The organism is Paenibacillus oceani, from assembly GCF_014705615.1.
In the GTDB taxonomy this organism is placed as follows: Bacteria; Bacillota; Bacilli; order Paenibacillales; family NBRC-103111; genus Paenibacillus_AB; species Paenibacillus_AB oceani.
This window is the reverse complement of sequence record NZ_JACXJA010000054.1, coordinates 1-57671: the sequence shown is the minus strand read 5'-3', so window position 1 is coordinate 57671 and position 57671 is coordinate 1. Positions and strand designations below refer to the sequence as shown.

General features: G+C 51.9%; 50 protein-coding genes and 1 other annotated feature (1 of these 51 running past the window's edge). Of the genes, 15 read left to right on the top strand and 35 right to left on the bottom strand.

Translation table 11 applies throughout. The features are described 5' to 3' along the window. Positions 1–436, bottom strand: partial view of a DNA-binding response regulator gene (locus tag IDH45_RS30040; protein ID WP_223837128.1) — the 5' portion only. The gene continues 230 nt to the left of window position 1, outside the view; only the first 436 of its 666 coding nucleotides appear in the window; its start codon is at positions 434–436; the stop codon falls past the left edge of the window. 653 nt (positions 437–1089) lie between these two features. Between IDH45_RS30040 and IDH45_RS30035 the strand changes: the two genes are divergently transcribed. Next, a complete protein-coding gene (locus IDH45_RS30035) occupies positions 1090–1299 on the top strand; it encodes a sporulation protein Cse60 (protein WP_190931842.1) in 210 nt (69 codons plus the stop codon). Positions 1300–1335: 36 nt separating this feature from the next. Next, positions 1336–1887, top strand: a complete 552-nt coding sequence (locus tag IDH45_RS30030) for a 50S ribosomal protein L25 (protein ID WP_190931841.1) — start codon at positions 1336–1338, stop codon at positions 1885–1887. A 155-nt stretch (positions 1888–2042) separates the two neighbouring features. On the opposite strand, the gene IDH45_RS30025 is transcribed toward IDH45_RS30030, so the two are convergent. Next, positions 2043–2807, bottom strand: coding sequence for a sulfite exporter TauE/SafE family protein (locus IDH45_RS30025; RefSeq protein WP_190931852.1), 765 nt, complete (start codon positions 2805–2807; stop codon positions 2043–2045). Between the two features lie 539 nt (positions 2808–3346). Between IDH45_RS30025 and IDH45_RS30020 the strand changes: the two genes are divergently transcribed. Continuing rightward, positions 3347–4246: an AraC family transcriptional regulator gene (locus IDH45_RS30020; protein WP_190931840.1), complete on the top strand. Its 900-nt coding sequence runs from the start codon at positions 3347–3349 to the stop codon at positions 4244–4246. A 428-nt stretch (positions 4247–4674) separates the two neighbouring features. Here the strand turns inward: IDH45_RS30020 and IDH45_RS30015 are convergent, their stop codons facing one another. The 5 genes from IDH45_RS30015 to IDH45_RS29995 form a co-directional block, all read right to left on the bottom strand. Next, a complete protein-coding gene (locus IDH45_RS30015; protein ID WP_190931839.1) occupies positions 4675–5442 on the bottom strand; it encodes a sugar phosphate isomerase/epimerase family protein in 768 nt (255 codons plus the stop codon). A 104-nt stretch (positions 5443–5546) separates the two neighbouring features. Then, entirely contained in the window at positions 5547–7205 is a 1659-nt protein-coding gene (locus IDH45_RS30010; RefSeq protein WP_190931838.1) for a DUF4091 domain-containing protein, read from the bottom strand. A gap of 581 nt (positions 7206–7786) precedes the next feature. Continuing rightward, on the bottom strand, positions 7787–8767 hold the full coding sequence (locus IDH45_RS30005; RefSeq protein WP_190931837.1) for a hypothetical protein: 981 nt from the start codon (positions 8765–8767) through the stop codon (positions 7787–7789). A 39-nt stretch (positions 8768–8806) separates the two neighbouring features. Next, entirely contained in the window at positions 8807–9808 is a 1002-nt protein-coding gene (locus tag IDH45_RS30000) for a cysteine peptidase family C39 domain-containing protein (protein WP_190931836.1), read from the bottom strand. A gap of 24 nt (positions 9809–9832) precedes the next feature. After that, positions 9833–10756, bottom strand: a complete 924-nt coding sequence (locus tag IDH45_RS29995) for a helix-turn-helix transcriptional regulator (protein ID WP_190931835.1) — start codon at positions 10754–10756, stop codon at positions 9833–9835. A gap of 703 nt (positions 10757–11459) precedes the next feature. Here IDH45_RS29995 and IDH45_RS29990 point away from each other — a divergent pair. The 5 genes from IDH45_RS29990 (at position 11460) to IDH45_RS29970 (ending at position 17043) form a co-directional block, all read left to right on the top strand. Further along, complete coding sequence (locus IDH45_RS29990) at positions 11460–12521, top strand: Gfo/Idh/MocA family protein (RefSeq protein ID WP_190931834.1); 1062 nt, start codon at positions 11460–11462, stop codon at positions 12519–12521. A gap of 18 nt (positions 12522–12539) precedes the next feature. Further along, the gene (locus IDH45_RS29985; RefSeq protein ID WP_190931833.1) at positions 12540–13382 is read left to right on the top strand and encodes a Gfo/Idh/MocA family oxidoreductase; all 843 of its coding nucleotides are present in this window, start codon (positions 12540–12542) and stop codon (positions 13380–13382) included. 43 nt (positions 13383–13425) lie between these two features. After that, positions 13426–14331, top strand: a complete 906-nt coding sequence (locus tag IDH45_RS29980) for an AraC family transcriptional regulator (protein ID WP_190931832.1) — start codon at positions 13426–13428, stop codon at positions 14329–14331. A 55-nt stretch (positions 14332–14386) separates the two neighbouring features. After that, positions 14387–14619 (top strand) — a binding site (T-box leader). A 194-nt stretch (positions 14620–14813) separates the two neighbouring features. Beyond that, the gene (gene aspS, locus IDH45_RS29975; RefSeq protein ID WP_190931831.1) at positions 14814–16124 is read left to right on the top strand and encodes an aspartate--tRNA(Asn) ligase; all 1311 of its coding nucleotides are present in this window, start codon (positions 14814–14816) and stop codon (positions 16122–16124) included. 151 nt (positions 16125–16275) lie between these two features. After that, positions 16276–17043 (top strand): sugar phosphate isomerase/epimerase family protein, encoded by a 768-nt coding sequence (locus IDH45_RS29970; RefSeq protein WP_190931830.1) that lies wholly within the window; start codon positions 16276–16278, stop codon positions 17041–17043. Between the two features lie 110 nt (positions 17044–17153). Here IDH45_RS29970 and IDH45_RS29965 read toward each other — a convergent pair whose 3' ends face one another. After that, complete coding sequence (locus IDH45_RS29965; RefSeq protein ID WP_190931829.1) at positions 17154–17999, bottom strand: helix-turn-helix domain-containing protein; 846 nt, start codon at positions 17997–17999, stop codon at positions 17154–17156. An 84-nt stretch (positions 18000–18083) separates the two neighbouring features. On the opposite strand from IDH45_RS29965, the gene IDH45_RS29960 reads away from it, so the two are divergent. Further along, entirely contained in the window at positions 18084–18908 is an 825-nt protein-coding gene (locus IDH45_RS29960) for a phytanoyl-CoA dioxygenase family protein (protein ID WP_190931828.1), read from the top strand. 236 nt (positions 18909–19144) lie between these two features. Here IDH45_RS29960 and IDH45_RS29955 read toward each other — a convergent pair whose 3' ends face one another. The 6 genes from IDH45_RS29955 to IDH45_RS29930 form a co-directional block, all read right to left on the bottom strand. Continuing rightward, positions 19145–19714, bottom strand: a complete 570-nt coding sequence (locus IDH45_RS29955; protein WP_190931827.1) for a manganese catalase family protein — start codon at positions 19712–19714, stop codon at positions 19145–19147. Positions 19715–19873: 159 nt separating this feature from the next. After that, on the bottom strand, positions 19874–20137 hold the full coding sequence (locus IDH45_RS29950) for a spore coat protein CotJB (RefSeq protein ID WP_190931826.1): 264 nt from the start codon (positions 20135–20137) through the stop codon (positions 19874–19876). Positions 20138–20140: 3 nt separating this feature from the next. After that, positions 20141–20362 carry a spore coat associated protein CotJA gene (locus tag IDH45_RS29945; RefSeq protein ID WP_190931851.1) on the bottom strand — a complete coding sequence of 74 codons (222 nt, stop codon included), beginning with the start codon at positions 20360–20362 and terminating at the stop codon, positions 20141–20143. 840 nt (positions 20363–21202) lie between these two features. Continuing rightward, entirely contained in the window at positions 21203–22501 is a 1299-nt protein-coding gene (locus IDH45_RS29940) for an ABC transporter substrate-binding protein (RefSeq protein ID WP_190931825.1), read from the bottom strand. A 154-nt stretch (positions 22502–22655) separates the two neighbouring features. Continuing rightward, a complete protein-coding gene (locus tag IDH45_RS29935) occupies positions 22656–23489 on the bottom strand; it encodes a carbohydrate ABC transporter permease (RefSeq protein ID WP_190931824.1) in 834 nt (277 codons plus the stop codon). Further along, the gene (locus IDH45_RS29930) at positions 23489–24358 is read right to left on the bottom strand and encodes a carbohydrate ABC transporter permease (RefSeq protein WP_190931850.1); all 870 of its coding nucleotides are present in this window, start codon (positions 24356–24358) and stop codon (positions 23489–23491) included. Before IDH45_RS29930 ends, IDH45_RS29935 begins: the two co-directional genes overlap by 1 nt. A 164-nt stretch (positions 24359–24522) precedes the next feature. Here IDH45_RS29930 and IDH45_RS29925 point away from each other — a divergent pair, with 164 nt between their 5' ends. Both IDH45_RS29925 and IDH45_RS29920 read left to right on the top strand, forming a co-directional pair. Beyond that, the gene (locus tag IDH45_RS29925) at positions 24523–26352 is read left to right on the top strand and encodes a cache domain-containing sensor histidine kinase (RefSeq protein WP_190931823.1); all 1830 of its coding nucleotides are present in this window, start codon (positions 24523–24525) and stop codon (positions 26350–26352) included. Then, positions 26330–27955 (top strand): response regulator, encoded by a 1626-nt coding sequence (locus IDH45_RS29920; RefSeq protein WP_190931822.1) that lies wholly within the window; start codon positions 26330–26332, stop codon positions 27953–27955. Before IDH45_RS29925 ends, IDH45_RS29920 begins: the two co-directional genes overlap by 23 nt. A gap of 121 nt (positions 27956–28076) precedes the next feature. On the opposite strand, the gene IDH45_RS29915 is transcribed toward IDH45_RS29920, so the two are convergent. The 8 genes from IDH45_RS29915 to IDH45_RS29880 form a co-directional block, all read right to left on the bottom strand. After that, the gene (locus IDH45_RS29915) at positions 28077–28670 is read right to left on the bottom strand and encodes an acetamidase/formamidase family protein (RefSeq protein ID WP_317891313.1); all 594 of its coding nucleotides are present in this window, start codon (positions 28668–28670) and stop codon (positions 28077–28079) included. Between the two features lie 204 nt (positions 28671–28874). Next, the gene (locus IDH45_RS29910) at positions 28875–29705 is read right to left on the bottom strand and encodes an undecaprenyl-diphosphate phosphatase (RefSeq protein WP_190931849.1); all 831 of its coding nucleotides are present in this window, start codon (positions 29703–29705) and stop codon (positions 28875–28877) included. An 87-nt stretch (positions 29706–29792) separates the two neighbouring features. Continuing rightward, positions 29793–30839 carry a sporulation integral membrane protein YtvI gene (ytvI, locus tag IDH45_RS29905; protein ID WP_190931820.1) on the bottom strand — a complete coding sequence of 349 codons (1047 nt, stop codon included), beginning with the start codon at positions 30837–30839 and terminating at the stop codon, positions 29793–29795. Positions 30840–30854: 15 nt separating this feature from the next. Continuing rightward, a complete protein-coding gene (locus tag IDH45_RS29900; protein WP_190931819.1) occupies positions 30855–32198 on the bottom strand; it encodes a hemolysin family protein in 1344 nt (447 codons plus the stop codon). A 129-nt stretch (positions 32199–32327) separates the two neighbouring features. After that, positions 32328–33455, bottom strand: a complete 1128-nt coding sequence (gene yfkAB, locus IDH45_RS29895; RefSeq protein ID WP_190931818.1) for a radical SAM/CxCxxxxC motif protein YfkAB — start codon at positions 33453–33455, stop codon at positions 32328–32330. A gap of 112 nt (positions 33456–33567) precedes the next feature. Continuing rightward, complete coding sequence (locus tag IDH45_RS29890) at positions 33568–34683, bottom strand: HD-GYP domain-containing protein (protein ID WP_190931817.1); 1116 nt, start codon at positions 34681–34683, stop codon at positions 33568–33570. A gap of 156 nt (positions 34684–34839) precedes the next feature. Continuing rightward, the gene (locus IDH45_RS29885; protein ID WP_190931816.1) at positions 34840–35667 is read right to left on the bottom strand and encodes an undecaprenyl-diphosphate phosphatase; all 828 of its coding nucleotides are present in this window, start codon (positions 35665–35667) and stop codon (positions 34840–34842) included. A 17-nt stretch (positions 35668–35684) separates the two neighbouring features. Next, on the bottom strand, positions 35685–37121 hold the full coding sequence (locus IDH45_RS29880) for a bifunctional metallophosphatase/5'-nucleotidase (RefSeq protein ID WP_190931815.1): 1437 nt from the start codon (positions 37119–37121) through the stop codon (positions 35685–35687). A 178-nt stretch (positions 37122–37299) separates the two neighbouring features. On the opposite strand from IDH45_RS29880, the gene IDH45_RS29875 reads away from it, so the two are divergent. Next, a complete protein-coding gene (locus IDH45_RS29875; RefSeq protein WP_190931814.1) occupies positions 37300–38031 on the top strand; it encodes a molybdenum cofactor biosynthesis protein in 732 nt (243 codons plus the stop codon). A 212-nt stretch (positions 38032–38243) separates the two neighbouring features. Here IDH45_RS29875 and IDH45_RS29870 read toward each other — a convergent pair whose 3' ends face one another. The 7 genes from IDH45_RS29870 to IDH45_RS29840 all read right to left on the bottom strand — a co-directional run bounded on the left by IDH45_RS29870 (position 38244) and on the right by IDH45_RS29840 (position 47420). Further along, positions 38244–39359 (bottom strand): C40 family peptidase, encoded by a 1116-nt coding sequence (locus tag IDH45_RS29870; protein ID WP_190931813.1) that lies wholly within the window; start codon positions 39357–39359, stop codon positions 38244–38246. A gap of 193 nt (positions 39360–39552) precedes the next feature. Continuing rightward, on the bottom strand, positions 39553–41232 hold the full coding sequence (locus IDH45_RS29865) for a glycosyl hydrolase family 28-related protein (RefSeq protein WP_190931812.1): 1680 nt from the start codon (positions 41230–41232) through the stop codon (positions 39553–39555). A gap of 545 nt (positions 41233–41777) precedes the next feature. After that, positions 41778–43175 carry a Fe-S cluster assembly protein SufB gene (gene sufB, locus IDH45_RS29860; protein ID WP_190931811.1) on the bottom strand — a complete coding sequence of 466 codons (1398 nt, stop codon included), beginning with the start codon at positions 43173–43175 and terminating at the stop codon, positions 41778–41780. Between the two features lie 35 nt (positions 43176–43210). After that, a complete protein-coding gene (locus IDH45_RS29855; RefSeq protein ID WP_190931810.1) occupies positions 43211–44440 on the bottom strand; it encodes a cysteine desulfurase in 1230 nt (409 codons plus the stop codon). Continuing rightward, complete coding sequence (sufD, locus tag IDH45_RS29850; RefSeq protein ID WP_190931809.1) at positions 44437–45741, bottom strand: Fe-S cluster assembly protein SufD; 1305 nt, start codon at positions 45739–45741, stop codon at positions 44437–44439. Before sufD ends, IDH45_RS29855 begins: the two co-directional genes overlap by 4 nt. Before the next feature lie 20 nt (positions 45742–45761). Next, positions 45762–46547, bottom strand: coding sequence for a Fe-S cluster assembly ATPase SufC (gene sufC, locus IDH45_RS29845; RefSeq protein WP_190931808.1), 786 nt, complete (start codon positions 46545–46547; stop codon positions 45762–45764). Positions 46548–46844: 297 nt separating this feature from the next. Continuing rightward, entirely contained in the window at positions 46845–47420 is a 576-nt protein-coding gene (locus IDH45_RS29840; RefSeq protein WP_190931807.1) for a DUF1802 family protein, read from the bottom strand. Positions 47421–47572: 152 nt separating this feature from the next. Between IDH45_RS29840 and IDH45_RS29835 the strand changes: the two genes are divergently transcribed. After that, complete coding sequence (locus IDH45_RS29835; protein ID WP_190931806.1) at positions 47573–47731, top strand: asparagine synthase; 159 nt, start codon at positions 47573–47575, stop codon at positions 47729–47731. A 174-nt stretch (positions 47732–47905) separates the two neighbouring features. On the opposite strand, the gene IDH45_RS29830 is transcribed toward IDH45_RS29835, so the two are convergent. Next, positions 47906–48364 carry a Dps family protein gene (locus IDH45_RS29830; RefSeq protein WP_190931805.1) on the bottom strand — a complete coding sequence of 153 codons (459 nt, stop codon included), beginning with the start codon at positions 48362–48364 and terminating at the stop codon, positions 47906–47908. Positions 48365–48602: 238 nt separating this feature from the next. Between IDH45_RS29830 and mtnK the strand changes: the two genes are divergently transcribed. Together mtnK and mtnA are read left to right on the top strand one after the other, a co-directional pair. Then, complete coding sequence (gene mtnK, locus IDH45_RS29825; RefSeq protein ID WP_190931804.1) at positions 48603–49811, top strand: S-methyl-5-thioribose kinase; 1209 nt, start codon at positions 48603–48605, stop codon at positions 49809–49811. A 56-nt stretch (positions 49812–49867) separates the two neighbouring features. After that, positions 49868–50929 carry an S-methyl-5-thioribose-1-phosphate isomerase gene (gene mtnA / locus IDH45_RS29820; protein WP_190931803.1) on the top strand — a complete coding sequence of 354 codons (1062 nt, stop codon included), beginning with the start codon at positions 49868–49870 and terminating at the stop codon, positions 50927–50929. A gap of 113 nt (positions 50930–51042) precedes the next feature. Here mtnA and IDH45_RS29815 read toward each other — a convergent pair whose 3' ends face one another. The 5 genes from IDH45_RS29815 to IDH45_RS29795 all read right to left on the bottom strand — a co-directional run bounded on the left by IDH45_RS29815 (position 51043) and on the right by IDH45_RS29795 (position 57531). After that, entirely contained in the window at positions 51043–52104 is a 1062-nt protein-coding gene (locus tag IDH45_RS29815; protein ID WP_190931802.1) for an acyltransferase family protein, read from the bottom strand. A 23-nt stretch (positions 52105–52127) separates the two neighbouring features. Next, positions 52128–53156, bottom strand: coding sequence for a glycosyltransferase family 2 protein (locus IDH45_RS29810; protein ID WP_190931801.1), 1029 nt, complete (start codon positions 53154–53156; stop codon positions 52128–52130). Positions 53157–53399: 243 nt separating this feature from the next. Next, on the bottom strand, positions 53400–54713 hold the full coding sequence (locus IDH45_RS29805; RefSeq protein ID WP_190931800.1) for an O-antigen ligase family protein: 1314 nt from the start codon (positions 54711–54713) through the stop codon (positions 53400–53402). Positions 54714–54898: 185 nt separating this feature from the next. Continuing rightward, on the bottom strand, positions 54899–56245 hold the full coding sequence (locus IDH45_RS29800) for an oligosaccharide flippase family protein (protein WP_190931799.1): 1347 nt from the start codon (positions 56243–56245) through the stop codon (positions 54899–54901). Between the two features lie 149 nt (positions 56246–56394). Next, positions 56395–57531: a polysaccharide pyruvyl transferase family protein gene (locus IDH45_RS29795; RefSeq protein WP_190931798.1), complete on the bottom strand. Its 1137-nt coding sequence runs from the start codon at positions 57529–57531 to the stop codon at positions 56395–56397. Between the last annotated feature and the right edge of the window lie 140 nt (positions 57532–57671).

Sequence of the window (57671 nt, the reverse complement as noted above, 5' to 3'; positions counted from 1 at the left end):
TGCCGCTGCCGAACCAACTCCCGATCAGTTGCTGAATGAGCTGCTGGCAGCGCCTCGGCTTCTCCGCTATATCGTCGTAGGAGAACCGGATGACACGCCATCCGTCGAATATCAAATGATTTTGCCGCATCAACTGATCGGCAAACTGCCATCTGGATAGGTCCCGCGAGTGCGGACCGTATCCATCGATTTCGAAGCATATCCTCAGCGGGAAACGGATATACGCAAAGTCGAGAAATCGCGTGCCGTCCTTAAAATCGGACACTTCATACTCCGGATGCACGTATTCAAAGCTGCCGACCGCAGGCCACCATACCTCCTGTAAAAATAACCGTTCCGCGTGTCCAAGCCCGGCGATCCTCCGCTTTCTTTCTTCAGCGTTTTCACAGCGTACATGGTAGTCAACAAATGCAGCAAATTGTTTGTCAAAAACCATGCTCCTCCTCCTTTCACACTTCTCTCTAGTCCGAAAAATGCAAAAAACCGCTTCACCCCGTACATGTTACGGAATGAGGCGGCGTATGCTTTACGACCGGTCAGAAGTCAGATTAGTACTATCTTACAGGAATTGGTACGAGATAACAACCACTATCCAGACAGCAGAAGTAATTACCAGCCGACAATCACCCTCAGCACGCACTTCTCACTTTTACGTCCCTCCCCTTAATCTACAATTTTGGGAGATTACACTGAACCGCTTCAAAAGTCGTTATTCTTTACGGATCATCCGGCCACCAATTCGTACATGCCATTTCATACTAGTACCAAAGATCCCATCAAACCTGCCGTTTGCATACGCACATTTCAGAAATCCCTCCCGCCGCGAACCCTTTTATTGAACGGCTTAACATTTAATGTTAATATCAGGCAAAGTTGATATGCTGTACCTGTTATGGTACAATTCATCTAACAAAGGCATTTCGCTCATCAGGGCGAGGTGCCTTCGTGCATATACGAGGCAGTTGACATTTAATGGTTAGTTTTCGGCGTCGTGGAAGCACGGCCGGACGGCTTTCCGAATGGAATTGCCGATAGTTGGCGAATGTCCGTTAGCCCGGGCGGCCGGCGGAACATAAGGGAGGAATGCGTATGATTCAAGTGAAAGAATTTCTGGATAGCAACCACATCTCCGCGGAGAAGCGGGCCAATGAGTTTTTGGCGAAGCTGCGGGAGGAACAAGTGGTGGATATCAAATACTGCACCGGTTTGCAGCAGTACCATGATACAGCCGAACAAAGAAGTTATATTTTAGTCGTTTACAAGACCGATTCCGGCAATGTGGGCATACACGAGCCCTAGCCGCCTATAACCTATTAATCGAGGAGTTGTACAACCATGAGACTATGTTTTGAAGCACAATCGAGAGTATCCATGAACCGTTCCCGCTTGAAGCAACTGCGTCAAGCCGGCAATCTTCCGTGCGTCGTATTCGGCCTGGAGGCCGCTTCCGATATGATTCAAATCTCCTCCAAGCAGTTTGGAAAGTGGATCAGAACCGGACGTTCCGAGATCGTCGATCTGAATATCGACGGCAACCAGAAGGTACCGGTTATGCTAAAGCACGTGCAGCGGGACCCGGTTACACGGGACTGGGTGCATGCCGATTTCCTTCGCGTCCGAATGGACGAGATCATCCGGATGAAAGTGCCGTTGGAATTCGTCGGCACTCCGGCCGGAGTTACTAGGGGCGGCGTACTGTCCGTTCAAGAGACGCACATGGAAGTGGAAGGGTTGCCCGGCGACATTCCTGCCACGATTGCAGTAGACGTCAGCCAGATGGAAGTCGGCGAGTCTCTGCTGTTCGATCAGCTGCCGAAACCGGACAATGCCGTTCTAGTACCTCTTGCCGACGAGATCGTGGCTTCCATCGTTTTACCCCGCAAGTAAACCCGGACCATCCCGGAATGCTTGAGGGGACGGTTATGCAGCAACGTCCTCATTGTATATACGGATTATGCGGACTGAAACAACAAAAAAATCCCTTGTGTTCGCACACAGCGGCACAGGGGATTTTGAATTTTATTTTCTTTGCTCATTGCCCCTCATATGAGCTTAATCCCGCTGATCAGGATAAGCGATGCCACAAGCGTGCGCAGCGGCTTTGCCGGTACTTTGGAGCTCAAGGAGCTCCCGATCCACACCCCGGGAACGGACCCGATCAGCAATTGAAACGCCAGCCCGAAATCGACGTTGCCGTAACCGGCATGAAGCAGCCCGGCTGCCGTAACCAGCAGCAGCGCATGAGCGATGTCGGTGCCAACCAGCTTGGAGGCGGAGATCCGAAACAAATAAAGCAGCGCAATGGCAAATAACGATCCCGAGCCGATCGAGGTCAGCCCGACGATAAAACCCAACACGAAGCCGATCGTAATCGTCAGCACCCGTTTTTGCTCCAGCGGTTTTTCCTGCCACCGGTTTTCTTTGGTCTTCCGGTCAAACAGCTGTTTTGCGATCGTCAGCACCGCCACCACAATAAGCATAATGCCCAGCGCCATTTTCACGATATGCTCCTGGTTATCGAAAAACGCCCCGAACCAATGCAGCAGCACGATCGATACGACAGCTCCCGGAATGCTGCCGGCCGCAAACAAAAATACGATGCGATATTCCACTGTTTTTTGCCGCATATGCTGGATCGTGCCAAACAGCTTCGTGATCGAATTGTAAAACAAATCGGTCCCTACCGCCAGTGTCGGATTAACGCCGACCAGCACCAGAATCGGCGTAAGCAGCGACGCCCCGCCTACTCCGGTCAGCCCGACAAGAAAACCGACCATCAAACCCAAAAACGAAATACCCCAGTCCATCTCCACGCTGATTTCCACCGTCCGTCCAGTAATTCCGATTATTATACTAGGATTATATGGTTTTATCTTTCGGCTGTAAAGGATTTTATTTCCGAAAAATGGCTAAATTCGAACTCCCGTCCCTCTTTATGCGTTTGGCGGGGTTCTTTGATAAGGAAAGCTTATAATTCAATGAGACGAAACCGTATCGCTTTTAGTCCTTCAACGCTTGATCTTAATTATAAGTATTGCTTGCGCGAAGAAACGGAATCATCCCCGAATCAGACTTCGCCTAACTCAGTATCATTCATCCCTTCATCGCTACAATCCTACGGAAGTCCGGCTCAACCTCGATTACTGCGATAAAGCACTAAAGGAATACTACCGAAAGTCCCCTTCCCTTTCCCATTCCCTTCCCCACTCCCAAGCCGAGAGCAAACTGCCTTCCACCATCAATGACACTTCACCTGCACGCCCTCATTACCGGAACTTTTCCTATTTGCCCTTCTTCCCCTCACCGCTTACAATAAAATCATATTCGGAAAGCCTAGAGGAAGTGAATGCGTTTGTTCTGCGAAGTGCTCGCGGCAGGTTATTCTTATCATACGAAGCCGTTCCGTACAGAAGCATACCCGGGTGTCGGCTATTATTTGTTCCGGTTTCAGTCGGAAGGCAGCGCCAAGGCGTTGGTGGGCGGCAAGCTTGTCCCTGTAGGTCCGGGCGATTTGCTGCTGTACAAGCCGGGAGAGCCCTACGAGCTGCGGATCGAAGCGGAGCCGGAAGCATCCGGCGATACGCCCGTCGCCAGCGGCGATTATTACTTCATATGCCGCGGAGAATGGGTAGACGCCTGGTGGAATGAACGGAAACGCCCGCAGAAGCTGAGCCTCCCGCTGCAGGACAGCCTGCTCGCCTTATGCCGGCAAATTGTCATCGAGCATTACCGCGGCAAACGCCAATACAAGGAGATTACCGACTATTACTTGCGTATTTTCTGCTTGACGATTGACCGGGAGATGAAGGAGCACGGAGTAGGAACGGAAACCGGCCAGTCGTTTCTGGCGCAGAGAATGCGGAATTATGTAGAGGAGCATGCGCTCGAGTCGTTCAAGCTGGAGGACGTCGCCAGAAGCGCCGGACTCAGCTTGTCCCGGGCCGTCCATCTGTTCAAGGTTTGTTACGGAAGCAGTATTATGAAATACGCGCTGCAGATCAGGCTAGCGGTTGCCAGGGAACGCATGCTGTACAGCCCGATGTCGCTCGAGCAGATCGCCGAGTCGTCCGGGTTCAGCAGCTATTCGTATTTCCACCGGATGTTCCGGGCCCATTACGGCGTATCGCCCAAAAAGTATCAGCTCGAGCAGCTGACCAAAACCGAACAACCGGACGAACGAAGCTCTGCAGCGGCAGCGCTCTCCTCCGGCAGCCGTAAGGAGTCCGGACGCTCGACGATTATATGAAAAGTTGACAGGCCGACTTCCCAACAGCTCATCACAACTTCGGGCCCAGCAGAGTCAGTCCTACAACATGGATCTGCTTGCCCATCCTTGATCGCCTTGCGGAATCATAAGGGACGCTACGTAATTGTAAGCTTTCACCGGTTGATGTGTTCGATTTTTCATATCATGCTTATTCATCCATTCTACTTGCTGCAAGGTAAAATTTATATGAATATTCATATACAAGCGGAAGCCTTTCCCGCGTCGAATGTCCCCTTCTATGCGTAAGCGATAGCCCGCCCTCCGAGCAGGAAGTATCCAGCTTCACCATTGAACGCTCTCCCTTTCTTTACCTTCAAAGAAAAGACCGTTACAGTCCCTTTACAGGCTGTAACGGTCTTTCGTATTCGATACCCGATGACGGCCGTACAACCGCCATCAACCTCCGGTTAAGCCAACCCGTTTTCCTTGATCCAGCGCATGCTGTTCGCCAGCGCGACGAACGGCGGATTTTGCGTATTGTCCTGCTCGTAGATGAGCCACTCCACCCCGGCAGCGGCCGACGCTTCGGCAATCGCATTCAGGTCCACGTCGCCTGTACCCAGCTCGACCGTCAGCCACTTGTCTTCTTCCGTACGGCGGACGTCCTTGAAGTGAACAAGCGGAACCCGGCCGTTGTACTTGTCCAGATACGCCACCGGATCGTAGCCGGCGACATACGCCCAGCAAGCGTCCAGCTCGACCTTGACCGCATCCGCGCTAGCTGTGCCGAACAACCCGTCGAACGCTGTCGCGCCGTTTACCTTCTCGTCGAATTCGAAGGAATGGTTGTGGTAGCCGAAGCCGATCCCTTGCTCCACGCACTTGCGGCCGATCTCTTCCAGCAGCGCGAACGTATTTTTCCAGGCTTGCTCGCTGTCCCGGTATTCCTTGCCGAGTCCCGGACAGATGATATATTGGCTGCCGATCGCTTTGTTGAAGGCGATCTCTTCGTCGAGCGCGTCGCGCAAACGACCGATGCCGACGTGGCTGGCGATCGAGACGAGACCGAGCTCGTCCAGCAGCGCCTTCAGTTCGTCCGCCTGCATGCCGCCGTATCCGGCGAACTCGACTCCCGCAAACCCTTCAGCCGCTACCTTACGGAGCGCGCCGACAAAATCCTTCGCCGTTTCCTCGCGAAGCGTATACATTTGAACCCCGACTTTCAAGGCACTCATATCCGGACACCTCATTATCCATTAATGTCATTCGACTCCATCTAATCATAAGCGGCGGTCCGAAGTCCATGCAGGATAAGCCAAAAAGTTGGCGAATCTGGCTATTATGAATGTTTCCGGATCTCTTCGTTAATCCGTTCCCGGCAAGCGAGCAGCCATGCGGCATCTCTCGGATATTCCTCGAACGTAATCGGCGCACCGGCCCCTTCCTCCAACAGCTCCATCGTCCGCTCGCGTCCGACAAGCGACTCCAGCAGCTCAAGCGCGCGCAGATCCTGCAGCGCCTCGCGGAACACCTCGAACCGGAGCGACTCGACCGGCGTGCCGTCTTCGCCTGGATATACAACGAACGGGTCCCCGGCCGGGAAAGCATTGTTCGCATCCGTACAGCGGTACGGGTCGATCGGGAATCTCGAATACTGGGCGTACCAGAAGTTATAGCCCCAATGCAGAAAGCCGGCAATTTTAAATTTGTACAATTGCAAACCAAGTACGCGGTTGCGGGCGGACGGCATACTGATGAACCGGTTGGCGACATCGATATACTGCGAGCAGCAGTAATAGGTCCACAAGTTCCCTACCTCGTTGTCCAGGAAAGGCTGCATATGATTGCTCGCCGGAATCGGCGTAGGCACGATGCCTTTCTCGTAGAACTCGTAGTTCGACAGCGCGTCGATCGTCGGGAATTCGGCTGTAAATTTGCGCAGCCAGTTGCTTGCGCTTTCGTACCAAGGGATATGATCAAGCCGCGGCTCGTCGGAGACGTGGAAGTACACCCGTTTCTCCAGCCCGTGCTCCTTAATGAAACCGACCAGCTCCGGCAAAAACTGCGCCAGAAACGTCTTGTATTCCTCGCCCGTCGAATCGGTATCCCAGCCGAATATCCGTTTTGTCTCCCCGTTCACGTCCGCGACAATCTTCGGCGCATGCTTCGCCCCCCACTGCGTGAACAGATGGGACAGCTCGAAATAACGGACTCCGCAGCGGTCGCACATGTCCACCCAGCGCTTCAGCTTCCCGAAGCCGAACTTGTATCCGGCCTCCGTCTTCTCTACGTCGACAAGCTGCACGGTCGGCCGTTCTCCGCCCACCTCCGTATCGAGCGGCGGGGTGAACAGCGGGGTCAGCAGCATATTGATGCCATGAGCGACAGCCGACTTCGCAAACTGTTCGACGATCTCCCAGTGACGCTCGCTGAATACGTCCAGGCCGTAGTAAGTAGCCAGACAATCGGTGTGAAACCATTCTGTATGAATGAGCTTTTGCTCCGGAAGAGCCGCCGCCAGCACGTCCAGTTCGAACGTCTCCCGCGCCAGCTCCTGCCCGTCCTTCGCCTCGAAAATAACGGTAATCGGGTACGTACCGGGCCTAACTCCCGATTTCAAATCGACGGTAACCCAGATCGAGCGCCATTGGTTCGGCAAACCCGTCAGCCCTTCCGATTCCTTCACTGGAAAAAGCGGATCGGGGTACAAGCCCGGAGTAGAGCGAAGCAAATGTGCGTCATGGTCGGCGTATGCCGGCATCTCGGCCGGTACCAGTCCCACCGTACGAAACGTTACGGACCTTCCGAGCGGCGACTCGACGCGGGCTTCGATGTGCTTGATCAGCTTGGACGCGCGGTACGCGACTTGATACGAGAACGTCTCATCTTGAAGTGCCGTGGCCCGGCTGAGAGGAGCGGCTTGCAATTCCTCGTCGGCGAATACTTTCTCCAGCGAGCTGAGCAGCCGGGTAGCAAATGTAAAATCGGCGGTAGACATGCGGGAATCCTCCTTCAGATACAGGTATGTGGTTCCATGCTCCTGATAGCAGTTTGAAAACGATCCCAAACGATCACAGACGGCTAGAGCGCTAACGAGCCTCAGCTTTCGAAGCGGATTAACATGTTTCACACAAATCTTGAAAAGTAAAATGAAACAAAACGAGCAAAAAAGATCAAAATCTATCATTTATCATACCATATCTTCTCCCGCTTTTTCTAGCAGTCCTTGTAATAATAATTCAGCCGCAAACGATGTATCCGCCGCACTTGCACTTCAGTCTCTGCCCTTGGATCAGCTCCATGCTTGCGGCCTTTGCCGGGCGGCAACGGGAGTGTCCCAAAAAGCTATTGCGATTTTACGAACCTCACTTCAAACCGGTTTTCCTCGAGAAAAAAGACCTCAGCCACCACTTTCCAGTGGAATTTGAGGTCCTTTCCTTTTCCGTTGGGAGCCGGGACGTTGCCAGTCATGCGGACCCTTGGGAACAGCCTCGCGGCGATTAGCGTCCGTTTTCTTGTATACCGTCTCCGTTCAACCCGATCTGCAATCAACCAAGGTGAATCCCTTCAAGATTACCCTTACCTTAGCCCGATATCGTGGAACCGGTTGTCAATCGTTTCGTTCAAAAGCGCCCGGATCTCCCCGATCGCCCGTTCCTCCTCATGCTGCGCTTCGCGAAACAGCTCGGTGAGCTCCCGCACCGTCTCCGGGCCGTACGGCCCGCCGCCGGAATCCGGAGCGCAAGCCTGGTCGGCTATACGCCGGAACAGACCGGATACCCGCGAATAATGCGCCGCTGCCGTTCGTATCTCCGGCCAGACAGGCTCCAGCCTCCGCGCGTATTCCCCGATATCCCGCTTGGCGGCGGCATAACAGCGGAATACGTAGCGCGATTGCCCGCTGTCGTAATCGCCGCTCCGCAGCGCCTCGACGATCGCGTCATAGGCCCGCCTGCCGCATGCGTACTCCGCTTCGGGAAGCATCGGATCGTGAGACTCCCATTTGTAAACGGCTTGCACGAACGATTCCTGGAAAATCGCCGATTCCTCGATCTCGATCCGGTCTTCCAACAGCTGATAGTACCAGTACGGCGAATCGTTTCGGCCAAACTGTCCGTAAGGGACCGTGACATATCCGCTGCTCTTGCCATCCGCTATATATAGCACCTCGTCGTCATCGTCATATCCGGCGGCAACTACGAATTGATCTTTCCATATAATCGCGGCCGTCCCCCGGCCGATCGACGCCTTGATGTCGGATACGGCCTGCCGCTGATATAACGGAAACGTCGCGTCAAACGTAAAACCGGCGTTCTGCGACGAGCTCACGCCGATGAAGTCGGCCGCCAAAAAGTTTTCGGCGATCCAGTTGTAGGCCGTAACCGATTCCGCCGTTAACCGCCGGTTGACCGTGAAGCGGAACCCTGCCACCGTCATGCCGGACAACATCGGCTTCGGATGCGCCATCCACCCTTTATGGGAAAGAACAGCGTGCATCGCATCGATGTACGACTCCGATTCGTTCGCCAGTTGCACCCCCGGCACAATTACAGCTCCCATCCCATGCATTCGCCTCCTTCTCTTTATCCCGGATACCGGCTATCGCGGCGAATGCGTCCCCCACCTCGGGATCGTGGAACGCTTCGGGTCCGGATAGTTCCGCGATACGGCGCGAAACAGCTCCATCGCCTCGTCTTCCAGCCTTTCGGCCTTGCGAAGCCGATCCGCGAGCAGCGGAATGTCCGCCTGGTTCACCCTTTTCCCGCCTCCGCGTTCCTGCTCCTTCAAACCATCCGGTATGACCGATATCGCCTCAATCAGACCGGCATAACAGGCATACGCTTCATCCAGCTCCGGCCACAACCCTCGGACTTCGCGCAAATAGTCGACGATCTCACGGCGGGAAACGGAATACGAGTGCAAGATATACGCCGCCCCGCCTTCGTTGAACTCCCCCTGCTCAAGCCCCCGTATGAGGAACGAATAAGCAAGCTTGCCGGAGGCGATCTTCGTGTCCGGCATCGTTTTGTGCGGTGTATCCCAGTCCTGCAGGGCAAGCCGCATCGATTCGAGAACCATCGCTTCCAGCGGTACGTCCACCTTGTCGCCGAACAGCCGGCAGTACCAGAAATCGGTCACGTTCAGTCCGAGGTTATCGTACAGCACGACCTGATCTTCCGTCGTACGGCCGTCCTGAATATAAAAGATCCGGTCCTCGTCGTCGTATCCGTGTATCACCCCAAACTCGGGAATCCAATAGATGACGCCCACTCCCCGGTCCAGACTGCCCTTGATCCACTTTACCGCCTCCTGCCGGTAGTGCCGGAACGTCGGGTGTCTCGTTCTCCCTCCGTCCGATTCCGTGAGCACCCCCAAATTGTCGACGGCCGGTTTGTGCTCCACGCCCCACTGCCCGTAAGCGGTCACCGACATCGGCAGCAGCTTCTCGTGAACCGATAATTTGAAGGCCATGCCGGAAAGGCCGGACAGCATCGCTTTGGAGCCGTCAAACCGTCCCGACGCCGTCAATATCGCATGCAGACTGTCGGTAAACGACTTCGACTCCCGTTTCATCGGGATGTTCAAACAAACGGAGGACATCCTCCCCCCTCCTCTCGGATTAAACTATTGATTCGGCGGAGGCTCCAGGCGTCCGAGCACATCCCGGCACTTCTCCCGGAGCTTCGCCTTCAGCCATTTGGGTGACGCGAGCTCCCGCCACTGCGCAACTAGCAGATGCTGCATAAACGCATCCGGATCGTAAAACTCGATCGTATACAACAGCGGATCGGCGCCTGGACGTGCGGCATACCCGTTCCACGCCGTTCCCTCCAGCGGCCGCTCCAGCCATACCTCGGCGGTAAAAGGCTTCCGCACGGGAAGCCCGCTGTCCGGCTTCTCCATCTCCTCCGCTTCCGAAAGCCGGAACTTCTCCCCGGTAACGGAAAGCTGCGTGATCCGGTCCAGCCGGAAGCTTTTCCGGACACCCTCCCGCTCGCAATAGGCTGCCACGTAGTCCGCATTATAAAACGATTCGAGCTTCAGGGGAGCTATGCGATGCTCCGACCGGGTTTCTTTTTCTATGTCTCTATATTGAATAAGGACGATCGCCCGTTCCCGGATCGCTGCGCCGAGCCGTTCTACCGTCTGAATCAGCTTCGGGTTCGCTTCGAAAACCGGCAGTCCGCGCCCCGGCATAGCGGGCTCCCGCTCATCCGTAAATCGGTCCAGCAAATGAGCGACGCGCTTGACGGCTTCCGCATTTTCGTAATTGTATTGCCGGTATCGATGCGCGAGAAATTTCAACACCGACTTCTCTTCTTCCGTCATATAAAGAAGCGGCAGGGCGTACGTTTTATCCTCGTACCGGTATCCCCGCCGCTTCGCATCGTAATACAACGGCGCGCGCAAAGTCGATTCCATATATTCGATGTCCCGCTGGGCTTGCCGCCTCGAGATCTCGAATCGGCTCGCCAACTGCCCGCTGTTCGGGTACCGTTCTTCCCTGATCTGCTGATCGAACCATTGAATCCGGTGAATGCTGCTCATGATCTGCACCCCCTGCTCCTAATCTGTCGAGCTGGCCTATTGCTATTACACCACCCGGACGGACCGTCCGCAAGAGGCAAACCCCGGGTATCCGCCTGCGACCAGACGGGGACCCGGGTCCGGGACCGGTTGTTGTTGCCGGATCGCAGATACAATATCGGAGCGGCTCCTTGATGCCGGAATGTCCGGCTATTCGCCGATACTCCGGTCGTCCCCCCCCCCTATCCGGTTAACCGCTGAGCTAGCCGGTCGATAGATCTACCTTCATTTGAGGGGCCTTGGCGCACCGCTTGCATACTTTCACCGTAGAACCGTCGGATCTCGTCCGCGGATACAGCAGCTTGATTCTCGTACTGCCGCACAGGGTGCACGTGCCCCGTCCCCGGGAAGGAAGATTCCATAATACTCGTCCTCTTTTTGTTTTGGCCATTGCCGTTCATGCCTCTTTTCCCTATGGGTTATGCCGTCACCCGGGCCGTCAGGACGCGGGCATACGCCTAACGGAAACGATTCGTACGCCGAACCGTCCGGCTCCGCTGGCTATTTCATTGTAAACCAGCCGGTACGACATAAAATGTCGTATCAGGATCGACATTCAAAAAGACAAATTGGGATAAGCGCATAGTTGAAAAAAAAGATTGTTTATTTGGGACAAGAGGCTACAATTAATGTGGAAACGCACCAACCATTGGAGGGATAACCCATGAGCAAAACGAAAGTAGCCATTATCGGATGCGGTACGATTGCGAACAGCTCCCACATCAAAGCCTACCTGGCCAATCCGGATGCGGAAATCAAATATTTCTGCGACATTATTAAGGAAAAAGCCGAGAAGGCCGTTGCGGATTACGGCTGCGGCATCGCGATTGAAGACTATCGCGTCATTCTGGAAGATCCTGAAGTCGAAGCGGTTTCCGTCTGCACGCCGAACAACGGCCACTCCACGATCTCGATCGACTGCCTCCGCGCAGGTAAAAACGTATTGTGCGAGAAGCCGGCCGCAAGAACGTACGAAGAAGCGCTCGAGATGCAGAAAGTTCAGCATGAGACTGGCAAAGTGCTCAATATCGGCGTCGTGAACCGTTTCAACACCGGCGTCAATATCATTAAGGACATGATCCAAAGCGGCGAGCTGGGCGAGCTGTATCACGTGTATGTCAGCTTCCGCGCACACCGTTCGATTCCGGGGCTCGGCGGAGCGTTTACGACGAAGGCGATTGCCGGCGGCGGCGCGCTGATCGACTGGGGCGTCCATTTCCTCGATATCGTCATGTACTGCTCGGGCGATCCGAAGCCGCTGACCGTATCCGGCCAAGCGTTCTGCAAGCTGGGCAAAGATATGGAAAACTACGCGTACACCAGCATGTGGGCCGGACCTCCAAACTACGAAGGCACTTACGACGTTGACGATTCCGTTACCGCGATGATCCGTACGGAAGGACCTACGATTACGCTGAACGGCGCATGGGCGCAAAATATCGGCGTCGGTGAAATGTACATCGACTTCCTCGGCGACAAAGCGGGAATCCGTCTGCAATACGGCAAAGAGTTCGTCCTGTACAGCGCGAAAAACGGCGCATTGCTGGAAACGACGCCGAAGTACACGTCCCGCGACATGTTCCAGAACGAAATCGACGCCTTCATCAACTGCGTCCGGACCGGCGAGAAGTCGCCTGCCCATATCGATACCGTCATCCTGTCTTCCAAAATCATTCAGGGGATCTACGATTCGTCCGACAAACGCTCGGAAATTTCGTTTACTTAAGACGGAGGTGGACGCCGTATGAAAAAGATCGGGTTTATCGATTATTTTCTCGACGAATGGCATGCGAACAAATATCCGGAGTGGATTGAGACGGCAACCGGCGGGGCGATGAAAGTGGCGTACGCCTACGGCAAAAAAGATTCCGACACGGGACTCGACAACGCAACCTGGTGCCGCAACAAAGGAATCGAGCTGCTCGGATCGATTGAGGAGGTCGTGGAGAAAAGCGATTATTTGATCGTGCTCTCCCCGGACTATCCGGAATTCCACGAAGAGCTGGCGATGATTCCGCTTCAGTCGGGCAAGCCGACCTATGTCGACAAAACGTTCGCTCCGGACCGCAAAACCGCGCTGCTTCTGTTCGAGACGGCGCACAAGCACGGCACGCCGCTTTATTCCTCCTCCGCCCTGCGATTCGCTACCGAATACAGCGCAGTGGACAGAAGCGGCATCGATACGATCGTTAGCTTCGGACCGGGCAAATACGACAACTACTCGATTCATCAGATCGAGCCGATCGTCTCGCTGATGGGCAGCGAAGCGGAACGCGTAATGTTCACCGGCACGGAGAAGTCGCCTTCCCTGCTGATCGGCTTCTCGGGAGGACGCCAGGCGGAGATTCATCATTTCGGCAACGTTCCGTTTACGCTTGCGATCAATTACGAATCCGGCAAGTCGTCCATCCTGAAGGCGGAGTCGAATTTCTTCGGCGAGTTTGTTAAAGACTTGACCGCGTTTTTTGAAAGCGGCAAGCCGACCGTCGATTCCGCAGAGACGATTGCGATTATTACGATTATCGAGTACGGCTTTAAGGCGGCACAGACGCCTTACCAGTGGATCGAGCTTCCAAAAAGCGTATAATGTGAATATCAGGCGGGGCCGGTTCACAGGAGCGTGAGACGATATGAAGGAACGAGGGCAAGCGGGCTGTTTGTTTCACTTCGACAACGTATTTCCCAAAGGGAAGTCGGCGTACGGAGGCATCGATCTGTACCAGATCGGGGAAATATGCTGCGAGTGCGGCTACGAGATTTTGCCGCATATGCAGCACTGTCTGGAGCTGAGCTGCATCGTGTCCGGCAGCGGTTTTTTCCACGTCGGGGACGACTGCGTGAAGGTCAGCGCGGGAGACATTATTTTCAACTCCGTAGGCCACGTTCATTCCATCCAGACGGACGAGTCCAGCATGCTGCGTTTCGTCTACATGGGATTTATGTTTAATGAGCACGCGGACGGGGAATTTGCGGACATCCGCGCTTTCCTGCAATCCGCCCCTTACTACCATTCGAAGGATACGTACAACGTGATGATCCCGTTCCTTCGCAATATCGACGAGTTTTATTCGCAGAAGCCGTATTCGCGCACGATGATCAAAAACTATCTGGAAGAAGTCATCGTTCTGGCGTACCGCTCCTTTATCGAGAAAAGCGGCAAAGTGGCGAGATACGCGCCTGCGCGTTCGTCCCATTCGGTCGGGTACACGGTGTATTCGGTTATCCGCTACATCGAGCACCACATTTTCGAGCTCAAAAGCATCAAAACGCTGGCCGAGGATCTGGGATACAGCTATACGTACTTGTCGCACACGTTCAAGGACAAAACCGGCATGACCCTGCAGCGGTATATCAATCATAAAAAAGTCGAGAAGGCGCTGGAGATGCTCAAATACGGCAATTTGTCGATCAAGCAGGTGGCGGCGAGGCTGCATTACGAGACGATTCAGTCGTTCAGCAAGGCGTTCTCGCGCATTATGGGGTATCCCCCCTCTGTTTACGTGGCGATGCAGAAGGAAGAAGCGGGATCGGAATGATCCCGTTTTTTTCTGTTTGACAAAACCGTCCAAAGTGAATACTATAAGTGAAACGACCAAAACGATGATCCGGAGCAGTAGCCGGAACGCGCAGCGCACAGAGAGCCGTCCCTTGGCTGGGAGGACGGCGGCTGACGTCCGAGTGAACGACACCGGAGAGTTCCGCCTGAACGGCCGCCCTAAGCGGCGCAGTAGGAGCGGACGCCTCCCCGCGTTACGGGGATTCGAGCGATCGCGCGGCTGCGCGATAATTTGGGTGGTACCGCGAGTGATAACCTCGTCCCTGTTGGGACGGGGTTTTTGTGTTTTCTGCGGAGCTGGCGGCATACGCTGCGAAGGCCCGCTTCACTTTTGAGGCTGTTTTCGGGGGACCTATTGAGGGGGTGATCACATGGATGACGGCGACGATGATAACGACGATAACAACAACTTCAACTTCATGTCCAGGTTTAAAACTACACAATTGAATAGGAGTGTTTGCTATGACAACTCATTCGTCAACTATTGTCCGTGTGCTTTGCTCCCGGGTCTCCGAGCATACGGGGCAAGCGATTACGGTGCAAGGCTGGGTCCACGCCATTCGCGGAATGGGGGGCCTGGCGTTCGTAGATGTCCGCGACCGCAGCGGAATCGTACAATGTGTGCTGGAGGGCCAGCTGGCCGAATCGCCGCTTAGTCTGGAGTCGGTCGTAACGGTGACGGGAACAGCCGCCGCTTCGTCCAAAGCTCCACGCGGCATCGAGGTGCACGCCAGCGGCGTCACCTGCATCAGCAAAGTCGAGGCTCCCCTGCCTTTTGAAATCAACAAGAAAAACATTAGCGCGCGGCTCGACACCGTACTGGATCATCGCGTATTGTCGCTGCGTCATCCGAAGGTTCACGCTACGTTCCGGATTCAATCCGCTTTGGCGGGCGCGTTTCGCGACTACTTGTCGAGCAGGCAGTTCACGCAAATCTTTACGCCGAAAATCGTCGCGTCCGGCACCGAGGGCGGCTCCAACCTGTTCCCGGTCGATTATTTCGAGCAGAAAGCTTATTTGGCGCAGTCCCCTCAATTTTACAAACAGATGATGGTCGGCGCCGGGTATGAGCGCGTGTTCGAAATCGCTCCGGTGTATCGCGCCGAGGAGCACAATACGTCCCGCCACCTGAACGAATACGTCTCGCTGGACGCGGAGATGGGGTTTATCCGTTCCGAAGAGGAACTGATGGATTTGGAGCAGCATCTGCTCGCCTATATGTTCGAGCGGGCCGCTGCGGAGTGTGAAGCCGAATTTGCCCTATTGGGCGTAGAGGTTCCGGTTCCGGGCGAGATCCCGAGAATTCCGGTCGCCGAAGCGCAGCAGATTCTGCAGCGCAAGTACGGCAAAACGTCGCCCAAAGGCGACCTCGACCCGGAAGGAGAGCGGCTGATCTGCCAATACGCCTCGGAGCCAAACAAGCCGGCGTTCGTGTTCGTAACCCGGTATCCGAGAGAGATCCGGCCGATGTACGCGATGCCCGCTTCGGATAACGCAGCGTTAACCGCTTCGTTTGACCTTCTTTTTAACGGTCTGGAAATCACGACAGGCGGCCAGCGCATTCACGACTACGAGCAGTTGAGCGAATCGATCCGGAGCCGCGGACTGGACCCGACACATTTTGCCGGATACCTCGACGTGTTCCGTTACGGGATGCCGCCGCACGGCGGGTTTGCGATTGGACTCGAACGGCTCACCTCCCGTCTTCTCGGGTTGCCGAACGTGCGCGAAGCGGCGGCATTTCCGCGGGACCGGACCCGGCTGACCCCGTAATCGCCGGAAAACCTATCGTTTACGTATCGGACAGGAGCCGTTATAATAAGGCATTGACAGAGCACACCAGTCATCCAGAGAGCCACTGAACTATTTACCGGATGCAGATCTGCCGATCACACGCACCGGAATTACCGGGAGGTACGCGCTCATGAGAATCGCGGCACAACTTTACACGCTTCGCGACTTTTTGAAAACCGAAGAAGATATCGCCGTCACCTTGCAAAAAGTGAAGGATATCGGCTACAACGCCGTGCAAGTGTCGGGTCTCGGCCCGATCGGGGATCAGGCGCTGAAAGACATTTGCGACCGGGTCGGTCTGAATATTTGCGCAACTCATATTCCGTTCGCAAATATGGAGAACGATCTGGATGCCGTTATCGCGCAGCACAAGCTGTGGGACTGCCGCTATGTCGGAATCGGCGGTTTACCCGGGGAATACCGGACAAGTGCCGAAGGTTATGTCGAATTCGCTAAAAAAGCTTCGGATATCGCCCGCCGTCTGAAAGAAGCCGGACTCACCTTCGTTTATCATAACCATGCGTTTGAGTTTTGCAAATTCGATGGAAAATCCGGCATGGACATTTTGTTCGACGAGTCGGACAGCAACGCGTTCGGCTTCGAGCTGGACGTTCACTGGGTACAAGCCGGCGGAGCCGATCCGATCGAATGGATTCGCAAGGTGGACGGACGGATGCAGGTCATCCATCTGAAAGATTTTATCGTCAACGCCAGCAGCGAACGGCTTTTCGCCGAAGTCGGCGAAGGCAACATGAACTTCCGCGGCATCCTCGACGCTTGCACCGCTACCGGAGTCGAGTGGGGCGCCGTCGAGCAGGATAACTGCTACGGCCGCGATCCGTTCGACTGCCTCGCGGTAAGCGCAAGGAACTTGAAGGCGCTTGGCGCGGAGTTTTAATCCGGTTCTGCCGGGCTTCATCGGCAGCAGATGTATCAATAAGCCAGGAAGGGACGTTCCTCTATGAGGGTAACGTCCCTTTCCTATTTGGCGCGGCGATGCGGATACGACTAGCCGGGATCAGAGCTCTGCCGCCGATATTCGCTTGGACTGATCCCGTAGAAAGCTTTAAACTGCTTCGTGAAATAAAACGGGTCCTGAAACCCGACTTCCCTCGCAAGTTCATTCACTTGAAGCGTTGTAAACCGCAGCAGCCGGGACGCCTGGCGCAAACGAATCTTATTGAGCGTATCGATGATCGACTCGCCTACCTGCTCCTTGAACATATGCGCAAGCCGGGAGGGCGACAGGTTAACGCCGCGGGCAAGAGCTGCGATGGAATGCGGTTCGTTCATCCGGTGCATCAGGATATGCAGCACCTCCGATACCCGCGGATCGACGGCAGGAGCGGACGTACGGCGCTGCTCCCGGTTCAGCAGCAGCAATAGCTCCTCCACCCCCGTCATCGCAAGCTCGGCGGAATAGGGATGGAGATCCTTGCTGTCGCGAATCGTTCTATGGAAGGCGTCCATGAGCCGCCGCCTTACCGCCTCTTCCCCAATCGGAATATAGACCAGTCCTCCATAAGACCGGGGCAGCTGCAAAAGTCCGCTCCAATGAGGCGGAGGCACGACATGCACCCATACGAACTCCCAGACGGAGCCCTCCTGCGTCGCATACAAATGGGGCGTTCCCGGCGGAAGCAGCACCGCAGCACCGGCATCGCACGGGCGAATGTCGTCGCCGATTTTGAATACGCCGGAGCCGGATATCGTATAGGTGAGCAGCCAATCCTGCGAGCCTTTGGAACGCCTTGTGCTGTAACCGAACGGTACGCGGAAGTGATCGGCCAGGAGCCGGCCGGATTTGTGCTCGTGCTGATCGCGGATAGCAGGATCGTCCAGGTAATCGAACATTTCCACCATTCCTTCCAGGGGGTCCATGCCGCTACAATAAAAGCACAGGAACGTTAATCCGATCATAACCGCGGAGGGATGACGATGTCAAAACAACAGCAAGCAATGACGATTACCGAACAGCAAAAACAGCAGTTTGGTCAAGAGGGGTATTTAATCGTCCGGGGATTGTTCAGCGCAACTGAAGTCGAGGAAATGAAAGCAACCTTCAGCGAACTCCATGCCAAAGGTACGATCCCGAATTGCTTCCGTGCCGTTCTGCCCGAGGAAGCCGGAGGGGATATGCTGAAAGTGTATCCGCGGATGATGCACCCGCACCGGATCAACGAAGCGGCCAAAAGCTACATGCTCGATCCCCGCGTGATGGATGTTCTCGCCGAATTGTTCGGGGAGGAGGCTTACGCCGCCCAGAGCATGTTTTATTTCAAGCCGCCGGGCGCCCGCGGGCAGGCGCTTCATCAGGATAATTTTTATTTGAAGGTCGAACCGGGCACCTGCATCGCCGCCTGGACGGCCGTCGACCCTTCCGACGAGGAGAACGGGGGCATCCAGCTCGTCCCGAAAACGAACGCGCTCGGAATCGAATGCCCGCACGAAGCCGATTCCGCCGTATCGTTTTCCAAAGAAGAGGTTACCGTGCCTGAAGGGCTGCAAGCCATACCGGCCCGGCTACAAGCCGGGGACGTGTTGTTTTTTAACGGCAGCCTGATCCACGGCTCTTATCCGAACACGTCGAAGGACCGGTTCAGACGTTCGTTTATATGCCACTACACCGGCATCTCCACGACGAAAATCGGCAAATACTACAATCCGCTGTATACCCGGGACGGAGAAGCGCTGGATATGACCTGGAACGAAGAAAGCGGCCCTTGCGGATCGGAATTCCCGGAGGCTCAAGGGCCTCATTGATCTTTCTATAAAAAACGCTCTCCCGGATTATCGCTTTGCGGCAAAGGGGCTGTCTCCACAGTCAATTTGCGATGTATTGTGCCCCACTTAGCACTGATTTTCCTCACGAAAAGGACCTCAACCCCCACATTACAGTGGAACTTGAGGTCTTTTCCTTTGAGGAGGGGGACCTCCCCATGCATGTGAACATGTTGAGGCAGCCCCTGACCTTTTTCGGGAGCCGCGACCGCACCTCCTTAAAACACCTTCTGAGCGTCCCGCTCCTCCTTCAAAATCTCCACCGCCTCGCGGAAGCGGAGCGAATGAATGATTTCCCGTTCGCGCAAAAACTTCAAGCCGTCCTGCAAATCTACATCATCCGTTATATCGATCAGCCATTGGTACGTCGCCCGCGCCTTCTCTTCCGCCGCAATATCTTCGTAGAGATCAGCGATCGGATCACCCTTGGCCTGTATGTAGGCCGCCGTCCACGGAACGCCCGACGCATTCTGATAAAACAGCGCGTTGTCGTGGGCGACATAATGATCGCCGAGTCCGGCCGCCCTCATCATTTCCGGCGTAGCGTCCTTCGTCAGCTTGTAGACCATGGTGGCGATCATTTCGAGATGGGCAAACTCTTCCGTTCCAATATCAGTAAGTAATCCGATCACTTTATCAGGAATACTGTACCGCTGATTCAAATACCGGAGCGCCGCAGCCAGCTCGCCATCCGCCCCGCCATACTGCTCCAGCAGGAATTTCGCCATTTGCGGGTCACACTTGCTTACCCGGACGGGATACTGCAGCTTTTTCTCATAAATCCACATGCCTCGCCATCCTCCTCTACAAATGGCACCGAACCGTTCGGATACCGGCAAAGTGCCTGTTCGGCCCTATGTTTCACCGTCATACCTGCTCCCGTGGCGGCACGATTACGGCTCATGATACATGAACCGGGCATCAGCATCCGTCTTCCCCTCGCCCCACTAAACCTGCCAAGGCCAAGGCGTGTTTATCCAATCCCACGGATACCGGCTGAAGCTTAGGCCGTATTGAAGCAGCGGACCGTACTCGCTCTCGTATTCACAGGCAATTTGCCTGCGATGCACCGCCATCTGGTTGAATTGCTGAATCGCCTGCAAGTCGTTCGGATGCGTATCCAGGTACAGCGTCAATTCAATAAGCACGAAGTCGGCCTCCTGCAAGGTGCGAAGCAGCTCATAATAACGATCGTCCAGTTTCTTTTCCATCGCTTATCCTCTCCTGCCGTTATACGGACTGTAATAAGCGGGCCATAACGTACCGGCCCTGAGCGCTTCCTGCGGAGTAAACTGCGGAAGACCGGGCGGCTGTACCGGCATCGTGACGTTAGGCGGAATGACATACCATTTTTTCAAAATCGGCGGGCACGGATCGCACGGCCCCACGAACGGATAATAGACGCGCCACTGGGAATGCTGCGCCGGGGAATGCATGGGTTGCATGGGTTGCATGGGTTGCATGGGTTGCATGGGTTGCATGGGTTGCATGGGTTGCATCTGTTGCATCTGTTGCATCTGTTGCATCTGTTGCATGGGTTGCATGGGTTGCATGGGTTGCATCTGTTCCAAAGGAATCTGCCTCCTTCAAGGAGTAACGGGGTGTTAAACTTATATACCTTATGAGCAAAGCCCAGAAAACTTGTTAGTCCCATTAAAAAAACGGAGAAACACCCGGACTGTGCCCCCTAAGACGTTGCTTTAACGAACTCCGTAACTACTATTGGATCAAAAAACGGCGATCTGAAGTTGTTAGGAACCCCAGAGTCGTTATTCCCTGTATACTTCTCTATTTCGGCTATGATTCGCTCCATAAGACTACACAGGTTCGTTAGATCTATAATGCCAGCATTTCCCGCAAATAAGCGCAGCATGATTCGTTAGCCGAGGGGGCGGGGGTTACCAAGGTGGGCCGGGGAGGCCCAGGTAAGATCAGCGGACCAAGGCGGACTGAGGGGGCTAAAGTGAGCCAAAGGGAACGAGGGGGCCGGGGGCGCTGAGGGTGGCGAGGGTGCTGAGGATGGCGGGGTACCGAGGGTGCTGAGATTGCCGAAGGTGGCCCGAGGGTACTAAAGGGGACCGAAGGGCCAGGGTTTTCGTGGGACTGAGGCTTTCTGAGGCTTTCCGAGGCTTTCTGAGGCTTTCTGAGGCTTTCTGAGGCTTTCTGAGACTTCCCGAAACTTCCGATGCCCGCCGAAGCATTACATCTACAAACACAAAAACCCCCGAAAGACCCTATCAAGTCTCCCGGGGGCGCATCCCTATCTCTAGAACACCTTATTTCTTCAAGCTGTCCCACGTCTTCTGGAACTCGTCGAACATTTGTTCCTTCGTCATCCGCTTGGCGACATACGCCTGCATCGCATCCGCGAACTTTTTGCTCGAAGCTTCGCCGCTCGGGAATTTGAACCAGTTCCAGGTGAGCGTTTTTTCGTCTTTGACGTACTTCATAATATCGGCCGCCAAGGGTCCGAGGGTTGCTTCGTCGGCTGTAATCGTTTTGAATGCCGGGATAAACTTGAACTCCTGAGTAATATACTTTTTGCCGACATCCGACGTAACCATCCAGTTCAAAAACTTTTTCGCTTCGTCCTTCACAGCCGAGTTTTTGTTAATGACCCAGTTGTTCGGCACGCCGACCGGCAGCTTGTCGTTAGCCGTCGCGTCGTCGCTGATCGGCATCGGCAGGAAGCCGACCTTCAGGTTCGGGTTCGTCTTCGTCAGCTGCACTTGCGTCCAGTTGCCCTGCTGCGTCATAGCGGCTTTGCCTGTTGCGAAGGTGGTCACCTGCGTGTTGTAGTCCGTTTGCAGCGGATTAGCGTTGCCGTATTTCAATTGGAGATCGAACAGCTTCACCCAGTTGTTAAACGTTTCGTTGCCGGTCATCTTCCCGGTGCCTTTGTTCAAGCTGTCGATAAAGCTGTTCGGGTTCGACTGATAAGCGAACGGCAGGTTGACGAAATGATTGCCGAGCACCCACCATTCCCCGTAGCCGTTCACGAACGGCGTAATGTTTTTGGCCTGCAGCTTTTTGGCCGCCTCCTCCAGCTGGGTAAGCGTCTTCGGCAGCTCGGTAATGCCCGCCTGGGCGAACAGCTCTTTGTTGTACAGAAATCCGTAACCTTCCAGGTTAAGCGGTTGACCATACAGCTTGCCGTCTTTGGTCATCGGTTCTTTCGCCACTTCGACGACGTCCTTCACCCAAGGCTGGTCGGACAAGTCCTCCAGATGCTCCAGCCACAGATCGAGGTCGGTAAAGCCGCCGTTATTGAAAATATCCGGTTTGTCGCCGGAGCTGAACTTCGCTTTGAGCGCCGCCCCATAGTCCGCGCCGCCTCCGACGGTATCGATCTGGATTTTCACCCCAGGGTTTGCGCTTTCATACTCTTTAGCCAGCTTGGCGAGCTGTTCGGCAATTTCCACTTTAAACTGGAACATTTTAATCGTTACATTTTTTTTGCCGTCTTCCCCGGTTTGACCCCCGGCAGAAGGCTGATCTTTTTGGCCGCAGCCGGCAACGACCACAGAAAGGAGCAAGGTGCCAATCAGTCCGAATGTAGCGAAACGTTTGTTCATCGTTCATTTCCTCCCTTTTCTGTATATGTTTATTGGTTGTGGATTACCTTCATTGTAAAGCGGTTAGCCGAAGACCGACACCGACGCGAATGAACGAAAAGGGGGAAAAATGTGATTTGCCCTCCCCTGTCCGCCGCCGGTCGCCGCTTGCGTCTTACCCTTTTACGGAACCGGCCGTGATGCCCTCAATAATGTGACGCTGCATAGCAAGGAAAAAGATCACGATCGGCGTGACGCTGAGGACGAGACCGGCGAGCGCCAAGTCCCACTGCTTCGTATACTGACCGAAGAACGAATACGTGGCAAGCGGAATCGTGCGCAGATCCGGACTGGACAGAATAAGCAGCGGCAGCAGGAAGTCGTTCCAGATCCACAGGCTGTTGAGCAGCACGATCGTAACGGTCATCGGCTTCAGCAGCGGGAATACGATCCGCCAAAACACGCCGAACGGCGAGCAGCCGTCCACCACGGCCGATTCTTCAACCTCCAGCGGAATCGACTTGATAAAGCCGTGGTACAAAAACAGGTTAAGCGATACCCCAAACCCGAAATAACAAATGACGAGACCGAGACGATTATCCATCAGATTCAGCCAATCCGCTACGCGTACGAGCGGGATCATCACCGACTGGAACGGAATGACCATCGCCGATACGAAGCCGAGCAGCAGCAGCTTGTTCAGCCTGCTTGGTACGCGCACCATCCGGTAAGCAGCCATCGAGCTGATCAATACCAGACCGATATTGCTCGCCACCGTGATGATCAGCGAATTCGTAAACACCTTCGGAAACTGCGTAATCTCCCATACCCGGCTGTAATTCTCAAAGTGGAGCGACTTCGGCAGGTTGGCCGAATTGACGAGCAAGTCGCCAAAGCTTTTGAACGAGTTGACGATGACGAAGTAGAAGGGAGCCAGAAACAGCAGCGCCAGCACAAGCGCCATCAGCTCCAGCAGCAGCGTCCGGCCCGAATACGCTCTCGTTTGCATTACGCCTCCACCTCCCGTTTTTTCGTAAAGCTGACTTGCAGCAATGTGACAAGCGCTACCGCAGCGAAGAAAATAACCGATTTGGCCGACCCGAGCCCGAGCTGGTTGTTGCGGAACGCATCCTGGTAAATGTTCATCGCGATCGATTCCGTCGATCCGAACGGCCCGCCCTTGGTCAGCGACATGTTCAGATCGAACATTTTAAACGCCCACGAGATTGCGAGAAATAAACAGACCGTTACAGCAGGCATAATAAGCGGAACGGTAATATGACGCAGCATCTGCAGCCGGGTAGCGCCGTCGATCCGCGCCGCTTCGGTGACGTCCTTCGGCACGTTGCTCAGGGCGGCAATGTAGATGATCATCAGGTACCCGGCGCTTTGCCAGACGCTGACGATAATCAGCCCCCAGAAGCCGGTAGCCGCATCGCCGAGCCATGGCAGTTGAAAAAATCCGATGCCGGTCATCTCGCCGATCGTAGCGAACCCTTTGACAAAAATAAACTGCCAGATGAATCCGAGCAGCAGTCCGCCGATCACGTTCGGCATGAAAAAGATCGTACGCAGCACGTTCCGCGTCTTTAATGCCTGAGTGAGCAGCAGCGCCAGCAAAAATCCCAAAACGTTCGTCAATACGACGCTGGCCACCGTGAATCTGGCGGTAAAGCCGAAAGAGTGGAGAAACGAGTCGTCTTCGGTTAAGATGGTTGTATAATTCGCGATCCCGACCCATTTCATGTCTGAGCTGACGCCGTTCCATTCGGTAAAGGAATAATAGATGCTCATCAGAAACGGCAGCAGGACGATGACCGCAAACGCCAGCGTCGCCGGACCGACAAAGAAGGCTTGCAGCGACATATCGCGCAGCATTTTGTTCCGTCTCATCTTGGTCGACCTCCTTGTGGTTCTACTTCATTGTTCCCATACTTGTATCTTAAACCCGAACCGCCCCGTGCAAAATGGAAGTTCGTGACGCATTTGGTGGAACTTCATGACGTGTTGCTCATTCGGGAGACAAAAAGCGAGGTGTCGCCTTGTTTCGGACAAGTATTCGCAATAAATTAATCGCCATCCTGCTCGCGGCCGTCGTCGTCCCGCTCTCCACTTCGATTCTGATTACGTACGGCTATACGAAACAGACGGTAACCCAGGAGCGAATCGGCGTCACCTCGGCCCTGCTCGTGCAAGGCAAAGAAAATATCAAACACTATATGGACACCGTGCACCAGGCTACCCTGACGGTGTACAACGACGAGAAGCTGAACAGCATCATTTTGTCCGGAGCGACGGACTATTTGAGCGACAAGGAAACGTACCGGGCGCTTATGCACATGACCAATGCGGCCAGCGACATGTATCAGGTGTACTTGTATCTGAACAAGGCGAAGCAGCCTTATCTGTTGATCAATTCGCTGTTTCAACGCGTCCCCGTCGAGCCGAGCCCGGTCCGTCCCGACTTCTCCAAGTCCGAAGTCGTCATCGAACCGCCGCACCCCAGCCATCAGTACGGCTTTGCCGTCCCTACTTACGTCGGGCCCGCCGTCGTCATGACGATGCACCGGAGCGTCCGGAGCGTCCCGGGAACGGAGGAGGAACTGGCCACTTTATCGGTCGACATCAATATGAGAGGCCTGAGCACGATGCTCGAAAGCATGTACGACCGGACTCGCGAGCAGCTATACATCCTCGATTCGGCGGGCTCCATCCTGTACGGGCCCGACGAAGGGGCATGGGGGCAGCGTCCCGGCGACGGCTGGATCGCGCATCTGCTGGCACAGCCGGATGACTCGGGCAGTCTCGCTTGGAATGAGGGCGGCTTCAAGGGCATCCAGGTGTATGACAAAATGACTACAAGCTATATGGATTGGACGATCGTCAAACGAATACCCGAGGACTTGCTCTATAAGCAGGCGCGCGACCTGACCCGGATCAATACGTTCGTTCTCGCCGCTTTCTCGGTTTTGTCGGTACTCGTTACGGTAGGAGCCGCCTTTATGTTCACCGCTCCGATCAAACGTCTGCTCGGTTATATCAGCGTCATCCAGAAGGGAAATATGAACGTCGATATCGATATGAAACGGAAGGACGAGTTCGGGATATTGGCCGCCCGGTTCGGCTCGATGATGGAGCATATCAACAATCTGATCGTCAAGGAATACCGGCTCGAGCTGGCCAACCGGACCAATCAGCTCAAGGCGCTGCAAGCTCAAATCCATCCGCATTTTCTGTACAATTCGCTGCAATCGATCGGAACGCTCGCCCTGCAGATGAATGCGCCGAACATCTACAAGCTGATCTCCTCGCTCGGCAAAATGATGCGGTACAGTATGAATACGACCGAAACCTCCGTGCCGCTTGCCAAAGAAATCGACCATATCCGGTCGTATGTGGACCTGCAGAGCCATCGGTTCGACGGACAGGTTTCGCTCAAGCTGGAGCTTGACGACAAGACGCTGAATATCCAAGTGCCCAAGATGCTCATCCAGCCCGTCGTGGAAAATTATTTCAAGCACGGCTTCGAGCCTTCGTCCGTATCAGTAGGGATCATTACCGTGCGAAGCCGCACGGCGGATGATGGACGGCTGATCGTCTCAGTCGAAGACAACGGTAGAGGGGCCGAGACGGAACGGCTGAATGAAATAAAGCTACTGCTGCGCAGAGCCGGAATCGGCAGCGACGCCGATTCGGAGCAGGAGGACGGCGGCGGCATCGGGCTGCTGAACGTCTTGTCCCGGCTCAAGCTGCTGCACGGCGAAGAAGCGGCGATGGATATAGAAAATGTGAAGCCGCACGGCTTCAAAGTGACTCTGTCGATCCCGTGCGACGGAAAGGAGGCAAACGATGAAAGTGCTGATCGTGGATGACGAGAAACATGTGCGGGACGCCATCAAGCTGCTCGTCGACTGGAACGATTACGGGATCGACACCGTGCTGGAGGCGTCCGACGGCGTATCCGCCGCGGCGCTCATCGAAGCCGAGAAGCCGCAGATCGTCTATACGGACATGATGATGCCGAATATGGACGGGATCTCGCTGCTCCGCTGGATTCAGGACAACGCTCCGGATTGCCGGACGATCGTGATCAGCGGCCACGACGATTTCGAGTTTATGCGGGGAGCGGTCAAATACGGCGGCATGGACTACTTGCTGAAGCCGATTGACGCGGAGCAGCTGCTGGAAATTACCGAGAAGGCGGTTCGCAGCTGGAACGAAGCGGAAAGAGCGCGGCTCAATTTGCAGCTCAGTTCGATCCGGATGAACTCGCTCCTGCCGGTGTATGCCGACAAACTATTTTCCAGCCTGATCGGGGAGACTACCTCCTATTACGCGGAGAAAGCCTGGTTCGAGCAGGAATATCCCGAGCTTCGCGAAGGCACCCCTTGCCGAGTGGCTGCGATCGCGTTCGATACGCTGCACGGCAAGCTGCGGGACAAGTTCGCGGCGCAAACCGAGCTGCTGCAGTTCAGCCTGGCCAACATCGGCAACGAGCTGATGAACGAACAGCCGAGGCAAGGCTTCGCCTTCCGTTACTGGAGCAGCCGTCATCCGGTCGTTCTCGTTCACTGGGGATCTCCGGAACGCACGCCCCGCTTGCTGGAGTCGATTAACGACGGGATTTACCGGGCCTTCGGCGCACGCGTCGAATTCGGACTCGGCGGCAGCCTGCCTTTCCCTTCCGCTCTCAAGGAATCGTTCGCACAGGCGGAATCGGCGCTGCGGCATCGCAATTTGTTGAATCGTACAGGGTGGATTCATGCGGATGACCCGAAGGAGAAGCATCGTCCAGCCGAGATTCATTTCAGCGACTTCGAGGACCTGATGAGAGTCGCCATACGCAGCGCAAGTCAGGAGAAGATCAGGGAAGCGGTTCAAGCGTGGATTACGGAAGTCTCCAGCCGAAGCGTCGTCACCTTGGACCATCTGGAGCTGTGGCGTCACGAATTCCATGTCCTGAAGTCACGCTGGGTCAAGGAGCTGTTCCCCGCCGACGATACGGACACCCGCTTCCCGGTCGAATCGGCCGAACTACCTGTCCCTTTGAACGAACAAGGGCTGTTGTCGCTGGAGAAGTGGGGCGGTGAACTTGCCGCGAGCCTGATCCGCTTGTCGGAATTTCTCCGTCATGCGGCGCACCAGGAAAACAATCTGGTGTACGAGATCGCCCGTTATGTGCAGCAGCGGATCGATCGGGACATCAGTGTGCAGGACATCGCCTCGCACTTTTATTTAAGCCGCGAATACGTGTCGCGCCGGTTTAAGCAGGAGTTCGGAGAAACGATCAGCGACTACATTTTGCGCCATCGGATGGAACAAGCGAAGACGCTGCTGCTGCATCCGGATCTGAAGATCGTGCAAATCGCCCGGATGACCGGTTACGAGGACGAGAAATATTTCAGCAAAGTGTTCAAAAAGGCGTTTGGAGTGACGCCGATGGAATACCGGAAAAAGCAAAGCGGCGAAGCCTAGAAGACGGGGGAAAGAGGTTCCGAACGGGGCTTGACGCTTTCCCACGCCATAAAGCTGAAACGAACAAATAGCCGGGAAGACAGCCGCCCTGCCAACGCGACCAGTTCCTCCCGGCATTCCTTTATATGGCTGTAACGTCCGGCAGCAACCGCTTGCTTATCTTGCACACCATCGAATAGGCGGGATTATAAACGTTGGCCACGTCGTATTCCACCGCTTGGCCGAGCAGTTGACTCGCTTCCTGCATCGTCATCCCGTACCCGTCCGTCAGCCAGCGGAGCATCTCCGTCGTAGCATGCTGCAGCGCCTGATCAAGTGGCCTTGCGTTGCCGACCGTGAAGATGCAGTCGGGTGTCTCGCCCCGCGGCCAGCGGGTCCTTCCGCCTTTTAGAACCCGGACCTCGAACTTCACCGCCATCGAGATTTCCAGCCCCGTCCCCGCGATCTCCCCATCCCCCTGCAGCGCATGCCCGTCGCCGAGATGAAGCAGCGCCCCTTCAGCGAATACAGGAAAGTAGGCGGTTACGCCGGCAACGAACCCTCTGTAATCCATATTGCCCCCGTGCTCTCCGGACGTAGAGGTGGAGATCGCTTGCCCCCGCGCAGGCGCGACGCCGAAGCAGCGTACAGCGAGGGTGCGTGAGAACCGATCGTATTCCAGTATACTTCCGGCACAAATCGGTGAGTGGTCATGCGTGCATCCCGTCCTTTTCACGTTTCATGACTTTAGACTTTCGCTATTAATCAGCTTATTCGGTTAACTATCGGGCACATGCGCTTCCCTTACACTATATCATGATTGCCAGCCATCTCCCTATTTTCGCTGCATAGCAAAAACCACGATCCCGGAGCGCTTGGGGGCTCATCAGGATCGTGGCGGGTTGGTTCGGGCATCAGCGTCACCGGACCGGCTTATTTATTAAAAATAGACAAGTGCAATTAAAGCCGCCAGTACGAAACGGTAGATTGCAAAAGGAACCAGCTTGATCCGCTGGATCAATTTCAGGAAAAACCGGATGGAGATCAGGGCAAAAATAAACGCGCTCACAAAACCGACCGCAAAAAACGGCAAAGCTTCTGCGGTAAACGAATCCCAATGTTTGTACAGCGAGATGACGCTCGCCCCCATCATGATCGGTACCGCCATAATAAACGTGAAGTCGGAAGCGGCGCGGTGACTCAGACCAAGCAGAACGCCCCCGGATATGGTCGAGCCGGAACGGGAAAAACCGGGCCACATGCCGAGACACTGGAACAGGCCAATGCCGAACGCCTGCTTGTACGTTACTTTATCGACCGTGTCCGCTTTGGGCACGCGCGGGCGGAAGCGGTCGGCGACAATCATCAGCACCCCGCCGACGACGAGACCGATCAATACCGTTTTGATGGAGAACAAGTAGGTGTCGATATAATCTTCGAACAAAACGCCGATAACCCCGGCCGGGATCAGGCCGACGATGACTTGCGCCAGCTTCAGTCTCGGTCCGCCTTTCGCCGCGCCGCCGCTTTTCCTGCGCAAGCCGAACATGTCGAGAAAGCGGTCCTTGAACACGATCACCACGGCGAGAATCGAGCCCAGCTGGATGACGACCTTAAACGAGTTGGCTACCGAAGCCGGGAACAGCTCCTTCGAATGCAGCAGCAGATCGTCCACCAGAATCATATGTCCCGTTGACGATACGGGCGCAAACTCGGTCAACCCTTCCACAATCCCTAATACTAACGCTACAAAAAAGTCCCAGAAGCTCAAACCGACTCTCACCTCTCCTAAAGTTTCCAGCGCGCGCTATTTCGCGAAAAGAGCCGCCTATGGCGGCCCGTCATGCGTTCCCGTCGTTCATTCCAGCTTGATATTAAACTTGATTAAGCCGACCTTGCGCATTTCCTTATAGATCATAATGACGATCGGTCCTAGGAACAACCCAACTACGCCAACCAGCTTAAAGCCGATGTACAATCCAACGAGCGTAGGCAAAGCGCCGATGCCGATCGAATCGCCGAGTATTTTCGGTTCCACGATGCGCCGGAATATCGTGATGACGAGGAACAACGCAACCAACCCGATCGCCAACGGCACATTTCCCTTTATGAGCACGTAGACCGCCCAAGGCACGAGGAACGAGCCCGTTCCGAGAATCGGCAGCACGTCGACGATAACAATCAGAAGCGCAATCGCTAGCGGGTACTCCACCCGGAGAATGAGAAGTCCCAGCAGCGAGACGAGATAGGTCAGGGCGCTCAATATAATTTGCGCCTTCAGGAAGCCGAATATGGAGCTGCGCAAATTGCCCATCACTTCATCTACCTTGCCGCGAGACTTTTGCTCGAACAGCCCGAGAAACTGAGTCTTCAATACCGGCAAGCTGTAGTTGACCAAATACAAGGCGACCATAAAGACGATAAACGCGACGAACAGGTTCGGAACCGCTTTGGCCGCTTCGATAAAATAACCGGATATGCTTTTGATCATGCCCGCGATCGTCGAGGTAATTGTCGCTACGCTGTTCGCCAGCGTCGTTTGCACCTGTACGGCGACATCAGCCGGCAGCGAGTTGTAGAACAGCTCGGTCCTCTCGGTCGCATCCTTGAACATTTTGTTGAACTCGTCCAAAAATACCGGAGCTTTGGTCCACAGCTCGACAAGTTGGGAGACGACGCCCGCCCCGATCAGGTAAGCGAGACCGAACAGCAGGAGCGTAAACAACGTACAGACGATCGTAGCCGACGCTACCCGGTTCAACCGGAATATCCGCATCATTGCCCGGATCGGCCCGTCCAGAAACATCGCGATAACGATGGCCGCCAGAAACGGCATGCCGATCGTAAACAATCCGTATAACACTACGGCGCCGGCAAGTATGGCGACGACCGCTTTGATGGACACTAGGCACCGCTCCCCTTAATCGACGTATAGATTTGCAGCAGGTTCGGCGGTTGGATCTCGTGTAATATGTACCCGGACCACTCGCAATCGGTCTACTTCCGCCACTTCGAACGTATAGCCGTCATGCTGCACTCGGCTGCCTTTGACCGGCACGCCTTCGAGCTGCTTGAACAGCCAGCCTCCGACGGAGTCGACCTCCGCATCCTCGATCGCCGTATTCAGCATATCGTTAATATCCTCAAGCAGCATGCGCCCGTCGACCGAAGTGACCAGGCCGTTCACTTCCACGCTCGGACGTCCCTCATCGAACTCGTCCATTAACTCGCCGACGATCTCCTCGAGAATATCCTCGATCGTCACAAGCCCCGCCGTTCCCCCGTATTCGTCGATTACTATTGCAATCTGCGACCGCTGCTTCTGCATCAGGCGCAGCACGTGGCTCACTTCCATCGACTCCGGAACGGTCAGAATCGGGCGGAGGATCGTCCTCAGATCATGCTCCTCGTCGGGATCGGCTGTCAGAAGATCGGTAATATGCACGAAACCGACGATCCGGTCTTTGTCGCCGCTGGCGACCGGATAACGCGTATGCTTGGAGGCGTAAGCGGTCTTTAAGCTTTCGTTAAACGGCTGTTCGAGATACAAACAGTCCATATCGGTCCGGGGAACCATCACTTCGCGCGCCAGCCGCTCGGAAAATTCGAATATATTGTCAAACAGCGCCATCTCGTCTTGGTCGATATGTCCGCTTTTCGCGCTTTGATTCATCAGAATCCGGATTTCTTCCTCCGTATGCGCCGCCTCCCGCTCCGAAGCGGGCTGAACGCCGAACAGCTTCAGCAGCTTGTTGGCCGCACCGTTCAGCACCCAGATTGCAGGCATGAACAGTTTGTAAAACAGCATAAGCGGAGCGGATAGCCACATTGAGGTGCCTTCCGACTTTTGAATGGCCAACGATTTGGGAGCGAGCTCCCCCAGCACGATATGCAAAAACGTAATAACGGAAAAGGCGATGGCAAACGATACGGTGTGGCTCCATACCGCGTCGCCTGCGCCGAACTTGGCGAGCAGCGGCTCGACGAGCAGCCGGGATACGGCCGGTTCTCCGACCCAGCCAAGCCCGAGTGACGCCAGCGTAATGCCGAGCTGTGTGGCGGATAAATAGGCGTCCAGCTTTTTGGTTACCGCCAGCGCATATTTGGCCTTGCCGTTTCCTTCATTCACAAGCTGCGTCAGACGGGATTGCCGTACTTTAACCAGGGCAAACTCGGCCGCTACGAAAAAACCGTTTAAAAAGACGAGAACCAGGACGAGCACCATGTACAAAAGCAGTTCGTTCCAATGAAATTCCGTTTCCATTGTATACTCTCCGAGGTTGCTCCGGAGATTCCTCCCTTTTGCGGCTCAGCTGTCTGTCCGTATAGTTAGACGTTAAACGACGCTTTCAGGTTACAGCTTTTTTAACTACTTAACCGTACCGAACCTGCCTCAAACGATCGCCCGGCGCTTCATAAAGTCGACATCGCGGTAATAAGCGTCCGCCACGAGCAAATTCGGACCGCAGCAGGCAACTGCATCGCAGTGACAATTGACCATCCGGCTAAGCGGATGCTCCAGCCATTTATCGAAAATACCGTCGAGCGAATCGGTCGCCACGTTGCCGAGCGAAGACAAATCCGCGAAGTCGGTTACGAAAACGTCCCCGGTAAACATGTTCACGTTCAGCCGGTTGCGTCCGTCCGGGTCGTTGCGCACAGTTACTTTCGGCTCGCTGCGCATTCTGCGGACAAGCTCGAGATCGGCTTCTTCGCCGCCGCATGCGAAAAACGGCAGCGTCCCGAACAGCATCCACATGTCCGGATCGCGCCCGTCCAGCAGCCGGTGAATCGAAGCGCGAATCTCCTCCAGCGACAGCTTCGGCAAGTTCGCCGCGAACGCGCTCGGATACATCGGATGCACTTCATGACGCACGCAGCCCATCTCCCCGATCAGACGATGAATATCCACGATTTTCTCATGTGTCCGGAAATTGATCATCGACTCCGCCGATACGAACATGCCGCCTTTGCTGAGCGCCCTGGCATTATCGATCATCCGCTCGTACATTTTGACGGCGGTGTCGCGGCCGACCGGATGCCCGGCATGCACGAAGCCGACGCGATGAAAATCGTCCGCATCGGTGTAGTTGAAGGAAATGTGCATGACGTCGAGATAAGGCGCCATCCTCTCATATCTGGACAGGTCAAGCGTTACATTCGAGTTGATCTGCGTCCGCACGCCGCGTTCTCTTGCGTATTTCAGCAGCGGAACGATATACTCCTTGACCGTCTTCTCCAAGTAAGAAGGCTCGCCTCCGGTAATGCTGATCGTCTCAAGATGCTCCACTTCATCAAGTCTGCGGATCAGATCGGCAATCGGAATACGGGCTCCTTCGGTCATCGTCAAAGCATCCCCGACTGCACAATGCTCGCAGCGCATATTACATAAATTGGTAACTGTAAATTCAACGCTTGTCAGCACATGACGTCCATGCTGCCGCAGCGACCGGATCGGATCCCAAGGATCGTACTCCGGCGTAATCGGCTTCAAGATCGCCGCCTGTTCGTAATCGTTCATCTTGCCTTTCCCCACCTGACTGTTCCTTATCCTTCCCATTTTACCCGAAAGCGTGAAAAAAAGAAAACCCCGGGCTACGATCGGCCCATGGGCAGCGATTCGTAACGGGATCTTATGTAAATTTGATAGGCTCCGCCACCTGGACGTTGCCGATGCCTGTCACAATAACGGACAAATGGGTGGAAAGATCGATTTCATAAGGCTCTTTCAACGTTTGACCTTCTTGGTCTTCCAGGATGCGGACAATCGGACGCTGAGCGAATTGGCTGTTGACGTCCACCACGACCCCCGTCTCGCCCGTATTTAAAGTAACGGTAGCCCCAAGCGGGTAAATCGCCACCCGATCGCGGAAATGCTCCACCTTGCTTTTCTCGTAAAGCGAATCGGCGCCCGTATACAGCACTTCCATCGCCTGATGCGGCAGCATCGCCGCTCTGTACACCCGGTTCGTCGTCATGGCGTCATAGGAGTCCACCAGCCCGATCCACTTGGCGAAATCGTGGATTTCTTCCCCTCTGATTCCTCTCGGATATCCGCTGCCGTCCAGCCGCTCATGATGCTGCAAGGCGCAATGTGCCGATAACAGCGGAATGTTCGGTTCGTCCTTCAGCAGCCGGTACCCGTATTCCGTATGACGCTTCATCGTTTCGAACTCGGAGTCCAGCAGCCTCCCGGGTTTCTTCAAAATATCCGTCGGAAGCTTGGTCTTCCCGATATCGTGCAGCAGCGCTCCCAGACCGAGCATCGTCAGATCGTTTTTGGAATATCCGTCCGCCAGACCGAGCATCGTCGCGTATATGCATACGTTCAGCGAATGCTGGTACAAATACATGTCCGTGATGCTTATGTCGGTCAGCATTATCATGGCGCCCGGATTTTCACTGAGATCGTCGATGATCATCCTCAAGGCTTCCATAAACGATTTGCCCATATAAGGCTGGTACGCCGCACGGCGCGGCAACGAATCCAACATCACACGCTTAAAATTCGTGCGGATGACACCCATCGCCATCCGTCTCGTTTCCACCGTAATCGCGTCTCTGATGACAACATCGTCTGTCCGTTCGTCTTCAATATACAGATGGGGGATTCCGTACAAGGCGAGACGTTCGACCATCCTTTGAGTCAGCTCCACATGTTCGGCCAGCAGCACGAGACCTTCCTCGTTGAACACTTTTTTTGCAAGCCGCATGCCCGGACGGCACCACTCGATCGGTACAAGCCTCATTTGTTTCCCCACGTCTCTTCATCGTTTTCTCGTTGTATCCTTTATTAATGTATCGAATTGTTGTAAAAAGAGCAACAAGAAACCTCACAGTTCGACAAAAATTTAAGGACTTTAGAACTAGGAAATTGGCATCATTTTAACGATTCTTTCCTTTTTTCAACCGGGAAAACCGATCGTATACATATATATCAGTACAATTGCAGCGAGCGCAAACCGGTAATAAGAGAAATAAGTCAGCTTCAGCTTGCCTACAAGCTTAATGAACGTAACGACGGCCAGAAGCGCAACGACAAACGCTACGACGAAGCCGACCGCCAAAAAGCCGATATCCCCCGCGGTCATCGTACCGGCGTTTTTCAACAGCTCGTAGCCGGTTGCCGCGCACATGACAGGGATGGCGATCAGAAACGTAAAGTCCGCGGCCGCCGCCCTGCTCGCCCCTGCCAGCATCCCGCCCGCAATCGTCGCCCCCGAACGGGAAAATCCGGGCCATAACGATAAACATTGGGCCATCCCGATAAAAAACGACTGACGGTACGTCAACTGGTCCATATCGCCCGCAGTTATGGCAGGCTGCTGCTTTTCCCCAATCATCATAAAAATCCCGCCGGCGATCAGACCGATCACTACCGTCTCCGGCATGAACAACAGCTTGATGTAGTCACGGAATACGAAAGCGAGCCCGAGCGCGGGCACGATCGCCAGCCCTATATGCAGCAGGTTGAGCCGTCTCGCTGAACCCGAACCTGCAGCCGGAGCTTGCGAATCGCGCCAGCCGAACAGCCGAAGCACCCGCCTCCAGTAAATGATCGCCACAGCGAGAATCGCGCCGAGCTGGATGACGACCTCGAACGTCTCCGCTTTATCCCCGGTAAACTCCAGCATATTGCCAACCAGAATCATATGCCCCGTCGAAGATACCGGCAAAAACTCGGTCAGCCCTTCCACCACCCCGATAATAAACGCCACCCACAAACTGAACATGCCATCCCCCCTAAGCGTTAATCGCTTACCGGAAACCAGCTGCGATCGGAGCAGAGCTGCAGCTCCTCTTCGTTTTGAAGCTGGTCGCCCAGCACGTCCCGAATAAACTCCGGCAAATAATACTGAACGATTTGTCCGCGGCTAAGCGACATATAGCCGATCCCGAACGTAAACATATCGATCGTGCCGACGTTATACATTCGCTGTTCATCGAGCGATTCGCCGTTTACCGTTACGCTGCGGATTTTCCGGTAAGGCTCCGCTTCCGCGGCATATTCGATGCGCAAACCGGAGACGCACAGCGTTCCGAGCAGCTTGCCTCGGAAGCCGAACCCTTTGATCGGTTTCAGGATGAACTCGTCCAGCAAAGCTTCTTCCAGCGCAAGGCGCAGCTCGTGTCCGGGCAGACGGATCAGGCACGGATTAATCGGCGGCGGACATATTTCCAGCAGCCGGTATTGCGTGACCGTCCCCTCCTCCAAGCTTTGCAAAATCTGGCCCCCATTCACAAGGCCGATCTCGGCCCCCGTCCAGTTGCGCAGACCCGACGCCAGCAAATTGCCCAGAGGCGATTCCGATTCCCATCGTATGTACAGCGGCTGTTCGAGGCGTGCTACGGCCAGGGTCAGCCTGTCGCTGCTTCTCTGCTCCTCCTCGGCGATAATCGTCTCGAGCCGGGCCGAAGGCGGAAACCGATCCGTCTCCCAGATCAACCCTTTGACTAAACGCAGTTGCTTATCCGCCATCCTGTAGGCGAACTCCAGCTCGCCCACATGTTTACCGAAGCAGCCTGCGGCGGCGATGTAAGTACCGTTCAGAAACAGCGGCTCCTCCAGCAAATGATGAGTATGGCTGCCAAGGATGACATCGATGCCGTTGATTTGCTCGGCCATCGCTTTATCGTGCATCAGGCCGAGATGGGAGACGACGACCAGTACGTCCACATCGGGACGCAGCAGCTCCGTCAGCCGGACGGCGGTCTCGTAGGGATCGGAGATATTCCAGCCCAGCAGTGTGTAAAAGTCGGGATAATAGGCGGTCAGTCCGATGATGCCTACTCGCAGCCCGTTTTTGTCCAGTATCCGGTACGGCTCCATCCAAGGCGGCGCCTCGCCTGTGTCTTTATCGGATAAATTGCCGCATACGACTGAGAACCCGTTTCTCTGGGTATAAGCAACACCGAGCTGCTCCGGAGTAAAGGTCAATCCCTCGTTGTTGCCGGGAACGACGAGATCGTAGCCGGTTGCATTCAGCACCGCAATATTGGCAAGGCCGGAGCTGCCCTCGGTTTCGGGCCGCATCCGGTCCATATGGTCTCCGCAGTCGATGACGATCAGCTCCGAGGACCTTTGACGGCTTCGCAGCTGTTCCAAAGCGGACCCGACTTGGGGCATCCGTTCGAAGTGACTGTGGATATCGTTTGTATGCAGAAGGACCAGCTTTTTGTCGTCCATGCTCCGCCCTCCGCTTCATTCGTATACAGATTGTCCAGACTCTATCCATTTCGATTCCGATCCAAAAAGTTCCTGCCGCCGGCTTTTCCTAATTTTATGCTTTTTTTTGCCGGACATGCAACGGAAATGGTACACTTGTTGAAGATGAACTAGCCCTATGGAGGTGCGTTTCCAGCTTATGCAGCTTGTTGTTCGCGTATTCGCCGGGTTATCGGATGCCCTCGGCGCTTCCACCGTTACGATCGACATACACGGGGAGACTTTGACCGGAGCCGAGCTGAAGGAGCTTCTGAGCCGCGCCTATCCGGCAGCGGGCGGTTTGATACGGACGGCGTTCATTGCCAAAAATCAAGCCTACGCCTCAGACAGCGACCTGTTATTCGTAACCGATGAAATTGCCGTTATTCCTCCCGTATCCGGGGGGCAGCAGGAGCCGGCACTCCGCTCATCCGTCGTCGATGAATCGCTAGGCCTGCATCGTATTACGACAAGCCCGCTTACCGCGGACGAAGTATCTGTCAAAGTAGCGGACGACGAACACGGTGCGTCGTTAGTTTTCATAGGAACAACACGCCGGACGACGCTGGGGCAGCGTACCGTTCTGCTGGAATACGAAGCGTACGTCCCGATGGCGCTCAAAACGCTTCAGCAAATATCGGACGAGATCCGCTCCCGATGGCCAGGTTCTCTCACGGCCATCTCGCATCGGATCGGGACAGTTCCGGTCGGAGAGACCAGTGTCGTCATTGCCGTATCGACGCCGCACCGTGCGGACTGTTACGAAGCGAGCCGTTATGCGATTGAAAGGCTGAAAGAAATCGTGCCTATCTGGAAAAAGGAAGTGTGGGAAGACGGCTCGCAATGGAAAGGGCCACAGTCCGGCCCTTGGAATCCGATGCGCACGACATGACCGTACAGCCAAGCTTCGAAACGAAAATCTTGCTCACAGCTGTCTCTCTGGCAGCATTCATCTATTCGGCTTTACCTAAGGCGCAAAAAGACCGTTTTAGCCCTGGAACGGCTTTAAACGGTCTTTTCGGTGTTTTTCAATGCTGTTCAACGTCGTTTCCAGCTTGGATCGCGCAATTCAGAACATCAGATTCATGCTCTTTTACCGCATGTTTATTCCATATCCAGACGTTTGGCGCTTAAAAACGTTTTTTTCCAGTAAGGCTGATTGATGTTCGTAATTTGCACACCGTCTTTTGGTTTCGGCGAAGCGTGGATCATCTGGTTGTTGCCCATGTAGATGCCCACATGCCCGACGATCTTATCCGTTTTGAAGCGGCCGGGTACGTAAAAGAACATCAGATCGCCCTCACGCAGCATTTTGCGGCTGACGCTTTGTCCTTTCTGGGCTTGCGCTCTTGCGGTACGGGGCAGCTCGACATCTTCCTTGCCGAAAAGGTATTGGGTAAACGTCGAACAGTCGAACTTGCCCGTCTGCGGATACGGACCTGTGCCGAATTTGTATTTGACGCCCAAGTATCTTTTACCGGTGGAAATCAGGTTGTCCGTATTGATATCGACCTGTACCGGAATCGCGTCCCCTCGCCCGCGAACAGATACAGCCGCTTCTAGCGCCTCTCTCGTGAAAGAGGAAATGTTACCGGCAGATGCCGGTTTTTTCTTTTTCGGATCGTTCGGATCGTCGGCGAAGCTCCACTCATCCTCCTGGCCTTCCGGTTCGGGCGGCAAATTTAATATCGCTTTATCGACCGCGTTCGGATTTGGCTTAATGGCCAACTCGTTATCGCGCACCTCGTAGGAAACGACATCGCGGAACAAATCTTCAACCACGGACAAAGGAATCTGCAACGTATCGCCAGACACGAAAGGCGCCTCGGCCATCGTTAAAGCATTTCCCTCCACAACAGCCTGAGTGCTCCCGCCTTTGAGCTCATACACGGCGTCATTGTCGCCGATCCGCAGCGTACCGGTCGCCGGGTCCCAGTCCCACTGAAACTCCAGCGTATCCGCGAACGTTTGCCCGGAAATGACCCGTTTCCCTTCGACCATCATGATCGGGATTTTGGCCTCACCGGCATTCAGCATATTCACACCGGAACCGGACAACGCCCGAGGCGTCTGCGGAGCGGATGGCGTTGCCACCTCCGGCGACGGTCTCGCTTCCCCCGCCTGACGTTTCATTCCTCCGTTATTCATCCCGCATGCGGTCGTGGTCATTAGCGTAACCGCGATCACAGTGAGGGCTACCTTCCGCTGCCTTTTCGTCATAATCGTCTATGCTCTCCTCACGATAAAATTTCGGTGATGAGATTAGCTTTAGGCAGTGTGGAATGAATTATGCGGCGGGGTTGAGGTGGGGGGGAAGTGTAATTGTTGGGAGGGGCGTAGGACTGTCTTATAGGCAAGCTGGTAAAAAACAAGAGTAAGCCCAATATCCTGAAGGAATTGGGCTTACTCTTGTTTAATTTATCTTCTTCCACACATAAGCATCAGAAGAATTCTTAATACACATATATAAAGCATCTTCGACACCTTTGGAACCTTGCAACATCACAACATGTCCACGATACCTCGCTGATGCTGTAGGTAATGATGTTTTATTACCAATGATAATGAAGTTATCGCGCATGTCGATAGTTCCATAAACAGGACCGCCAGCGGCTTGCAAGTATGCCGCACCGGGAGCGTCCGACGTCTGTGCAAATATTCTATACATTCGTAGTTTACCTGACGCCGCATTAGTTCCGCTCATAGTTATACGCAAGCCATCCACATAGTTATTTAAGCGATCTTTTGTTATGTGTATTTTACTTGGTAAGTTAGTGTATTCAAATTCTGTCGTCCACGATCCTTGATGCAGTTTTTCTAGTTTTAGATTCTTCGGACTTTCATTATATATGCCATACGAAATTCCAAAGTTACCAAGATAAGAAATCGTACTGGGAAAGAGGATTTCGATAACAATAGGTGTTGTATCAACACTCACATCCCACCGTGCAACAGAATTCGGAATAAGATCGAAAATGTTAGGAAGATTTCCCATGTCAATACTTGGTCCCTGCTTCTGCGTAACTGTAAACCGCTTGTCTGCAAAGGCTAAAAAGTTGTCCTGATTTCCTGCCATTAGGTGCACATCTGTAACTGGTGGTATGAGCATTCCGGAAGTCATGGTTCCGCTGAAGGTACCGGTGAAGGTATCATTGGATTCATATATGGCATCCACTTTGTTTTGCCTACCCGCATCGATGACATGCTTCTTCTCAAGGTTTGATGTAATAATGTTACCTAGCGTAAACTTTGTAAACTCGGCCAATATACCACTTTTAACTTCTTGAATGTCCCAAACCTTAGTAATTATTCTGTTATAGGCTCCGTTAATAACATATACTTTTTTTGTTATGGATGTGAACGTCTGTGTTTGTAAATCTACAAATGTGTTTCCCGATACTTGATAAGTCCCATTGTGTACAGGATCACGATGTATTGTGCCTTCCATATAAATGTCGTACTGGACGCCAGAAAACGAAATCATACTGAACTGGTTTCCATTGACCCATTGCGATGTCCCATCCCCTGCGTTTTCTGCGTGAAGATGTATGCCTTTTCCCACATAAATAATGCTTACATCATACACACGAACACCGCATATATTACTTCCGTCTCCAGTAGCATGAAAATAAATTCCTGTACCTCCACGGTCCTCAGGAGTTGTAACACGACCATATTTTCCATATATGACCACATTTCGAATAACCGTATTATGGTCAAACGCGTATAAGTCTGAACCGTCTAGATATATACAACTTTTCGTGAAATCTGCCAAGTCATATGTCTCCAAACGTGGTCCGGACAACTGCCCATTTTTGCGTATTTTAATCATGTGGATATCAGACTTTGGGCGTAGTGTAACACCGTGACTGCATCTCAAATGAACATTGGATTTAATTTCAATAGTTGCGCTAATATTGTAATTACCGGGAGGTACAATGACTTCGCCACCACCAAGAGTTGATATGGCATTAATAGCACTCTGAATGGCGACTGTGTCGTCAGTGTATTTTCCGAGCGCTCCAAAATCTTTTACATTGATGCTGCCTGATTTTGCTGACTCAGCCAAGGCCCTAGCAATCATATCCGCCATTACGCCATCACCCTTCCTTTCACAAACTAACATTTCCGCCTATCACCCCAGAAATTCGGGTCGGGAAAATAACGAAACAGGTTACTTCGAACAGACACATCATTTGATCCTTCACCATGGATTGTTCGACTTGTGCTCGTCCTCGTAATCTCGGCGGTTATTATTTTATATGCGCAAACCGCGAAATGGGTGCCGTTTCCAGAAGAATTTTTGCATCTTACAAGGTTACGTTAAGAGTGACACTTTCCAAGTTGTCCATATATTTCCTACACACATCCACCGTATATTCTGGCTGCCATTTTCATTTATCCCATCTGCTTTGGATTACTGTACCATTAAAATGGATTAACCGCCCGTAGCGCCCTGGATATTGAGTCGGTCTTCTCAAATAAAATAGCCCCGACTGCTCGGGGCTTAATTGGGCTTATTTGATTGTTTTCTTTAAATCTTCAATTTCTGCTTGAAGATAACCAGGATAACCTTCCACTTGCGCCTACCTGATTATATAAATCCTACAAATCTTGCTGCAAAAGGGTTTACGGGTATTATCCGATACTGCCCTCCATCTCGAACTTAATCAACCGGTTCATCTCCACCGCATACTCCATCGGCAGTTCTTTCGTGAACGGTTCGATAAAGCCCATAACGATCATCTGGGTCGCTTCCGACTGGCTCAGACCGCGGCTCATCAGGTAGAACAGCTGATCCTCAGACACTTTGGATACCGTCGCTTCATGCTCTAGCGTGATGTTATCGTTCATGATCTCGTTGTACGGGATCGTATCCGACGTGGACTCGTTGTCGAGAATGAGCGTGTCGCATTGGATGTTCGCCTTCGACCCTTCGGAATTGCGTCCGAACGAAGCCAAACCGCGGTACGTTACTTTTCCGCCGTGTTTGCTGATCGATTTGGATACGATCGTGGACGTCGTTTCTGGTGCGAGGTGAATCATCTTGGCCCCCGCATCCTGGTGCTGTCCTTTGCCGGCTACAGCGATCGAGAGTACCATACCTTTGGCACCGCGGCCTTTCAGAATAACCGCCGGGTATTTCATCGTCAGCTTGGAGCCGATGTTGCCGTCGACCCATTCCATTGTCGCGTTTTCTTCGGCCACCGCACGTTTCGTAACTAGGTTGTAAATATTCGGCGCCCAGTTCTGGATGGTCGTGTAACGGACGCGGGAATTTTTCTTACAAATGATTTCAACGACAGCGCTGTGCAGCGAATTCGTGCTGTAGATCGGAGCCGTACAGCCTTCGACATAATGGACGAAGCTGTCCTCGTCAGCGATAATCAATGTCCGTTCGAATTGGCCCATATTTTCGGAGTTGATCCGGAAATACGCCTGCAGCGGAATTTCACATTTGACGCCCTTCGGAACGTAGATGAAGCTTCCGCCCGACCAGACGGCGCTGTTCAATGCAGCGAATTTGTTATCTGTAATCGGAACGATCGTCGAGAAGTACTCCTTGACAATCTCCGGATGCTCGCGAAGCGCAGTATCCATGTCGGTAAACAAGACGCCCTGCTTCTCGAGATCTTCCTGCATGCTGTGGTAAACGACCTCGGACTCGTACTGAGCCGATACCCCGGCAAGGAACTTCTGCTCCGCTTCGGGAATGCCGAGCTTGTCGAACGTATTTTTAATTTCCTGCGGCACTTCCTCCCACGTCTTGCCTTGTTTTTCCGAAGGCTTGACATAGTAGGTGATGTCATTGAAATCGAGATCGTCCAGATCGCCGCCCCAACGCGGCATCGCCATCTTGTTGAACTGCTCCAGCGATTTCAGACGAAAATCGAGCATCCATTGCGGTTCGTTTTTCATCTTCGAAATCTCGGTGACGATTTCTTTCGTCAGCCCTTTTTCCGAACGAAAAACGTTCTGGTGCTCGTCGCGAAAGCCATATTTATAATCTTCCATTTCCGGCATTTGCTTAGCCATCTTCGAATCCCTCCTTGTTGTTTTCGTCGAACTGCTTAGCCGATGCTCTCAAAAAACTGCTCTGTATTCCGCAAAGCGCGAACCAGCAGTTCCACTTCCTGCTCGGTATTGTACAAATAAAAGCTTGCTCTTGCTGTGGCATTCACATTCAGCCATCTCATCAGCGGCTGGCAGCAATGATGTCCGGCGCGGATGGCGATGCCCTCCTGATCGATGACCGTGGCTACATCGTGCGCATGGATTTCCTTCAGGTTGAACGTAACGAGGCCGGTTCGATTATCCCGCGGTCCGTAGATGGTCAACCCTTCGATTTGCGACAGCTGCTCATAAGCAATCTTGGCCAAATGCGTATCGTGCGCATGAATCCGGTCCATCCCGACTTCCGTCAAAAAATCGATCGCGGCTCCGAGACCTACCGCACCGGCGATAATGGGCGTGCCGCCCTCGAACTTGTAAGGCAGCTCCTTAAACGTAGATTCGTACAGGTCGACGCGGTCGATCATTTCGCCGCCAAACTCGATCGGCTCCATGTTGTCCAGCAGCGTTTTTTTCCCATACAGGGCCCCGATTCCGGTCGGTCCGCACATCTTATGCCCGGAGAAGGCATAAAAGTCGCAATCCAAGTCCTGCACGTCTACTTTCAGGTGAGGCGTACTTTGCGCGCCGTCCACAACCATAACCGCACCGTTGCGATGAGCGATGGCCGCAAGCTCCTTAACCGGGTTCGTGACGCCAAGGACGTTGGACACATACACGACAGATACGATTTTGGTCCGTTCCGTAATCGTCTTCTCTGCATCTTCCAGCGTAATCGAGCCGTCGGGCTGAAGCGGAATATATTTGAGCGTGGCGCCGGTCGCTTTGGCGACCTGCTGCCACGGAATGAGATTGCTATGGTGCTCCATCGGAGTCAGGACGATCTCGTCCCCTTCCCGGCATACGGAGCGGGCGTAGCTGAAGGCGACCAGATTAAGCGCCGTCGTCGTTCCCCGCGTGAAGATGATTTCCTCGCGAAACTTCGCATTCAAAAACGCGGCGACTTTATCGCGTGCGCCTTCGTATGCGTCGGTGGCGCGGGAACCTAGCGTATGAACGCCGCGGTGAACGTTCGAATGATCCAGCTCATAGTAGCGTTTTATAGCTTCGATAACGGAACGCGGTCTTTGCGAGCTTGCCCCGTTATCGAGGTAAACGAGCGGATGACCGTTTACTTCCTGGTGGAGGATCGGAAACTGTTCGCGAATTTCGGCTCCGAGGCTGCTCATTGTCCGAGCTTCCTCTCAACGAGCGCCTGAAGCTGCTTCTGAACGTTCTCAAGCGGAATTTCGCTGATGACGGGGGCAAGGAATCCGTATACGACCAGCTTATGCGCTTCGGTCCGGGTAATTCCGCGGGACATCAGATAGTGCATATGCTCCGGGTTCACTTGGCCTACGCTGGCCGCATGGCCCGCTTTTACGTCATCCTCGTCGATCAGCAGCATCGGGTTCGCATCGCCGCGGGCTCTAGGGCTCAGCATAAGCACGCGTTCCGTCTGCTCGCCGTTCGCTCCTGTCGCACCCTTCTCGATCTTCGTAATACCGTTGATGATCGCAGTCGCCTCATCCTGCATAACCGCTCTCGTAATCATATCGCTCGGCGTGCTCTTGCCGAAATGAACGGCGCGGGTCGTCAAGTTGAGCTTCTGGTCGGATTTACCGACGGAAATCACTTTAGCGTCGGAGCTCGAGCCGTTGCCTTTTAGCAGCGTGCTCGTGTCGGCCATGGCGTTGCCGCTGTTCAGCTCGCCGATAATCCACTCGATGCGGGCATCGTTATCCGTGACGGCACGACGGTACGTAATACCTGTGGAGCCTTTGCCCAAATCGTGTACGGAAGCGAACTGTACGTTGGCGCCAGCTTTGGCGACTACTTCGACGATCCCGTTATGAACGAATTCTTTGCCGTCTTCGGAGATATAATTATCTACGTATACGACAGAGCTGTTCGACTCGGCTATGATCAGCACGTGAGGAGCGAAAGTCGCTTCCGCGTCGTCAGCGATGAAGATCGCTTGCAGCGGAACTTTCACTTCTACGTTTTTGGGAACATAGAGGAAAACCCCTCCGTTCCAAAGAGCAGCGTGAAGCGCCGTCAGCCGGTTCTCGTCCGCTTTGACGACCGTCATGAAATGCTTTTGCACCAAGTCGCCGTGCTCTTTAAGAGCCGTTTCCAGGTCAGTGAAAATAACGCCTTGCTCGGCCAACTCGCCCGACAGCTCGCTCCAGACGATACCGGAGTTACGCTGTACGAGCAAATTTGTCGTTTCCCCGGAATCTCCGAGCAGCAGTTTGGCCGCCTCCGGCAGCGCTCCCGCCCCTTGAAGTCTCGCAGGCGCTTTATAGGTTCCGTAGGAAGTAAGGTTCCAACGGTCGATTCTCGTTTTTTCCAGTTTCGGCAGTTCCAACGAACCGGCCAATTCCAAAGCTTTCAAGCGAAGTTCGGTCATCCATGAAGGCTCGCTGCGGCTTGCGGACAAGTCCGCTACGGAATTCCGGTCGATTGGAAGAACGGTTTGAGAGCTCATATCGATTCCTCCAATTAATATTAGTTTTGTCCGACCGTCTCGTCTACGATCCCAAGCTCTTCCTTGATCCAATCGTAGCCTTCCGCTTCGAGTTTCTCAGCGAGTTCCGGTCCGCCCGATTTCACGATGCGGCCTTGCATCATAACGTGTACGAAATCCGGCTTGACGTAGTTCAGCAGGCGCTGATAGTGAGTAATGATCAGGAAGCCTCTTTCCGGGCTGCGCATGGCGTTGACGCCTGCGGCGACGATTTTGAGGGCGTCGATATCGAGACCCGAATCGATTTCGTCGAGAATGACGATTTTCGGATCAAGCAGCATCATCTGCAAAATCTCGTTCCGTTTTTTCTCCCCGCCGGAAAAACCTTCGTTCAAATAACGGTGAGCGAATTCCGGATTCATCTCGAGCTCTTTCATCTTGCCTTCCATTTGGCGGATGAACTTGATAAGCGAGATTTCGTTACCTTCGTCGCGGCGGGCATTGATCGCGCTTCGCAGAAAGTCTGCGTTCGTTACGCCGGGAATTTCGCTAGGATACTGCATAGCGAGGAACAGGCCTGCGCGTGCACGCTCGTCGACGTCCATTTCCAGCACGTCCTCACCGTCAAGCGTAGCGGTACCTTCGGTCACTTCGTATTTGGGATGCCCCATAAGAGCGGATGCGAGCGTACTTTTGCCTGTACCGTTAGGTCCCATGATGGCATGTACTTCCCCGCCGTTGATTTCCAGCTGAATGCCTTTTAAAATTTCCTTGTCTTCGATCGATGCTTTCAGACCGTCTATGACAAATTTTGGTGCGTTTGACATATGTGCTTCCCTCCGACTGCGATCTTATATTGGAATCGTTACAAGATGAGTTTCAATATGTGATTGAAATTCATATGAAATGATTCTCATTGATTCTCAGCAATAATTTTATTATAACCTACCCCACCAAATCAATAAAGGGCATTTCGATATATTTCCAGACTGTTTTGTTTAAAAAGTAACAAAACCTTCCTATGTGCGGGAACCAAACCATGCAAACAAGCAAAGAGGCCGCATTTAACGAGTCAAAACCGCATTATCTCAGCATTTTAGCAGCTTTCACCTGGCTGCCGCTCTTTAAACGCTAAGAAGCGTCTTTATTTGTTCCGCCTTCACTTTAAAAGTCTCATCGTCCAGTACAGGCTTCATCGCTCCCGGAGTGAAATCTCCCTCCAGTCTGATCCAGGACGTGCAGCCGGAATACGCATCCAGTATCGGAATGCGGACCGGAAGGTCCAGCCTATGTACCCGTAGCACCAAGACGTGCAAAGGCTTTTGCCGCTTCCATTTCAGCCGTTCCTCCGCGAAGCGGTCCGTCCATATGTGAGTGCTGCGGATCCGGTCCAGCTGTTCCTGGCTTGTTACCTCGATATCCGCTTCAACGGTTGCGAAACATTCGATGTCCGCATAGGTTTGCTGCGGGCTCCAGCCTGCCAGCGTTTTGTCCAATCCGGCGCCGGCTTCTTCCTTCAGTAATTCCCGTTTTTGGTGCTCGTAAGTCGGGTACAGCCAAAAAGACGGGCTTTTCAAATGAAAATCCCGGGTTTCCTCCGCAATACCACCTTTGCGCATCAGAACGATCTGCTTTCCTTCCGCAAGCGCGCGTATCGCTACCGCCCATTCCTTAAGGGCGACCGGTTGCATCCTTTCCATATAAACCTCACACCTCCAATGAACCCCATTATACCTTGCAGGCAAAACAAAGCAACCCCTTGCGCCGCATAATAACCTCCATTTAACCGAACCTTATAAAAGCATTCGCTGCACCCCATATCCCCTATCCGAACACGAAAGAAGGTGACCGCATGAGAGAAGGACTGGTACCTGCCGTTCTCGGAACGGCGGTGGCGGCTTCCGGCGCTGCGCTGCGCAGTAAATTCCCGGCGGCGGGCTGGGGCATTCTCGGCTTCGGACTCGCTCACATCGTACTAGGAGCTATCGATCTGGTGGAGCATCGGAGGTAACAGCAAAAAACGTCAGGCAGAGCCCTCCAAGCTCCCTGACGTTTTTTCTATATAAGCAAAGTTGGTAGATACGATGCTGCGACGGTCCGAGAGGAAATGAAGTACTTATCGACGGTGCTGAATATCCGAAAATACGCCGCCTTATGAAGGTTGGTTGCCGATAACGTGCCTCTGTTACCCGAGCGTAGCCTCCAGCATCCAGACGTGCTTCTCCAGCGAATTCTGAATCCCTGTAAGCATGTCAGCGGTTGTATGATCTCCGGCTTCATCGGCCTGATCGATACCTTTGCGCATTTCGGCGATCATCGTCTGAAAATCTTTGACGATTTCCTTGATCATCTGATCGGCGCTTTCGTTGCCCGCCGCTTCCTTCACTGTCGCTTCCGAAAGCATCTCTTTCATCGTAGCGATCGGTTTGCCCTTGATCGACAACACCCGCTCCGCCAGCTCGTCCAAATGGACAGACGCTTCCTCATACAATTCCTGAAACTTTTCATGCAACGTGAAAAAGTTCTTTCCTTTTACAAACCAGTGGTAATTGTGAATTTTCACATACAGGACGCCCCAGTTCGCAATTTGCTTGTTGAGCGTCTCCACGACGGTTTTAATGGTTGCCTCGGTTGCTGTAGCCATAGTTACCAGTGCCTCCTCTTATTGAAAGCTGTACTCATAATGTAAACGGGTTTGCCGGTTTTGAAACAGGCATCGGAGTGCGCTTTGCCTTGCACAATCTTCCCTATTGTGGCTGCCGGAGACGTTTATTATGTAAGTTTCAATTATATACTATTCTCGGTGGTTAACTTGGTATTTCCCCGTGTTTCAATTTCGCTTATACTAAGATAAGAGTTTGACCATTTATCGGAGGTGCGTTATGACGCAGTATCACCCGCTTTCGGAAGGGGAAGCCATACAATTTGCCAAATCCATCCCGGATTTGTTCGCAGCGGACGCCCAATTGGCATCCCGTGAAATCGGCGACGGGAACTTGAACCTGGTATTCCACATTACCGAACCGGCAACGGGAAAAAGCATTATTTTGAAGCAGGCGCTGCCTTACGCTAAAGTAGTAGGCGAATCATGGCCGCTTACCCTCGACCGCGCCAGGATCGAGAGCGAAGCTCTACAGTATGAGGGAGCGCTTTGCCCGGACCTCGTTCCGCGTGTGTACCAATACGTTCCCGAGCTGGCGCTCACCGTTATGGAAGATTTGAGCGATCACGTCATCATGAGAAGAGGCTTGATCGAGCGCAACAAGTACCCCAAATTTGCCGGCGATATTGGCCGCTTTCTGTCGCATACGTTGTTCTATTCGTCGGATCTCGGCATGAATCAACAGGACAAAAAAGAACGCGTCAAGCAATTTATCAATCCCGATCTGTGTAAAATAACCGAGGACTTGATCTTCGACGACCCTTACCGTGACGCCGAGACGAACAGCTTCGACGAAACGATCCGCGATGAAGCGGAGGCGCTCTGGAACGATACCGAGCTGAAGCTCGAAGTTGCCCGTCTGCGTCACGGCTTTCTGACAAATGCCCAAGCGCTGCTCCATGGCGATCTTCATACCGGAAGTATTTTCATTACCGAACAATCGACGAAGGTAATTGATCCTGAATTTGCCTATTACGGCCCGATGGGCTTCGATATCGGAGCGGTTATCGCCAATCTGCTTCTGAATTTCGCCGGCCAGGAGGGCTGGAGTCCGGATGCGGCCAGCCGTGCGGAGTACCGGGAGTACCTGCTGACTACCGTCAAGGACACCTGGACGACGTTCGAGTGGGAGTTTCGCAGTCTGTGGAACGACCGCAGTGTGGATCGGATTTCGAACACACCGGGTTTCCAAGACATCTATGTCGAACAACTGCTTCGTGATACAATCGGATATGCCGGCTGTAAAATGGTGCGCAGAATCGTCGGACTGGCCCATGTCGCAGATATCGATAAAATCGAAGACGCAGCCGCCAAAGAACGCGCTCAACGTCTGGCACTTGCCATCGGGAAGACGCTGATCAAACACCACCGGAGCAGCGTTTCTATCGACGAAGTGCTCGACATCGCTGTCAAAGCAGCCGCTCAATAATAAGGAAGAGTTTCCGAAGGCGATCACGCCCGAGGTAAGCGATAAGGAGATTAGGAATGGAAACTGCACAACAACCGCTGCAGTCTGTCGTATGGGCGGGAGATCATCTGGATCTCCTCGACCAGCGGCTGCTGCCTGAAGAAATCGTCTATTTGGCTTTAACGACAGCCGAAGACGTCTGGGAAGCCATTCGTCATCTGAAAGTGCGCGGAGCTCCGGCGATCGGAATCGCTGCGGCTTTCGGCGTATACTTGGGAGTCAGAGAGGTTTCCGGCGACGCCGAGCAGGTCCAGGCGGAAATCAACCGGCAGGCGGATTACTTGGCCACCTCGCGGCCGACCGCCGTCAACTTGTTCTGGGCGCTGGACCGGATGAAAGCCAAAGCGGATGCTTTGCTGACGGGCGAAGGGTTGCGCGACGGAGAAGTACTGAAGGAAGCGATGCTGTCCGAAGCGATCCAGATCCAGGCCGAGGACGAGGAAACGTGCCGTCTGATCGGCGAACACGCGCTCACCCTGCTGCACGACGGTATCGGGGTGCTCACGCACTGCAACGCGGGCGGACTGGCAACGGCGAAGTACGGAACGGCGCTGGCGCCTCTGTATCTCGCCCAGGAACGCGGCTGGAACGTCAAAGTATTCGCCGACGAAACCCGTCCGGTCCTGCAGGGCTCGCGCTTGACCGCATTTGAGCTGCAGCAGGCCGGCATCGATGTCACCCTCATCTGCGACAACATGGCCGCCATGGTCATGTCCAAAGGCTGGGTGCAAGCCGTCATCGTCGGCACCGACCGGGTCGCCGCCAACGGCGACGTAGCCAACAAAATCGGCACTTATGGAGTCGCCGTTCTGGCCAAAGCCCACGGCATCCCGTTTTATGTGGCTTGCCCGATGTCGACGATCGACCTGAACACGCCTACCGGCGCGGAAATTCCGATCGAAGAACGCAATGAAGAGGAAGTCACCGAAGGCTTCGGCAAACGCACGGCTCCGCGCGGCGTCAAAGTATTTAACCCGGCCTTCGACGTAACGCCTAACGAATACGTGACCGCTATTATTACGGAGAAAGGTGTCGTTCAGGCGCCTTATGGGGAGAATTTGAGGAAGTTGTTTGGGTGAGGATGAACAAACGTAAAGCACTATCGAAACACAATAAAAGAACGGATGCTGCTGAAGACGGCAGCTCCGTTCTTTTATTATTCATTTCGGTAACTCCTTATTTGGGTAATTCCTTAAGTTGTCAAGCCTTCCTGTTCCTTTTTAGTTTGTTTGCCTCGTAACACATGGAGAACGGGTTTCTCTATAATAGAATAGAACAAGCACCCTGCAAGTGTAGCGCCGATTATGATAATTGCAGCAGAGACTAAGTTGACTTGTTGAAATGCAAAACGATAAATTTTATTAATGATTGATAACCATAAATCATGAGTTAAATATATGGAATATGATGCATCTCCTAAGTAACGAAAAAGTTTTGGAACCGCAATATTTTTTTTGCTTTCAATTAAAGTAAACCCTAATATAAGAAAAGCTGAAAACAGCGCCCAAGAAATGACTCGATGCGGAGTAAAAATTCCAAAATAATAAACCATCCAGGTTGCTGCTAAACCAGCAATACCAATCGAAGCGATCATACTTGTATAACGTAATATGTTGTCTTTATACCGGATTAGAAGCTTTGCAACTAAAACGCCTAGCAGGAATTCCAGATTATATGAACTGAAAATAAATTTAATGTAATAGTTCATACTTTTAAAATCAATCCAGAATGAACAAATAAACAGCCCAATTGTAATTGAAATCCAGGCTGCAAACAAAGGATACGACCATTTTCTAGGAAGCATAATTAAAAGAGAAAACATCAGGTAAAAGAACAACTCATGGGTTAATGTCCAAGCAACACCAAGAACGGGATGAACGGACTGAGGAAATAAGAGAATTGACTTGAGTATGACATCCAACTCTCTAACCGAAGAGCCGCCAAAAGAAGGAACCAGTAAAAATAACGGAATTAGCAAAAATGTAATAATCCAATAAATCGGAAATATTCGTATAAATCGTTTTCGGATAAATGACCCAAGCCGTATTCTCCTGCCTATATCGCCATGGTGGATATAAAAAATAATAAATCCGCTTAGAACAAAGAAAAGATCGACACCCCAATAACCAAAATAAAAAAAACCGTCAAGCAGTTTATAATTATAATAGCTTTCGAACTGATAGGTGGCGTGGTATATTACAACCATTAAAGCAGCTATTCCTCTAAGAGCTTGGAGTGAATCAAGCCTTTTCATTCAACTGCATCCCCTAATATTAATTATGGCTTCATGGACAAAGAGTGACTGTAATTGAATTTAAACCGTCTCATATTCAGTAATCCGTATACAAAACCAGTGCCATATGATACATGGAGAATAATATGGACGAGGAATAGTGTAATTTTATTAAAAAGTCCACTAATATGCTTGTTTGTAGCAGAGTAGTATCCATTTAACAAGAAATAAAGCAGCATCACCATACAGTAAAAAACCGCTATTGGATTAAACATTAATGACAGCGGCAACCCTACAATATTAAATACCACAAATGCTCCTGGTACTAAATGAGTGATTCTGGCAGGCTTGTTATGCTTTTTGATTACTGCTACTTTCCAATAACCGTACTCAAAATGTTGCTTAAATAATGCTTTCAAAGAATTTCTCGGGAAATAAACCGACTTGATCTGAGGGGTCACAAACACTTTCCCGCCATTCTTTTTTATTCGATAATTAAGCTCATCATCCTCATTTCTTGGAAAGTTCTCATCATATAATCCAAATCGTAAAATACTTTCCTTCCGGTAAGCACCGAGGAATACCGTTTCGGAATATCCCTCATATTGCTCATTATGATGATTTCCCCCACCCATGCCAAATGTAGAATGATAACTGGAAGCTATAACTTTCTGCAACTCCGTTTTTCCCTTCACTATGGTAGGTCCGCCCACATTTGTTGCATCTGTCGTTTCCAAGTAATGCACACATTTTGATATATAATCATTAGCATATTCGGAATGTGCGTCCAATCGAACAATATATACCCCTTGTGCCGCAAGAATGCCGATATTCAAAGCATACTGTACCGTTTTGTTCGGATTTTCGATAACCTTTATAAGGTTTGGATGCTTATTCTGATATTCATTTAGTATTTCTTTGGTTTTATCTGTCGAACAGCCATCAACAAGAATGATTTCTAAATTTTTTTTCGGATAATCCTGTTTCATTAAGGTTTCAATACAGTTTACAATGTATTTTTCTTCATTTCGGATCGGCATTACTACGGATACAAGGATTGAAACATCATTCATCGAAACACCAACTTTATTATGTGGTATAAATCAAAATGCCAACCTTCAAACAACACGATAACGATAACGCAGGCTTTTCACCTATTTGTCAGCAAGATGCTTTGCACCAACTGCTTCAGTTCCTCTACGTACGGTTTTATTGACTGCCTATGATCACCTGAGAAATTCTCGTGTTCATACCTATAAATAAACTTTTGTAATTCTTCGGTAAGCTGTTTATGCAGAACTATTCTCCTTCCTGTTTCATTTATTTGAAGTTACTGTATAGCTATATGAAATCCCTAGAATAATCCAAAAATAAGGAGCCACAGAAACAACGCTTATATTGAAAAATGCCTGAACCAAATATCCGGTGATTGCCGCTAAGCAGCCATATGCTATTATCTGGCGTTCTCCGCTCAGAACTTTGGCGCTGTGAAATCCATTATATAAGATCACCGCCAAAAATAATAAATAGACCATTAGAGCCGGTACTCCGAGTGTCAGAGCTATATGTAGGTAATCGTTGTTTACATCGTATATAGGTCCGCCACTTAAGTACTTCCAGAAATCGGGATCAATGCCTGGATGAAAAACCAGGTGGAACGTATTCGGCCCAGAACCAAACCAAAAATACTCCTTTATTAGAGGTAAAGTAATCTTCCAAATGTACCAACGTGTCGCCCCTGCTGTGTTGCTGTCGACATTTGTTGCTATTTTATGGACGTCCTCAACAATACTCTTAGCTCGTGCTAAGTAATCCTGTTGAGAAAAAATATTCATAACCACAAAAGTCAAAATAATAACGATGAAAACGGCGATCCACTTTTTCCACAAATCTTTTCTTTTCCATGCTACTAACACCGATAGCATAAGTAGGCCGATCAAACTTCCCAACCATGCGCTGCGTGTTTCCGATCCTAACAAGGCAACACCAAGCAGACATAAAATGAACAAATAAAGCAGTTCATTTATTCGTTTATCTGCTGCCAAATATAGAGTAAATACCATAATTACAGCTAAAACTAAAAAAGCCCCGAAGTAGTCGGGGTTATCGAAAAAGGAAAAGCTTCTGTTCTTATAGGCGTAGTCCATAACAATATCTTGGGACAGCAGATTGGTTCCATAATGTTGTGCGATACCATATACTGAGCATAAAGATGCGCTGATAGCTAGAAAATTGATGATTTTTTGATGCCAATCAGGATGAACAAAGCGAGACGCTATCATAAATAACAGCGCATAGGAAAACATGACCAATATTCCATTATGCTCCGTCAAGTACCCTACTAAAGATATTTGTAAGGATTGAACGGTTGAAACTCCGACTAGCAATAAAAGTAATAGTAAGAGCCATTCAGCCTTTCCGAGTTGTTCAAGCTGCACATTACTTATCTTCCGTTTGTCACTGAAAAGCGATATAAGGGCACATAACAAAATAGAAAACCCAATTAAATAATAGGCTTTCACATTTGTATAGTAGAATGTTTTTTCCCATGAGATAATTAAAAATGGGTATATAGTAACAAATAAACAAAATATAACGGAAATAGTACGGTCCCTCATCGACAAATCCACAACCTCACCTCAAGTATAAGGTAGCCACAAGCATTAAGCTTGAATCATGGTTAATCGCTCATTAATTCCAATCCATATGCACTCGAAACATCCGTTCTTAAATCATTTTTAGAAGGCAGATCGATCATTTCCCCATACATTGCCAAGGCATTACTACAAATGTTCAGCTTTTATACAAAAATTGCTTAAAGATTTCCAAAAATAAATTCTGATATCCATCTTACTAGGGCAGACAAAACAACAATCGTTATTACAGACACTAAAGAATATAAAACATACTTTCCGCTAGATACTTTCATTGCTTTGAACAAATAACTAAAATAAATAATATGTGCAATAACGAATAATGCAGCCATAAGTACTAAACTGATATATATATCTCCGAATACAAATTTACCGATTACAGCTCCTATTGTAAGTCCAACAACTTGCGCTGTACTTGATATCATCGCATAATTTTGTTTTTCCAACACGGTCGACAAACCATATACAGTATTACTAATAAACATGAAAAAATATTGTATTGCAAGAAGCCGAATAAACTCACCGGACACTTGCCATTCCTTACCAAACGCTAATATAGCCAGTTTATCTCCTAAAGCCATTAGTATGGTTATAGGCAATATAGCAAACATCATGCCTAATTTTAAATTTTTGGTCACATACTCTCCTATACTTTTTCCCTCTCTTATTAACTTTGACGTCGTTTGAAAGAACACCCGTCCAATCGAGTTGGCAAGAAATGTACTTGGAATTTGGAGTACCCTTACTGTGATTGAGTAATAGCCTAATGCTTGGCTCCCCCAAAGACCTTGGATCAATAAGGTCGGCAATTGATCTTTAAAATTTGATATTACATTGGTAGGTAGTTGATACGTAACAAATCTTTTATTATTTGATACTATTTTTGCAAAATCCGTTAGTTTAAAAGTAAACATACTTTTGGGTAAACTTCGCTTCATATATAGTAAGGTGATTATTTGACCAATCATATTGCCGACAAGATATCCGTATAACCCCATACCGAGAAATCCCAACAAGATCGCAGCAGTACTATTAATCCCATTATTAATAATAGGATTTTTCATTAAAATGCCATACTCGCACTTTCGATTTAGCCACGTATAACATAATTGGATTTGCTGAATAGTAAATACTAATGCAATAAGGTAAAACAACAAAAAGATGGGGTTAATTTCAAATGAAGAAAACGTAACAAAAATCCAAGCCACTATCACGGATGACGCGATACTTATAATAGTAACAATCGTCGTTATTACCTTATAAACATCCTCAATCTCTTCCTCCTCTTCAAGCATAATTGAATTAGTCAAACCTAAATCCGAATAAGATTTAACTATAACTGCAATAGAATTTAAAAAAGCCCAAAAACCGATAATCTCGGCCCCATACAATCTAGTAATGAACGGTAAAGTAATTACGGATATAAGCTGTCCAACAACAGTGCCAATCGTTATTTTAATTACATTTTTTTTATTTCCGTTAAGTTTGCTTATTAGTTTATTAAACATAACTAGTCTCTCTTATTTTTGTGCCGTAGTATATTTTTTGCAAGTACCGAATAGACATTTCATAATAGCTCCTCACCGAATGATATATAGTAGAATTAAAAAGAAGTGCTATTCAACCCACACATTTGGCGAGGAGGACTTCATAGCACTTATACGCCTTTACTTTTAGCGATCTGCAGTTGTCCTTTTCGGCGAACCAAATTGGTAAACTCCTCAAGATACTTAAAATTGGTATTTGCAGATTCAATAATTCCTTTTTCTAATATAATAGGCTTTAAATGGTAAGTATCTAACATTCCTTTAATTTTCCCATAAGTGCAATCTTCCAATGAGATAGTTCTTCCACTCTCTCCTATCTGTTCATAATATCGATAAATTTTTTCGGAATGCCCAGAAATAGAGATTACTGATTTGGAGAAGGTTGCACCCAGGATGCCTACATGAAGTTTGGATGTAACAATAACATCCATTTCTGTTAACAATGCACATAAATCTCTCGGGTTGTTATAAAAGTATTTACTGACATTACCTGCCTTCACTTTCTTATGGACTTTTTCAAGTTCAGCATTTGTCGAATCCCCATGAGCGTCGCAACCAATTACTACGCCGTATTCTGGGTTCTCGCTTAAAAAAGAATTTAGAGGTTCTACTATTTTTTCGATAATGGAGCTATTAGAATTTTCAACCGGGTTTATATGCAAGAATATATTTTTTGGAGAAGCTATTGGAGGTTCTATTCGAATATTGTTGTCTTTCACCATTGAAACAAATTCTCTAGAAACAATTTGAGCTGAGTCGGATGTTACAATGATTTCCTTCTTTACTCCATACTTCTCTAAGTAACTTTTTGATTGCGTATCCCTGACTGTGATAATAGTTGCATGATTAAAAATTTTTTTGCAGAACCATCTCAGATACCGATTGGATAATGGTCCTGCACCAAGACCAAGTATTGCAATGGGTTTATTTCGAATTACAAAAAACATACCAACTACCATGTATTTTAAAAATCTCAATATGTCCTCCTTAGGAGTACTTACTCGTTCTCCAAAGTAGCCGCCTGAAAAATAGACTAAGGCGTCGGCTTTCCAAAGACTATTAAAAGAGTAATGATAATTGTAGTTTAAATATTCCTTTATTTGATCGGACATTGCATATCTTGACTCATAAAAATAATTATTACCATCCTCGTTCAGTTCCTTTATCCTTTCGAAAAATAAATCTGCGAAAAGAACGTCACCAAAATTCGCTCCTGTTGTAGCACCATGCAGCATTATATTAGCCAAGTTACACCCTCCCGAAGTAAATAGTAGCCTCTCGGCATTCGCCGAGGCAAATGGGGCAAGGGATTCCCTATACCCTCCGGCGTATCCATCCTCCTACTTGCGTAGGGGGATTTTTTATTGCAGCCAGATCTCGAACTGGA

Bases quoted from the DNA above. Each gene is read 5' to 3' on its own strand.
- IDH45_RS30035 (WP_190931842.1), top strand. From the start codon at position 1,090: ATGATTCAAGTGAAAGAATTTCTGGATAGCAACCACATCTCCGCGGAG.
- IDH45_RS30030 (WP_190931841.1), top strand. From the start codon at position 1,336: ATGAGACTATGTTTTGAAGCACAATCGAGAGTATCCATGAACCGTTCC.
- IDH45_RS30025 (WP_190931852.1), bottom strand. From the start codon at position 2,807: ATGGACTGGGGTATTTCGTTTTTGGGTTTGATGGTCGGTTTTCTTGTC.
- IDH45_RS30020 (WP_190931840.1), top strand. From the start codon at position 3,347: ATGCGTTTGTTCTGCGAAGTGCTCGCGGCAGGTTATTCTTATCATACG.
- IDH45_RS30015 (WP_190931839.1), bottom strand. From the start codon at position 5,442: ATGAGTGCCTTGAAAGTCGGGGTTCAAATGTATACGCTTCGCGAGGAA.
- IDH45_RS30010 (WP_190931838.1), bottom strand. From the start codon at position 7,205: ATGTCTACCGCCGATTTTACATTTGCTACCCGGCTGCTCAGCTCGCTG.
- IDH45_RS30005 (WP_190931837.1), bottom strand. From the start codon at position 8,767: ATGGGAGCTGTAATTGTGCCGGGGGTGCAACTGGCGAACGAATCGGAG.
- IDH45_RS30000 (WP_190931836.1), bottom strand. From the start codon at position 9,808: ATGTCCTCCGTTTGTTTGAACATCCCGATGAAACGGGAGTCGAAGTCG.
- IDH45_RS29995 (WP_190931835.1), bottom strand. From the start codon at position 10,756: ATGAGCAGCATTCACCGGATTCAATGGTTCGATCAGCAGATCAGGGAA.
- IDH45_RS29990 (WP_190931834.1), top strand. From the start codon at position 11,460: ATGAGCAAAACGAAAGTAGCCATTATCGGATGCGGTACGATTGCGAAC.
- IDH45_RS29985 (WP_190931833.1), top strand. From the start codon at position 12,540: ATGAAAAAGATCGGGTTTATCGATTATTTTCTCGACGAATGGCATGCG.
- IDH45_RS29980 (WP_190931832.1), top strand. From the start codon at position 13,426: ATGAAGGAACGAGGGCAAGCGGGCTGTTTGTTTCACTTCGACAACGTA.
- aspS (WP_190931831.1), top strand. From the start codon at position 14,814: ATGACAACTCATTCGTCAACTATTGTCCGTGTGCTTTGCTCCCGGGTC.
- IDH45_RS29970 (WP_190931830.1), top strand. From the start codon at position 16,276: ATGAGAATCGCGGCACAACTTTACACGCTTCGCGACTTTTTGAAAACC.
- IDH45_RS29965 (WP_190931829.1), bottom strand. From the start codon at position 17,999: ATGTTCGATTACCTGGACGATCCTGCTATCCGCGATCAGCACGAGCAC.
- IDH45_RS29960 (WP_190931828.1), top strand. From the start codon at position 18,084: ATGTCAAAACAACAGCAAGCAATGACGATTACCGAACAGCAAAAACAG.
- IDH45_RS29955 (WP_190931827.1), bottom strand. From the start codon at position 19,714: ATGTGGATTTATGAGAAAAAGCTGCAGTATCCCGTCCGGGTAAGCAAG.
- IDH45_RS29950 (WP_190931826.1), bottom strand. From the start codon at position 20,137: ATGGAAAAGAAACTGGACGATCGTTATTATGAGCTGCTTCGCACCTTG.
- IDH45_RS29945 (WP_190931851.1), bottom strand. From the start codon at position 20,362: ATGCATTCCCCGGCGCAGCATTCCCAGTGGCGCGTCTATTATCCGTTC.
- IDH45_RS29940 (WP_190931825.1), bottom strand. From the start codon at position 22,501: ATGAACAAACGTTTCGCTACATTCGGACTGATTGGCACCTTGCTCCTT.
- IDH45_RS29935 (WP_190931824.1), bottom strand. From the start codon at position 23,489: ATGCAAACGAGAGCGTATTCGGGCCGGACGCTGCTGCTGGAGCTGATG.
- IDH45_RS29930 (WP_190931850.1), bottom strand. From the start codon at position 24,358: ATGCTGCGCGATATGTCGCTGCAAGCCTTCTTTGTCGGTCCGGCGACG.
- IDH45_RS29920 (WP_190931822.1), top strand. From the start codon at position 26,330: ATGAAAGTGCTGATCGTGGATGACGAGAAACATGTGCGGGACGCCATC.
- IDH45_RS29900 (WP_190931819.1), bottom strand. From the start codon at position 32,198: ATGGAAACGGAATTTCATTGGAACGAACTGCTTTTGTACATGGTGCTC.
- yfkAB (WP_190931818.1), bottom strand. From the start codon at position 33,455: ATGAACGATTACGAACAGGCGGCGATCTTGAAGCCGATTACGCCGGAG.
- IDH45_RS29890 (WP_190931817.1), bottom strand. From the start codon at position 34,683: ATGAGGCTTGTACCGATCGAGTGGTGCCGTCCGGGCATGCGGCTTGCA.
- IDH45_RS29885 (WP_190931816.1), bottom strand. From the start codon at position 35,667: ATGTTCAGTTTGTGGGTGGCGTTTATTATCGGGGTGGTGGAAGGGCTG.
- IDH45_RS29880 (WP_190931815.1), bottom strand. From the start codon at position 37,121: ATGGACGACAAAAAGCTGGTCCTTCTGCATACAAACGATATCCACAGT.
- IDH45_RS29875 (WP_190931814.1), top strand. From the start codon at position 37,300: ATGCAGCTTGTTGTTCGCGTATTCGCCGGGTTATCGGATGCCCTCGGC.
- IDH45_RS29870 (WP_190931813.1), bottom strand. From the start codon at position 39,359: ATGACGAAAAGGCAGCGGAAGGTAGCCCTCACTGTGATCGCGGTTACG.
- IDH45_RS29865 (WP_190931812.1), bottom strand. From the start codon at position 41,232: ATGGCGGATATGATTGCTAGGGCCTTGGCTGAGTCAGCAAAATCAGGC.
- sufB (WP_190931811.1), bottom strand. From the start codon at position 43,175: ATGGCTAAGCAAATGCCGGAAATGGAAGATTATAAATATGGCTTTCGC.
- IDH45_RS29855 (WP_190931810.1), bottom strand. From the start codon at position 44,440: ATGAGCAGCCTCGGAGCCGAAATTCGCGAACAGTTTCCGATCCTCCAC.
- sufD (WP_190931809.1), bottom strand. From the start codon at position 45,741: ATGAGCTCTCAAACCGTTCTTCCAATCGACCGGAATTCCGTAGCGGAC.
- sufC (WP_190931808.1), bottom strand. From the start codon at position 46,547: ATGTCAAACGCACCAAAATTTGTCATAGACGGTCTGAAAGCATCGATC.
- IDH45_RS29840 (WP_190931807.1), bottom strand. From the start codon at position 47,420: ATGGAAAGGATGCAACCGGTCGCCCTTAAGGAATGGGCGGTAGCGATA.
- IDH45_RS29835 (WP_190931806.1), top strand. From the start codon at position 47,573: ATGAGAGAAGGACTGGTACCTGCCGTTCTCGGAACGGCGGTGGCGGCT.
- IDH45_RS29830 (WP_190931805.1), bottom strand. From the start codon at position 48,364: ATGGCTACAGCAACCGAGGCAACCATTAAAACCGTCGTGGAGACGCTC.
- mtnK (WP_190931804.1), top strand. From the start codon at position 48,603: ATGACGCAGTATCACCCGCTTTCGGAAGGGGAAGCCATACAATTTGCC.
- mtnA (WP_190931803.1), top strand. From the start codon at position 49,868: ATGGAAACTGCACAACAACCGCTGCAGTCTGTCGTATGGGCGGGAGAT.
- IDH45_RS29815 (WP_190931802.1), bottom strand. From the start codon at position 52,104: ATGAAAAGGCTTGATTCACTCCAAGCTCTTAGAGGAATAGCTGCTTTA.
- IDH45_RS29810 (WP_190931801.1), bottom strand. From the start codon at position 53,156: ATGAATGATGTTTCAATCCTTGTATCCGTAGTAATGCCGATCCGAAAT.
- IDH45_RS29800 (WP_190931799.1), bottom strand. From the start codon at position 56,245: ATGTTTAATAAACTAATAAGCAAACTTAACGGAAATAAAAAAAATGTA.